Raw genomic sequence first — 55565 nt, forward strand, 5'->3', positions numbered from 1 at the left:
TCTCCCTATCTCCCCCCCGTCCCCCCGGGGTGCCGGGGGGGCCCCCCCGCCCTATCCGCGGCGCCCCCCGGGGGGGGGGGCCCGGGGGGGCCCCCGCCCCCCCCGCCGTCGGGTGGCTGACGTGTGCGCTCAGCGGCGGTCCGCGTCGAGCGGCTCCAGATCCTCGTCCTCGTCCAGGTCGGTGTCGAGGTCGTCCTCGACCTCGTCCACCACCTCGTCGTCCTCGTCGTCGTCATCGTCATCGACGTCGTCGAACACGGCGCTGACGTCGAAGCGGCAGACCACACTCTGCGGATCGACCTGCTCGAACGGCGCCTCCAGCCACTCCCCGGGGTCGGCCGGTTCCTCGGCCGCCGTCACCCAGAGCGTGGAGTCGCCCTCCTCCAGCCCGAACTCCTTGTGCCGGGAGGCGATCTCGTCGGGTTCGAACTCGCCGAAGAGGAGCCCGAGCGCACCGTGGATCGTCCCGGAGGCGGCCGGGCCGTCCTCGCCCTCCGCGGCCTCGATCCGCTGGGCATGGGCGAGCAGCCGCTGTGGCTCCGCCACCGCGTAGTCGCGGCGGATCAGTACGCTCAGCGCGTTCGGTTCCTCGGGCCCGGTGTACGGGGGCAGCGCGTCCTCCGTACCGGGGATCTCGAAGGGTGTGACCTCGTCGTAACGGTCGTAGAGCAGTTCGTCGTACACCTCTGCGGCCGCGGCCAGCTGGTTGAACGCCTCGTAGACGGCCGGGTCGTCCTCCCCCGACCTGCGTTCGACCGCGGCCAGGTGGCGGTCGAGCGCGGTCTTGACCGCCTCGGCGGCGGCGCGTACCTCGGCAGCGGTGGGCTGCGCAGCATCAGACATAGTGCAGACGCTATCCGTACCAGGCCCCAGCCCGCACAATAGATGCGATGCCGGAATACGAATTTGTCGACGTGTACGTGCCGCGCGGGGTCTCCCGCAAGGAGACGGCACGTCTGTTGACCGACCACGCCGAGTACGGACACTGGGAGTTGCACCGTCTGAGCCTGCTGCGCGACGGCAGCCGCAAGGTGCGGTTGCGCCGGCGGATCATCCGTCAGGTGCGGGCCACGTGGTGAGCTGAGACGGGGCACTGGGAGAAGGCACACACGGAAGCGGGCCCCGCATCGGCGGGGCCCGCTCCGTTTTCCGCTGCTGTCAGGCCTTGGCTTGGCCTTCCGGGCCTGTCAGGCCGAGGTGCGCGCCTTGCGGTAGAGGATCGAGCCCGCGAGCAGCGCGCCCGCTCCGGCCGGCAGGGCGAGGCCGAGCGGCAGGTCGCTGCCGGTGCTGGCGAGCTGCGCGTCGCCCTTGGGCTGGGTGACGAACTGGCCGCCCAGCTCGTTGCCGTCCGACGAACCGCCCGGCTTCTCGCCGTCCGCGCCGGGCGGGGTGCCGGGGTCGCCCGGGTGTCCGGGCTTGCCGGGGTCGCCCGGCTTTCCGGGCCCGTCCGGACCACCGGGGTTTCCGGGGTCGCCCGGGTCGCCCGGCTGTCCCGGGTTCTCGTGGCCGCCGCCGGGCGGGTCGGTGTGGTGCCCGCCGGAGCCGCCGTTGGCGCAGTCGTTGCCCGTGCTGGAGTTGCCGGCGCCGATGACGTCGACGCTGTTGCCGCAGACGTTCACGGGCGCGTAGACCGGCGCCTCGACATGGTTGCCCGAGCCGACGCCGGGCGAGTCACTGGCATGGCCGCCGGCGTGCGAGCCGCCGCTGCCGTCCGAATCGCCGTATCCCCCCGACGACGATCCACCGCCCTGGTTGGCGCACGAGTTGCCCACCGACGGGTTGAGGACACCGATCACGTTGACCGTGTTCCCGCACACGTTGACCGGCGCGTGCACCGGTGCCTGCACCGTGTTCCCGGACAGCACGCCGGGCGAGCCCGAACTGGAACCCTGGGCGCCCGAGTCGGCGTGCGCGGAGCCGCCCGCGGCGGCGATCACGCCGGTCGCGGCCGCCACGGTCATCAGACCCTTGCGGGTGACCTGTCGCATTCCTGAATACCTGCCTTCGACCTGTCTCGAATTCTTCTCGAATTCCTCGAAAGAAGCGTTCGGTCCCGGAGCGCATGGCACGCGCTCCGGGACCGATGGCTTTGGAACTCCCCTCAAAGAGGGGGAAGCGTCACTTGTTGACGCAGGTGTTGCCGAAGGCGGGGTTCAGCAGGCCGATCACGGAGACCGTGTTGCCGCAGACGTTCACCGGGACGTGAACGGGCACCTGAACAACGTTGCCGGACAGGACGCCCGGGGAGTGCACGGCGGCACCCTGGGCACCCGAGTCGGCGACGGCCAGGCCCGCGCTCGCGAGAACCAGCCCACCGGTGGCAGCCGCAGCAGCGACGACCTTCTTGATCATTATTCCTCCTAGTTGGCAAAGCGACCCATCTTGCGATCGCATTACCTGTAACGAGGAGGGAGTAATGAGGCTACGAGCTTATGGTCGCATTCACTCTTCCCAGTCGATCTCGTACACCCGAACGAATAGCGCTGTTTCGTATGGGCGGTTTCAGGACGCGTCGATGAACCGGTCGAGCACCCGCGTACCGAACTTCAGGCCCTCTACCGGCACCCGCTCGTCCACGCCGTGGAACATGCCGGCGAAGTCCAGCTCCGGCGGCAGCTTCAGCGGCGCGAAGCCGAAGCCCCGGATACCCAGGTCGTCGAAGGACTTCGCGTCCGTCCCGCCGGAGAGCATGTAGGGGATCGCCTTGGCGGTCGGGTCCTCGGCCAGCAGCGAGGACTGCATCGCCTCCACGAGCGCCCCGTCGAAGGTGGTCTCGACGGCCTTGTCGGCGTGGACGTCCTCGCGCCGCACCTTGGGGCCGAGGATCCGGTCGAGGTCGGCGAGGAACTCCTCCTCGTGCCCGGGCAGGAACCGTCCGTCGACGTGGGCGGTCGCCTCGCCGGGGATGACGTTGACCTTGTAGCCGGCGCCCAGCTGCGTGGGGTTGGCCGTGTTGCTCAGCGTCGCGCCGATGAACTTGGCGATGCCGCCGAGCCTCACGAGGGTCGACTCCATGTCCTCCGGGTCGAGCTCGGTGCCGAGCGCGTCACCGAGCTCGTCGAGGAAGGCGCGGGTGGTCTTGGTGACCCGCACCGGGAACTTGTGCCGCCCCAGCCGCGCGACGGCCTCCGACAGCTCGGTGATCGCGTTGTCCCGGTGGATCATCGACCCGTGCCCGGCCGTGCCGGCCACGGTGAGCTTCATCCAGTGCATGCCCTTCTCGGCCGTCTGGATCAGGTACAGCCGCCGCTCCTCGCTCACCGTGAAGGAGAATCCGCCCACCTCACTGATCGCCTCGGTGACGCCCTCGAAGAGGTCCCGGTGGTTGTCGACGAGGTAGCGGGCCCCGTACGTGCCGCCCGCCTCCTCGTCCGCGAGGAACGCGAGGACGATGTCGCGCGGGGGCCTGCGCCCGCTGCGCATCCGGTCCCGGACGACCGCGAGGGTCATCGCGTCCATGTCCTTCATGTCGACGGCACCGCGGCCCCACACGCAGCCGTCGGCGACCTCGCCGGAGAAGGGGTGGTGGGTCCAGTCGTCGGCGTTGGCCGGTACGACGTCCGTGTGGCCGTGGATGAGGAGCGCGGGCCGGGACCGGTCCTCGCCCTCGATCCGGGCCACCGTGGAGGCGCGGCCCGGGTGCGACTCGAAGATCTGCGGTTCGAGCCCCACCTCGGCGAGCTTCTCGGCGACGTACTCCGCCGCCTTGCGCTCGCCCGGACCCGAGTGGTCGCCGTAGTTGCTGGTGTCGATCTGGATCAGCTCGCGGCAGAGGTCCACGACCTCGTCCTCGCCGGTGACGCTCCTGGCCGTGTCCGTCTCGCTCACGTGCTTCCTCCCGCTGTCACTGCTGGTGGGTCCTCCTCATACTCCCTCTCCCCGGCCCGCACCCCAATACCGGACCCGGTCCGTCACAGGCCGTTCACGCCCGGCCGGGTGCGGGCGGGGGGTGATCGGCCACCCCTGAGAGCCTGGTAATGTTTACGTCGTCGCCGCGGGGAGAACCCGCGCGACAGACACCTTGTCCGGGTGGCGGAATGGCAGACGCGCTAGCTTGAGGTGCTAGTGCCCTTTATCGGGCGTGGGGGTTCAAGTCCCCCCTCGGACACAGATCGAAAAGCCCCTCTCACCGAGGGGCTTTTCGCCGTTTCCGGGGAGGAAGGCCTTCCTTCGGAGGAATGTGGGCGACATCTCGCCAGGTCGCAGAAGCACAGGTGGGAGCCGGGGCGCCGGACCTCCGGGGCGTCTCGCGTTCGCCTCCGCGTGGCGGACATGACAGGGCGAAGTCACCCGACCACTAGAGTATTGGGCTTGTTCGCGCCGTAACGGAACATCCCCAGGCAGACCTGCGGGCCCACCGGCGCCCCGGATGGTCCGGGTTCGAGACGCGAGGATCCGATGGCCGCCCTGCACGACAGCCCTGACCTCACCGTGCTGGACCGGGAGTTGAGCACGGCTCCGAGCGACGTGGCCCGCTTCTCCGCCGGTCCAGCGGCCTCCCCCCGCACCCTGGTCGACATCTTCGAGGCGTCCGTACGCGCGTACCCCGACGAGCCCGCGCTCGACGACGGTCACCGGCTGCTCACCTACCGCGCGCTGGCGGTCGAGGTGGAGCACCTGCGGCAGCGGCTGGCCGCCGTCGACGTCGGGCTCGGGGACCGCGTCGGTGTCCGGGTCCCGTCGGGCACCAACGATCTGTACGTGGCGATCCTCGCGGTGCTGGCCGCCGGTGCCGCGTACGTGCCCGTGGACGCCGAGGACCCCGACGAGCGGGCCGATCTGGTCTTCGGCGAGGCCGGGGTGCGGGCGGTCGTCGGGGCCGGTCACGAGCTGACCGTCCAGGGTGCCGCCGGTCACACCGCCGCCCGGCCCGGTGCCGGGCACGACGCGTGGATCATCTTCACCTCCGGCTCCACCGGGAAGCCCAAGGGCGTGGCCGTCAGCCACCGCAGCGCCGCGGCCTTCGTGGACGCGGAGGCCGCCCTGTTCCTCACCGACGAGCCGATCGGGCCCGGTGACCGGGTCATGGCGGGGCTGTCCGTCGCGTTCGACGCGTCCTGTGAGGAGATGTGGCTGGCCTGGCGGTACGGCGCCTGTCTGGTGCCGGTGCCGCGCTCGCAGGTCAGGAGCGGCGCCGATCTCGGGCCCTGGCTGGTCGAGCAGGAGATCACGGTCGTGTCCACCGTGCCGACGCTGGCGGCGCTGTGGGAGCTGGAGACGCTCAATGACGTACGGCTGCTGATCTTCGGCGGGGAGGCGTGCCCGCCCGAGCTGGCGCAGCGGCTGGTGACCGAGGGGCGCGAGGTGTGGAACACCTACGGGCCGACCGAGGCCACCGTCGTGGCGTGCGCGTCGCTGATGAGCGGCGAGGAGCCGATCCGGATCGGGCTGCCGCTGGACGGCTGGGAGCTGGCCGTCGTGGACGAGGCCGGCGAGCCCGTGCAGATGGGCGGCAGTGGACAGCTGGTGATCGGCGGGGTGGGGCTCGCCCGGTATCTCGACGCCGAGAAGGACGCGGAGAAGTACGCGCCGCTTCAGTCCCTGGGCTGGGAGCGGGCGTACCGCAGCGGTGACCTGGTGCGGGCCGAGCCGGAGGGGCTGGTCTTCCTCGGGCGGGCCGACGAGCAGATCAAGCTCGGGGGGCGGCGGATCGAGCTCGGTGAGGTGGACGCGGCGCTGCAGGCGCTTCCCGGTGTCGCCGGCGCGGCCGCCGCCGTGCGTACCGCTCGCAGCGGAAACCAGCTCCTCGTCGGGTACGTCGTCATCCAGCAAGGGTGGGACCAGGCCGCCGCCGTGGAGAAGCTGCGTGCCGAACTGCCCGCCGCTCTCGTGCCGCTGCTCGCGCCGGTCGACGAGCTGCCCACCCGCACGTCCGGCAAGGTCGACCGGAACGCGCTGCCGTGGCCGCTGGAGGGCCTGGTCAGCGACGGCCCGGCCGAGGAGCTGTACGGGACCGAGGCGTGGCTCGCCGAGCAGTGGGGCGAGGTGCTCGGCATCCCGGTGGGCAGCGCCTCCGACGACTTCTTCGCCATCGGCGGGAGCAGTCTGGCCGCCGCCCAGCTGACGACGAGGCTGCGCACCCGCTACCCGAGCGCGGCCGTGCTGGACCTCTACCAGCATCCGACGCTGCGCAAGCTGGCCCGGCACCTGGAGGAGTCCGCGCAGGGCGACGGCTCCCGGCGGGTGGTCGAGCCGGTGCCGGCGCGGGCCGGGGTGGTGCAACTGCTGCTGCTGCTTCCGCTGTTCACCCTGCTCGGGCTGCGCTGGATGGTGCCGCTGGCCGCCCTCGGGAACGTGCTGGGGGCGTACGCCTGGCTGCCGACCGCTCCCTGGTGGGTCGTGGGTGCGGGGGCGTTGCTGTTCTTCAGTCCGCCGGGACGGCTGGCCATCGCCGCCGGTGGGGCGCGGCTGTTGCTGCGCGGGGTGACGCCGGGTCGCTACGCACGCGGTGGGAGTGTGCATCTGCGGCTGTGGACGGCCGAGCGGCTCGCCGAGTTCAGTGGCGCGGCCTCGCTCACCGGTTCCTGGCTGGAGAGGTACGCCCGGGCGCTCGGCGCCAGGGTCGGCTCCGACGTGGATCTGCACTCGCTGCCGCCGGTGACCGGGATGCTCAAGCTCGGGCGGGGTGCCGCCGTGGAGTCCGAGGTGGATCTGTCGGGCTACTGGCTGGACGGTGACCGGCTGGAGATCGGGCCGGTCAAGGTGGGTGCCGGTGCGGTGGTCGGGACGCGCAGCATGCTGTTCCCGGGTGCCCGCGTGGGCAAGCGGGCCGAGGTGGCGCCCGGTTCCGCCGTCGCCGGGCAGGTGCCCACCGGGCAGCGCTGGGCCGGGGCGCCCGCCGTGAAGCTCGGCAAGGCCAAGCGGAACTGGCCCAAGGAGCGGCCGGGCAAGAGCGTGTTCTGGCGGGCGATGTACGGCATCTCCGGGTTCGGGCTGAGCGCCCTGCCCCTGCTCGCCGGACTCGGCGCGCTCCTCACCGCCGGCCTGTTCGTGGCGCCCGGCGCCGGGCTCGGTGAGGCGCTGCGGGGCGCGGCGCTCGCGCTGGTTCCGGCGACCCTGGCCTTCGGCGCGGTGTACGCGCTGCTGCTGCTCGTCGCCGTACGGCTGCTGAGCCTCCGGCTGCGCGAGGGCACGCACCCCACGCACAGCAGGGTCGGCTGGCAGGCCTGGACGGTCACGCAACTGATGGACCAGTCCCGGGAGATGCTGTTCCCGCTGTACGCCGGGCTGGTCACGCCGGTGTGGCTGCGGCTGCTCGGGATGCGGATCGGGCGGGGCGCCGAGGTGTCGACGGTGCTCGCGCTGCCCAGCCTGACCACGGTGGGCGACGGCGCGTTCCTCGCGGACGACACGCTGACCGCGCCGTACGAGCTGGGCGGCGGGTGGATGCGGATCGGGCGCGCGCAGATCGGGCGCCGGGCGTTCCTCGGGAACTCGGGGATGACCGCGCCGGGGCGCAGCGTGCCGGACGGCGGGCTGGTCGGGGTGCTGTCGGCGACGCCGAAGAAGGCGAAGAAGGGCAGCTCGTATCTGGGGCTGCCGCCGGTGAAGCTGCCGCGCAACGCGGGCGGCGGCGACCAGAGCCGTACGTACGAGCCGCCCGCGCGGCTGCTGTGGGCGCGGGGCCTGGTGGAGGTGTGCCGGATCGTTCCGGTGCTGTGCTCGGCCGCGCTGGCGGTGCTGACGGTGGCGGCGCTGAGCTCGCTGGGTGGCTGGGCGTGGCCGCTGGCCGGGGTCGTGCTGCTGGCGGCGGGGGCCGCGGGGTGTGCTCTGTCCGTGGTCGCCAAGTGGCTGCTCGTGGGGCGGCACCGCAGTGCTGAGCACCCGCTGTGGAGCTCCTTCGTGTGGCGCAACGAGCTGGCCGACACGTTCGTCGAGGTGGTGGCGGTGCCGTGGCTGGCCGGGCGCGTGCCCGGTACGCCGCTGATGACGCTGTGGCTGCGTGGGCTCGGTGCCCGGATCGGCCGGGGCGTGTGGGTGGAGAGCTACTGGCTGCCGGAGACCGACCTGGTGACCCTGGGCGACGGGGCGACGGTGAACAGGGGATGTGTGCTCCAGACCCACCTCTTCCACGACCGGATCTTGCGGACGGATACTGTGGTCCTCCGTGAGGGCGCCACTCTGGGCCCGGGCGGGATCGTCCTGCCCGGCAGCACCGTCGGGGCCCGCACCACGCTGGGTCCGGCGTCCCTGGTGATGGCCGCGGAGTCCGTGCCCGACGACACGCGCTGGCTGGGCAACCCGATCGAGGCATGGCGTCGCTAGGCGGGACCCCCGCGGGGCCGAGGGCCGACGGACGTCGTACGAGCGCAGTGCAGGGAGCGGACGCAACAGTGGCGGTTCAGCAGTCAGTGGGTCAGGACCCGTATTTCCCGGGCAACGGTGACCGCCGGTACCGGGTGCACCGGTACGAGCTCACGCTGGACTACCGCCCCGCGCCGAACCGGCTGGCGGGAACGGCCCGGATCAACGCCATCGCGGGCGGTGGCCAGCTCACCGAGTTCCAGCTGAACCTCGCGGATTTCCGGGTGGGCCGGGTGAGGGTCGACGGCCGTACGGCGCATTACACGCACCGGGGCGGCAAGTTGCGCGTGCGCCCCGCCAAGCCGCTGCGCGCCGGTGCCGCGTTCACCGTCGAGGTGCAGTGGTCGGGGAACCCCCGGCCGGTGAGCAGCCCCTGGGGCGGCCTCGGCTGGGAGGAGTTGGAGGACGGGGCGCTGGTGGCGAGCCAGCCGGTCGGAGCGCCGTCGTGGTACCCGTGCAACGACCGGCCCGCCGACAAGGCCTCGTACCAGATCTCGGTCACGACGCCGTCGGCCTACGCGGTGGTGGCCGGTGGGCGCCTGCTCACCCGCACGACGAAGGCCTCGACGACCACCTGGGTGTACGAGCAGGCGGCGCCGACCTCCAGCTATCTGGTGGGGCTGTCGATCGGGAAGTACGAGACCGTGCTGCTGGGCGACCCGGGCCCGGGCGGGGTGCCGCAGCACGGGCACATTCCGGCGCACCTGCTCCCCCGGTTCTCCCGGGACTTCGCACGGCAGCCCGCGATGATGGAGCTGTTCCAGGAACTGTTCGGGCCGTACCCGTTCGACGAGTACGCGGTCGTCGTGACCGAGGAGGAGCTCGACGTCCCCGTCGAGGCACAGGGGTTGTCGCTGTTCGGGTCCAACCACGTGGACGGGGCGCGGGGTTCGGAGCGGCTGGTCGCGCACGAGCTGGCGCACCAGTGGTTCGGCAACAGCGTGTCCATCGCCGACTGGCGGCAGATCTGGCTGAACGAGGGGTTCGCGAAGTACGCCGAGTGGCTGTGGTCGGAGCGCTCGGGAGGCCGCGGCGCCCGGCAGCTGGCCGCCGCCGCACACCGGTCGCTGTCCGCGCTGCCGCAGGACCTCCGGCTCGCCGATCCGGGGCGGAAGTCGATGTTCGACGACCGTCTCTACCAGCGCGGCGGGCTCACCCTGCACGCGGTGCGGTGCGCCCTGGGCGACGACGCGTTCTTCCGCATGCTGCGCGGGTGGGCGGGGCTGCACAAGGGCGGGGCCGTGACGACGGCGGCCTTCACCTCGCACGTGGCGCGGTTCGCGGACGAGCCGCTGGACGAGCTGTTCGACGCGTGGGTGTACGGGACGGCGCTGCCGCCGCTGCCTTCGTCCGGGACGGGTGCGGCCGTCTAGCAGAATGACCGGCATGACTACGCGTTCTTGCCCCTGCGGCCTGCCCGGGGCCTACGGCGACTGCTGTGGGCGCTACCACTCCGGGACGGCCGCCGCGCCGACCGCCGAGGCGTTGATGCGCTCGCGGTACTGCGCCTTCGTGAAGGGCGACGTCGCGTATCTCCAGCGGACGTGGCATCCGCGGACGCGGCCCGGGACGCTGGAGCTGGACCCGGGAATGCGGTGGACCGGGCTGGAGATCCTCGACACGAGTGACGGGTCGGCGTTCCACTCCGCCGGGACCGTGGAGTTCCGGGCTTCGTACCGGGGCGGCTCGCTGCACGAGCGGAGCCGGTTCGAGCGGGTCGACGGGGCCTGGGTGTACGTCGACGGGGAGTTTCTGCCGTAGCGAGTGCGTGCGGACCCCTAGGGCGCCAGGATGTCGAGTTCCTGGAGGGCGCCGACCGTGATCTCGCGGGTCAGTTCCTCCGCGCGGGCCGCGTCACCGGCGCGGACCGCCTCGGCGACCTGGACGTGCAGGGTGACGGCGGCGGGGTCGGGGTCCTCGAACATCACGTCGTGGTGGGTGCGGCCGGCCAGGACCTCGGCGACGACATCGCCGAGGCGGGCGAACATCTCGTTGCCGGAGGCGTCCAGGATGACGCGGTGGAAGGCCATGTCGTGGACGAGGTACTCCTCCAGCTTGTGACCGCGTGAGTTGGCGACCATGCCGAGGGCGCACTGGGTGAGTTCGGCGCACTGGTCGGCGGTCGCGTGCCGGGCGGCGAGGCCGGCGGCGACCGGTTCGATCGCCGAGCGGAGCACCGTGAGGGAGCGCAGCTGGGGAGCGCGGTCCTTGCCGGCCAGGCGCCAGCGGATGACCTGCGGGTCGTAGACGTTCCACTCCGACTTCGGGCGGACGGTCACGCCCACGCGGCGGCGGGACTCGACCAGGTGCATGGACTCCAGGACGCGGACCGCCTCGCGCATCACCGAGCGTGACACGTCGAAACGCTGGGCGAGCTCGTCCGTGCGCAGGACACTGCCCGGCGGGTACTCGCCGGCCGTGATCTCGGGGCCGAGGGTGTCCAGAACATGGCCGTGCAGCCCCCGGCCCGGTGTGGTCATGCACTCAGCGTACGGGGTAGATCACGGAGACAAAAAGTCAGACTTATTCGTCACGACCTCTTGAATTCGTCGTACCTAATGGGTTTCAGTTGCGTCGACATCACGTGTCGACGGAGACAGCAGACAGTGAGGCAGCGATGAACACCCCCCACGTCGTCGTGGTCATGGGCGTCGCCGGCACCGGCAAGACCACCATCGGTCCCCTGCTCGCGGCCCGGCTCGGCGTTCCGTACGCCGAGGGCGACGACTTCCACCCGCAGGCCAACATCGCCAAGATGTCGGCCGGTACCCCGCTCTCCGACGAGGACCGCCTGCCGTGGCTGGACGCCATCGGCTCGTGGGCGCACGGGCGGGCCGGGCTCGGCGGGGTGGTCAGCTGCTCGGCGCTGAAGCGGTCGTACCGCGACCGGCTGCGGGCCGCCGCGCCCGGCGTGGTCTTCGTGCACCTCACGGGTGACCGCGCGCTCATCGAGGACCGGATGTCGCACCGGCAGGGGCACTTCATGCCCACGGCACTGCTCGACTCCCAGTTCGCCACGCTCCAGCCGCTCCAGGCGGACGAGGCCGGGGTCGACGTGGACGTCTCGGGCAGCCCGGAGGAGATCACCGAGCGGGCGGTGCTCGCTCTGCAGGACCTCCCCGAGCCCGTCCAGTAGTCCCTGACGGTCCCGTCCCCCGACTCCCCTCCAACGCAAGGGAACCCACCCCGTGACCAGACTCAGCGTCGAGATGCTGGCAGCGGACGCACCCGAGCCGATCACCTCGGCCGGCCACGCTCAGCTGGGCATCGCCGTCCTGGCGGGCATCGCCGTCATCGTCCTGCTCATCACCAAGTCCAAGCTGCACGCCTTCCTGGCGCTGACCATCGGGTCACTGGCGCTCGGCGCGATCGCCGGGGCGCCGCTGGACAAGGTTCTCACCAGCTTCAGCACCGGCCTCGGCACCACAGTCGCCGGCGTCGGCGTGCTGATCGCCCTCGGTGCCATCCTCGGCAAGATGCTCGCCGACTCCGGGGGTGCCGACCAGATCGTCGACACCATCCTCGCGAAGGCCGGCGGGCGGTCGATGCCGTGGGCGATGGTGCTCATCGCCTCCGTGATCGGGCTGCCGCTGTTCTTCGAGGTCGGCATCGTGCTGCTGATCCCGGTGGTGCTGATGGTGGCCAAGCGCGGCAACTACTCGCTGATGCGGATCGGCATCCCGGCGCTCGCGGGCCTGTCCGTGATGCACGGGCTGGTGCCGCCGCACCCCGGTCCGCTGGTCGCGATCGAGGCGGTCAAGGCCGACCTCGGGGTGACGCTGGCGCTGGGTGTCCTCGTCGCCATACCCACGGTGATCATCGCCGGTCCGCTGTTCTCGCGGTACGCGGCCCGCTGGGTGGACGTGCCTGCCCCGGACCGCATGATTCCGCAGCGGGCTTCGGAGGACCTGGACAAGCGGCCCAGTTTTGGGGCCACGCTGTTCACGATCCTGCTGCCGGTGATCCTCATGCTGGCCAAGGCGCTCGTCGACATCGTCATCGACGACCCGGAGAACCTGGTCCAGCGGGTCTTCGACGTCATCGGCGCCCCGATGATCGCGCTGCTCGCGTCGGTGCTGGTCGGCATCTTCACGCTGCTGCGGCCCGCCGGGTTCTCCAAGGAGCGGATCTCGCCGCTCGTCGAGAAGAGCCTCGCGCCCATCGCGGGCATCCTGCTGATCGTCGGCGCGGGCGGCGGCTTCAAGCAGACCCTGATCGACACCGGGGTGGGCCAGATGGTCCTGGACATCTCCAAGGACTGGTCGATCCCCGCGCTGCTGCTGGCCTGGCTGATCGCGGTGGTGATCCGGCTGGCGACCGGTTCGGCGACGGTGGCGACGGTCTCGGCCGCCGGGCTGGTCGCCCCGCTCGCGGCCGACATGTCGACCACGCACGCGGCCCTGCTGGTCCTCGCCATCGGCGCCGGCTCGCTGTTCTTCAGCCATGTCAACGACGCCGGGTTCTGGATGGTGAAGGAGTACTTCGGGCTGAGTGTCGGCCAGAACATCAAGACCTGGTCGGTCATGGAGACGATCATCTCGGTGGTCGCCGGCGGCATCGTCCTGCTGTTGTCCCTCGTGATCTAGGAGTGCCACGGCCATGACGGCTCACCCCCTCTTCGACATCAGCGGCCGTACGGCGCTGGTGACCGGCTCCAGCCGGGGCATCGGACTCGCCCTCGCCCGCGGTCTGGCGGAGGCCGGATGCACGGTCGTCCTGAACGGACGCGACAAGGACCGGCTCGCCGAGGCCGCCGCCGGACTGCCCGGCGACCGGGTGCACACGGCGGCGTTCGACGTGACCGACGGCCCGTCGGTGGCGGACGGCGTCGCGGACGTCGAGGAGCGGGTGGGCCCGCTCGACATCCTCGTCAACAACGCGGGCATGCAACTGCGAGCCCCGCTGCTGGAGTTCACCGACTCCGACTGGCACCGGATCCTCGACACCAACCTGACCAGTGCCTTCCTGGTCGGCCGGGAGGCCGCGCGCCGGATGACGGAACGCGGCCACGGCAAGATCATCAACATCTGCTCCCTGCAGAGCGAGGTGGTGCGCCCCGGGATCGCGCCGTACGCCGCCACCAAGGGCGCGCTGAAGATGCTCACCAAGGGCATGTGCGCGGACTGGGGTCCGAGCGGTGTGCAGGTCAACGGGCTCGGCCCGGGCTACATCGAGACGGAACTGACGCGGCCGCTCGTCGCCGACGAGGAGTTCAGTGCCTGGGTGCGGCGGCGCACCCCGGCCGGCCGGTGGGGTCGCACCCAGGACCTGGTGGGCGGGGTGCTCTTCCTCGCCTCCCCCGCGGCCGACTTCGTCAGCGGGCAGGTGCTGTACGTCGACGGCGGTATGACGAGCGTGCTGTAACCACCTGCCGGGAGGCTGTGATGCTGGGTTGTGTGATCCACGGTCAGGGTGACCTGCGCGTGGCGGAGTTGCCGGTTCCCGAGCCCGGGCCGGGGCAGGCGCTGGTCGCCGTGCGGTACGGCGGGGTGTGCGGGTCCGATCTGCACTACTGGCGGCACGGCGGGGTCGGGGACTTCCGGCTCCGGGAGCCGATGGTGCTCGGGCACGAGGTCGTCGGGACGGTGGTCGGGTACGGTGCCGGCGCGTCCGGGCCGGCACCGGGTAGCGCCGTCGCCGTGCATCCGGCGACCCCGTGCGGGGTGTGTCCGGAGTGCGCGCAGGGGCGGCGGAACATCTGCCGGGACACGCGGTATCTGGGCAGTGCGGCGCGTTTTCCGCATGTGCAGGGCGGATTCGCGGCGCAGGTCGTCGTGCCCTGCGAGCAGGTGCGGGCCTTGCCGGACGGTCTGGAGCTGCGCCGGGCCGCGCTCGCCGAGCCGCTGTCCGTCGCGCTGCACGCGGTGCGGCGGGCCGGGGAGGTGGCCGGGCGGCATGTCCTGGTGACCGGTGCCGGGCCCATCGGGTGTCTCGTCGTCGCGGCGGCGAAGGCGGCGGGGGCTTCCCGGGTGACTGTCACGGATCTGCTGCCCGAGGCGCTGGAGTACGCGCGGGTCGCCGGTGCCGGGGCCCTCGTACGGGCCGATGATCCTGACGACCCGGGGTGGCCTGCCGAGGTGGACGTCGCGATCGAGGCGTCGGGAGTGGCTGCCGGGCTCGACACGTGTCTGCGGCGGGTGCGGCGGGGTGGGGTCGTGGTGCAGTTGGGGATGCTGCCGGCGGGGCACAGTGCGTTTGCGGGGAACCTTGTGGTGAGTCGGGAGATCGAGTTGCGGGGGGCGTTTCGGTTCGACGGGGAGTTCGATCAGGCGCTGGAGCTGCTGGCGCGGGAGGCGGCGTTCGACGGGCTGGTCAGTGCGGTGGTGCCGGTCAGGGAGGCCGAGTCCGCCTTCGCCCTGGCCGCTGATCGGAGTCGGTCCTGCAAGGTGCTGTTGGATTTCGCCGGGGCGCCGTAGGGGGTCTCGGCTGTCGTCAGGCCACGAGGCGGAGCACGTCTGTCAGGCCGCGGTCACCCGTGCGGTGTTCGGCGGGCAGGATGTAGGTGCGCAGACCACAGGCGGTCGCGCCGCCGTCGCGGACGGGGTTGTCGCCGACCATGAGCGTGGCGCGGGGGTCGGTGCCGAGGTCGGCGCAGGCCTTGAGGAACAGGTGCGGGTCGGGCTTTTCGCGGGCGTGTTCGTAGGAGATGACGCAGGTGTCGATCAACGTGTCCAGGCCGTGGTGCGTGAGGTGGGCGCGCAGGTCCCAGGCGAAGTCGCTGACGATGCCGATGCCCAGTCCGCGGTCGCGCAGGGCGCGCAGCACCGCTTCGCTGTCGGGGTAGGGGATCCAGGCATCCGCCGCGATGAGTTCCCGGTAGGCCGTGTCCTCCACGCCGCGCAGGAAGTCCACTTTTTCCCACCATCCCTGCATGGCACGGCGGTGCCGTTCTGAGGAGAGGTCCCGGCCCTCCTGCAGGGCGACGACAGCGGGCAGCCGGAAGGCGGTGCGCAGCTGCCGGGAGGTCTCGGCCAGCACACCCGGCTCGTCGAGCCGGGGAAGGCGGCCGGAAGCTGCGCCGACCCGGCGCAGCCAGGTCTCCAGATCGATCATCTGGAAGATGGTGTTGCTGAAGTCGAACAGTACGGCTTCGACCGGTGGCACGGGTGCGGCCATCTCGGCGTCCGTGAGGCGGTAGGCGCTGGGGGTTTCGAACAGGGTCTGTATCACGGGGCGGGCTGCTCTTCGGGGGCGATGGTCTCGACGGGGACGTTGAGGTCTCGGATGGCCGCGAGTTCTGGTTCGGGGGTGCCGGTGTCGGTGATGACGGTGTGGTAGTCGGCCGCGGTGCCGTAGGCGTAGGTGGCGGTCTTGCCGAATTTCGAGTGGTCCACCAGGAGCAGCGCCTGCTCGGCGGCGGCGAGCATGGCCAGCTTGACCTCGACGTAGTCGTTCAGGGGGTGGAAGAGGCGGCCTTCCAGGACGGCGGTGGCGGACATCAGGGCGAGGTCGGCGTGGAGTTGGGACAGGGCGCGGGTGACGACGGGACCGGTGCACGAGTTGAAGTCGCCGCGGTAGTGGCCGCCCAGCAGGGTGACATGCACGGTCGGCGCGGACCCGAGGCGCTGGGCGAGGCCGACCGAGTTGGTGACGACGTGCAGCTGATCCAGCTCGGCCAGCCTGGGGACGAGGGGGAACAGGGTCGTCGAGTCGTCCATGAGCAGTGTGCTGCCCGGCCTGATCCGGTCGGCGACGGCCGCGCACAGCGCGTTCTTGGCCTCCAGGGCGCTGTTCTCCCGGAAGCGGGTGGCGGTCTCCATGGTGAGGGCGGGGAAGGCGACGGCCCGTCCGCGCTCCTTGCTCAGCAGGTGGCGCCCGGCGAGGTCGTCCAGGTCCCGGTGCATCGTCATCAGGCTGACGTCGAAGTGCCGGGCGAGGTCGTCGATGCGGGTCTCGCCGTGGTCGGCGACGTAGCGCAGGACGGCCTGCCGACGCTCCTCGACGGCGGCCTGCGACAGTCGCGTACGGGCGGTCACTGCGCCCCTCCTTCCGGGTGGCTCCGGTCTCGCAGTTTCGCACACGGGTCAGCGGGGGCCGGGGGCTGTCCGGCCCCCGGGCCGCCCGCGCGGCGGCGAGTACCAGGTACGACACGGGTGGCTACGGACTTTCCACCGTGACCAGCACCTTGACCTGCTCCGGGTCGACGGAGGCGGTGAACGCCTTGGCGGCGTCGTCCAGGGGGTAGGTGGCGGTGACGATCTCGGCGGTCCGGACGGAGCCCGACGCGATGAGGGACATGGCGGTGCGGTAGTCGTCGGCGGTGTACATCAAGGTGCCCTCGATGCGGATCTCCCGGTCCTGGATCAGGTCCAGGCGGATCGGGGTGGCGCCGGCGGCGCCCACCCCCACCACGACGATGTGACCGCCCTTGGCGACCAGGTCGGTGGCCTGTGCCATGGACTGTGCGCGGGCCACGCAGTCGAAGACGACGTCGGCCGGGCCGTCGAGTGCCTCTTGGGCCCGGTCGACCAGGCCGGGGGCGTCGGCGGGCAGGGCGGCGTCGGCGCCGAGGCGCAGGGCCCGTTTCCGCTTGCCTTCCAGCAGGTCGGTGACGACGATCCGGGCGGCGCCCGCGTGCCGGGCGGCGATGAGGGTGAACAGTCCGATGGGGCCGGCGCCGAGGATGGCGACGGTGCGGCCGGTGAGGTCGCCGGCCTTGGCCACGGCGTGGACGGGGGTGGCCAGCGGTTCGACGAGGGCTGCCTGGAGGTCGGTCATGCCGTCGGGGACGCGGTGGACACGGTCGGCGGGGATGGTGAACACGTCGGCCATGGCGCCGGGGGTCTGGCAGCCGAAGACCTTGAGTTCCTGGCAGATGTTGTAGCGGCCGGAGCGGCACTGGGCGCAGCGGCCGCAGTACAGGTTGGGTTCGACGATCACCCGGTCGCCCGGGGTGAAGTCCTCGGCTCCGCGCCCGGCGGCGGCCACGACGCCTACCGCCTCGTGGCCGGGGCGGTAGGGCAGGTCGATGAAGGGGTGGTGGCCGGCCGCGGCGTGGGTGTCGGAGCCGCACACGCCGACGACCGTGGTGCGCACCAGCAGTTCGTCGTCCCCTGGGGCGGGTGCGGGCACGTGCTCGATGGTGATGTCGTCGAGGGAGCGGACGAGGACGCGGCGGATCTGCTCGGTCATGGTGGAGGGTTCCGTTCGGCTCGGGGCGTTCAGGCGGTGGCGGCCACGTCCTGGGTCGCCCTGGACGGCGGGGGCGGGTACGGCGTCGGGCAGGACCACGTGGGTGGCGGCGGCCCTCATTTGACCGCTCCCAGCGACAGGCCGCGCACGAGCTTGTCCTGGGCGGCGAAGCCGGCGATGAGGACGGGGAGGGAGACCAGCGTGGCCGCCGCGCACAGCCGGGCCAGGAACAGACCTTCGTTGGTGATGAAGCCGACGAGGAACACCGGTGCGGTGGACGCCTGGGTGGCGGTGAGGTTGACCGCGAACATGAACTCGTTCCAGCTGAAGATGAAGCAGATCAGCGAGGTGGCGGCGAGTCCCGGCATGGCGACCGGCGCCACGACGCGCAGCAGCACGGTGGGCAGTCCGGCGCCGTCGACCTCGGCGGCCTCAAGGATCTCCTTCGGCACCTCGGCGAGGAACGAGCGCATCATCCACACGGCGATCGGCAGGTTCATCGCGGTGTAGAGGAGGACCAGCGTCCAGATGTTGTCGAGCATGCCGATGTCCTTGACGATCATGTAGATCGGCAGCAGCGCCGCGATGAGCGGCAGGAACTTCGTGGACAGGAAGAAGAACATCACGTCGGTCCACTTCTCGACCGGCTTGATGGACAGCGCGTAGGCCGCCGGCACCGCCAGGGCGAGGACCAGCAGGGTGGAGAAGACACTGGCCATGGCCGAGTTGAGCAGGTACGGGGTGATGTCCCGCTCCAGCAGGAGCGAGAACTGGTCCGTGGTGAGCGGCGCCAGCAGGCTGGGTGGGTTGGTCGCCGCGTCGGCCTCCTGGTGGAAGGCGGTGAGCACCATCCAGGCCACCGGCGCGAAGAAGGCCAGGGTGGCCACCCAGGCGAGGAAGGTCCACAGCGGCGACAGGCGCGGGGTCTGTCCGGGGTCGGGGTCCTGCCTACGACGGCGGAACCGCTGCACGAAGGTCGCGGGGGTCGCTGCGTGGGCGCTCATCGGGACGCCTCCTCACGGAACAGGGAGGCGACGACCCGCAGGGCGAACGTTGCGATGACGATCGAGCCGATCACCACGACGACGCCGGCGGCCGCGGCCTGGCCGTACTCGAACTTGCGGAACATGGTCAGGTAGATCTCGTAGGGCAGGTTGGTGGTCTGGGAGCCGGGGCCGCCCTGGGTGATGGTGAAGACCGCGTCGAAGGTCTGCACCACGAAGATGGCGCCGAGCACGATGCCCAGCTCGATGTACTGCCGCAGGTGGGGAAGCGTGATGTGGCGGAAGGTCTGCAGCGCCGAGGCCCCGTCGACCCGGGCGGCTTCCAGGACGTCACCGGGCTGGGCCTGCAGGCCGGCCAGCAGGATGAGCATCATGAACGGCGTCCACTGCCACACCAGCGCGATCACCAGGGCCGGCATGGGGAAGGTGGAGATCCAGTCGACGGTGGGGCCGTTGTCCGCGCCGAACAGGCGGTAGACGGCGTTGAGGGTGCCGTTGAGGAGCCCGTAGTCGGGGTTGTAGAGGGCGTGCTTCCACAGCAGCGCGGCCGCGACGGGCATCACCAGGAACGGGGCGATGAGCAGGGTGCGCGCCAGACCGCGGCCGAGGAAGCGGCGGTCGAGCAGCAGGGCCAGGCCGAGTCCGAGCAGCACGCTGAGGATGACGACGGACGCGGTGAGCACCACGGTGTTGCCCACCGCGGAACGCAGCCGCTCGTCGGTGAAGACGAACGTGTAGTTGGACAGGCCGGTGAAGTGACGGTCGTCCGGCCGCAGGATGTTCCACTGGAACGTCGAGATGACAAGGGTGGCGACGAACGGCAGCTGCGTGACGACGATCGTGAAGATCAGCGCCGGCAACAGCGGGAAGCGTCGGCGCCACTTGCGGCCGGCCGGGGACTTGGGGCCGCGGTGGGCGGGTGGCCGCAGGGTCTTCTTCGGGGGGTGGGCGAGCGTGGTCATGGGCGTGGCTTTCCTCCGCCGGTGGCGGTGCCTCCCAGGCCGGTGAGGCACTGAGGGAGGTCGGGGACGGGCGTGCGGGGACGGCGCCCCGGCCGGCTGTGCGGCCGACCGGGGCGGCGTGGATCAGCGGTGGTTCTCGGCGACGGTCTCGGCGAGCTTCTGACCGTCGTCGAGGGCCTTGTCCACGCTGGTCTTGCCGGCGATGGAGGCGGAGATCTCCTGCGTCACCTTGGTGCCGAGGTCCTGGAACTCGGGGATGGCGACGTACTGGATGCCCACGGTGGGCCGTGGCTGGGTGCCGGGGTCGGCCGGGTCGGCCTGCTGGATGGACTTCAGTGTGATGTCACCGAAGGAGGCGGCGGCCTTCTTGTACTGGGGGATCTCGTACGTGCTGGCCCGCTTGCCGGCGGGCACCCGTGCCCAGCCCAGCTTCTCGCCGACGAGCTTCTCGTACTTCTTGCTGGACGCCCACAGCATGAACTTCGAGGCGGCGTCGGCCTTCTTGGTGGTCTTCGGCATCGCCCACGCCCAGGCCCACAGCCAACCGCTGCTCTTGGTCTTGACCGTGGGCGCGTACGCGTAGCCGATCTTGCCCGCGGCCTTGCTGCTGCTCGGGTCCTCCAGGGAACCGGCCGCGCTGGTGGCGTCGTACCACATCGCGACCTTGCCCTGGCTCATCCCGTTGAGGCACTCGGTGAACCCGGCCTGCGGTGCGCCCGCCTCACCGTGCTTGCGCACCAGGTCGACGTAGAACTTCGTGGCCTCCTCGAAGCCGCCGGTGTTGACCTGAGGCTTCCAGTCCTTGGTGAACCAGGTGCCGCCGAACGTGTTGACCATGCTGGTCAGCGGCGCGCCGAGCTCGCCCCAGCCGGGCAGACCGCGCAGGCAGATGCCCTTCATCCCCGGCTTGGCGCCGTCGGCCTTGGCCGCGAGGTCGGCCACCTGCTGCCAGGTCGGGTGCTCGGGCATCGTCAGGCCCTTCTCGGCGAAGACGTCCTTGCGGTACATGAGGAAGGACGACTCGCCGTAGAAGGGCAGGGCGTAGAGCTTGCCGTCGGAGCCGGACAGGGACTGGACCATGGGCTTGAGCAGGTCGGCCTTGTCGAAGCTCTTGTCCTTGTCGGCGTAGGGGCCGAGCTCGTGCAGCCAGCCGTTCTTCTCCCAGATGGGCACCTCGTAGGCGCCGATGGTGGCGACGTCGTACTGGCCGGCCTGGGTGGCGATGTCCTGGGTGACCTTGTCGCGCAGCTCGTTCTCGGGCAGCACCGTGAAGTTCACCTTGATGCCGGTGTCCTTCGTGAAGGTGTCCTTCGTCAGCTTCGCGATGTCCTCCATCTGCGGATTGCCGACCATCAGCACGTTGATGCTCTTGCCGCCGCTCGAGGATCCGCCGGCTCCGGCTCCGGAACAGCCGGTGGCGAGGAGGGCGGTCGCGGCGGCGCCGGCGATGAGGGCATGTCTGGTCGATCGCATGTCGGGGGACCTCTCGTGCGGGTGGGGCGGGAAACGGCGCAGGGGACTCCCCGGGCAGCGCCGGGCGCCAGGCGTGGGGAACAGCGGCTCATCGAGGGATGAGGCCCGGCCGGGGAGGGCGATGGAGGCGTCCCTGGGGTGTGGGGCGCGGCATCGATGCCGGAATTATTATCAGAAGACAGCGCCCGTGTTAACACATATTGCGAGAAAACTTATGTGGATCTATCGTCTGGCTGTCTCGCTGGGGCGCCCGGCCCCCGGTACGTTCATCCCCGCTAGGGGCGCCACAGAGAGTGCTCTCGGTCCGCCCACTCTCTGCTCACCGAGCCCGTGCGCATGCCTCTGCGGGATTCAGGGTCGGCCAGGGCCATGCCGATGTGGCCGGCCAGGACGATGCCGATCGTGAGGGCCAGCCAGTCGTGGACGAACGTCGCGCTGGTGCGCCAGAGCAGGGGGGTGAGGTGGGTGAACCACATCATCAGGCCGGTGCCGAGCATGACGAGGGTGGCGCCGGCGATCCAGGACGCGTAGAGCTTCTGGCCCGCGTTGAACTTGCCGGCCGGACGGGACGCGGGGCGCTTGTCGCGGTGCAGGGCGGCGCGCAGCCAGGTCCGGTCGTGCGAGCCGAAGCGGTTGAGCCGGCCCAGGTCGGCGCGGAAGGCGCGGGAGGCGAGGCCCGCCAGGACCGGGACGGGCAGGGCGAGGCCGGCCCACTCGTGGACGCGGACGACCAGCTCGCGGCGGCCGACGAGCTCGGCGAGCTGGGGGACGTAGAGGCAGGCCGCCGTCAGGACGCAGACGCCCATGAGCGCGGCCGTCGTGCGGTGCACCCAGCGCTCGGCCCGGCTGAAGCGCCTGAGACCAGCCGGGGCGTCAGCTCGTAGGCTCATCGTCACGTCCGTTCGAGCGCCCCACCCAGGCGTCGACGTCGTAGCCGCGCTCCTCCCAGTAGCCCGGCCGGACCTCGTCGGTGACGGTGATGCCGGAGAGCCACTTGGCGGACTTGTAGAAGTACATGGGCGCCACGTAGAGGCGGACCGGGCCGCCGTGGGAGTGGCCGAGGTCCTTGTCCTGCATGCGCAGGGCGACCAGGACGTCCGCGCGGCGGGCCTGGTCGAGGGTGAGGCTCTCGGTGTAGGTGCCGTCGAAGCAGGTGAAGCGGATGGCCTTCGCGGTGGGGCGGACCTTGGCGGCGTCGAGAAGGCGGGACAGGCGTACACCCTCGAAGGGGGTGTCGGGGACGCGCCAGCCGGTGACGCACTGGACGTCGCGGACCAGGCGGGTCTGCGGCAGGGCCCTGAGGTCGGCCAGGGTGTAGGTGGTGGGGCGGTCGACCAAGCCGTCGATCTTGAGGCGGTAGTTGTCGGCGTTCTTGCGGGGAACGGACGAGGCGACCGAGTAGTAGCGGAAGCCGCCGCCGTTGGGGAGCAGTCCGGTCAGGCCGGTGGGGTCCTTGTCGGCGGCGCCGCCGAGGAAGTCCTCCAGGCCGCGTTGCAGCCGGGGCGCGGCGACCACGCCGAGGGCGCCCAGGCCGAGGGTGCCGAGGAAGACGCGGCGGCCGACCGGGGTGCCCCGCTGCGGGGGGTGCTCGTCATTCACGCCCTCATGTACGTCCTCGTTCACGTTCTCATTCGAACACCCGCGGTCCCTTTGAGGACAGGGATCGCGGGTGCTCGTCAGAGTTCCGTAACCACTTCTTACGCGGCCGGCGTCAGGACGATGCCGCCTTGTCCAGCTGGAACGCCTCGTTGCCGAGCCCGATCCGGGCGTGCTTCTCGGGGGCGCGGGCGCGCAGCACCAGGCCCAGGACCAGGCCGGCGGCCAGGGCGAGGCCGATGATGCCGGGCAGCACCCAGCTCAGCGAGGAGTCCGGGCCTGCGCCGACGAGGACCTCGAAGTCCTTCACCGTGTAGCCGGCGATCACCAGCAGGGCGAGGCCCGCCAGCGCGGAGGTGACCAGCCGCCAGGCCTGGGCGCCCGCGGCACCCCGGCGGACGAAGAAGACGACGACGGACAGGGAGGCCGCCGCCATCAGCACGATCACGCCGAGGGCGCCGATGTTGCCGAACCAGGTGAACAGCTGCAGGACGGGCGCGGTCGGGTCGCCGGCCGGCTTGTCGTCGGCGATCGCGAAGGCGATCACGACGACGACCGCCACGACGGTCTGGAGCAGCGAGCCGGTGCCGGGGGCGCCGCTGGTGCCGCTGGTGCGGCCGAAGGCCGCGGGCAGCAGGCCCTCGCGGCCCATGGCGAAGGCGTACCGGGCGACGACGTTGTGGAAGCTGAGCAGGGCGGCGAACATGCCGGTGACGAACAGGACGTGCAGGACGTCGGTGAAGGTGCCGCCGAGGCGGGACTCGGTGAGGAAGAACAGCAGTCCGGCGCTCTGCTTCTGGGCGGTGCCGACGATCGCGGCGGGGCCGGTGGCGACGGTGAGGGCCCAGCTGCTCAGCGCGAAGAAGACGGCGACCCCGCCGACGGCGAGGAACATCACGCGCGGCACCAGGACGTGTGGGCGGCTGGTCTCCTCGGCGTACACGGGCGCCTGCTCGAAGCCGAGGAACGCGGCGATGCAGAAGCACAGCGCGGTGCCGACGCCCGCGCCGGTGAGGGTGTCGGGGTTGAAGGCGTGCAGCGAGAGGCCTTCCTTGCCGGGGTCGGCGAGGGCGGCGACGTCGAAGATCACGACGAGGAGCACCTCGATGACGAGCAGCACGCCGAGCACGCGCGCGTTGACGTCGATCTTCAGCCAGCCCAGCAGGCCGACGGCGAGCGCGGCCACCAGGGCCGGTATCCACCAGGCGATCTCCACGTCGGCGTAGGTGGCGAGGAGCCCGGAGACCTCGAAGCCGAAGATGCCGTAGATGCCGATCTGGAGCGCGTTGTAGGCGACGAGGGCGACCAGGGCGGCGCCCGCGCCGGCGGTGCCGCCGAGGCCGCGGGAGATGTACGCGTAGAAGGCGCCCGCGTTGTGGACGTGGCGGCTCATCTCGGCGTACCCGATGCTGAACAGGATCAGGACGACGCCGAGGACGACGAAGAGCAGCGGCTGGCCGACGATGCCCATCACCGCGAATGTAGTGGGCATGACACCCGCGACCACCATGAGCGGGGCGGTCGCGGCGAGGACGGAGAGCAGCAGTCCCCCGGTGCCGAGCCGGTCGGCGCGCAGGGCGCGCTCCTGCCCCTTGAACGTACTGATGCCGCCGGCTGCGGATGTGCTCGTACCCGCATCCGTACTCGTATTCGTGCTCGAACTACTGTCCGTGGTCATCGGGAGAGCGTCCTCACTTCTGGATTTCCGGGGGTGTCAGGCCGTGCCGAGCGCGCCGGCGCGGGCGGCGGCGAAGGCGGTGTGCGGGTCGCGGTCCGGGTACGACCAGGGCGCCGGGGTGGCGTACCGGCCGATCCGGTGGAACAGGGCGGCGGCCTCGGCGCCGCGGCCCTCGCAGTACTTGGCGTGGGCGAGGAAGTTCAGGTCGATCAGCCGGCGCGGATGCCCCTCCAGCTCCCACTCCAGCCACCAGTCGAAGGCGGCCTTCATGACCTGCCGGGCGCGGCGGCCGGTCCAGTGGCCCGAGGCGGCCGGGTCGGCGGGCTGATGCCCGGCGGCGGCGAGGACGCGGTAGCGCTCGGCGTGCGCGATGACCGGCAGGATCGCGAGCGGGGAGTCGGCGGGTGCCTGTTCGGCGGCCCAGTTGGCGAAGTCGTAGACCTCGTGCAGCGGGTCGTCGCCGGCCTCCGCGCGGCGTCCGGCGAGCCGGGCGACCATCAGGTGGTGGGCGTGGTGGTGGTCGGCGTACCGGGCGCGGACCTGCTCGAAGGTCCGGACCACGTCCTGGTCGGTGCCGACCGCGCACTCCAGCAGGAGCAGCCCGAGCCAGGGGGTGGGGTCGGCGGGGACGCGGGCGGCGGCGGTCGCGCAGGCCTCGCGGGCGCGGACCGGCTTGCCCTTGCCGTGCAGGGCGCGCCGGACCTGGGCGAGGGCGAGCAGGACGGAGGCGTCGGCGGACTCGGGTTCGGCGAGCAGCCACTCGCGAGCCCACGCGGCGCAGTAGGACTCCCGGGCGAGGACGGTGACGCGGTGGCCGCGCCGGTCCCAGTCGTCTCCGGTGTGCACCAGCAGGGAGCGGGCGTTCTGCCAGCGGCCCTGCGCCAGCGCGGAGCGCGCGGTCACGAGGTCGGCGTCGTCGAGGGCCTCGTCGAAGGCCTGCGACGCACGTCTGCGGCCACGGCCGAGGGGAGGCGGGGGTGGGGGCACCGCGGAACTTCCTCACGCGCTCTTCTTGTGTTTCGGCACACGGCGGTCGATGGAGCGCGTGTGTGCGCTTCGCCATGAGCTGATCACGGACAGCCAACCCCCAGCCAACGGTTGACGTCAAGGGCCGCAAGGTCGTTACACGCGTCAACGCCTGCCACTTGTGAGGATTTTGTGATCAGCGAGGCTGCAGAGGCAGACGAGGCAGGCATCCGATTTATCCGTTTCGCCCTTTGTGGTGTGCGTCATAGTGCTGGGCGGTCACCACCGCGCACCATGGCAGGACGTACGGGCGCGCCGGGCGGAGCCGGCCGGTACAGTCGGCCCCTACGCCATCGTGACCCGACCTGATGATCGAGGTACACCGCGTGTCGGTTCTTGTCCTGGTGCTCGCCGTGAGCGCCGCCTGCTGTCTGGGCTTCGGTTTCGTCCTTCAGCAGAACGCGGCCCAGCGCGCCCCGCTCAACGACTTCCTGTCCTTCCGGCTGCTGATCGACCTGGTGAAGGTGCCGCGCTGGCTCGGCGGCATCGCGCTGATGGTGGTCGGCATGGCGCTGGGCGCCGCCGCGCTGGGGCAGGGCGAGCTGTCGCTCGTGGAGCCGCTGCTGGCGACGAACCTGCTGTTCGCCCTCGCGCTGTCCCGCCGGCAGACCCGGCAGCCGCTCGGCCGCCAGGGCTGGGCGGGCCTGCTGCTGCTGGCGGGCGGGGTGAGCACGTTCATCGTGGCGGGCGAGCCACACGGCGGCGCCGCGACGGCCGATCCCACCCGGCAGTGGCTGATCATCGGGGCCATGATCGGACTCGCCCTGCTGCTCACCGCACACGCGAAGCGCTCCCGGCTGAGCTCCGGGCCGGTGCTGCTGGCCCTGGGCGCCGGGCTCCTCTACGGCGTGCAGGACGCGCTCACGCGGGTGAGCGGGGAGAAGTTCTCCGAGGGTGGCTTCGCCGAGCTGCTGACCGGCTGGCAGCCGTACGCCGTCCTCGCGCTGGGCGTCACGGGGCTGGTCCTTGTGCAGAGCGCCTTCGAGACCGCGTCCCTGCGCAAGTCGCTGCCGGCCCTGACCGCGGCCCAGCCGATCGCCGGGATCATCTGCGGTGTCGGTTTCCTGGGCGACCGGCTGCGGACCGACGCCGTCGCCCTGAGCTGGGAGGCGGGCGGTCTGCTGGCCGTGGTGGCCGGCATCATGCTGCTGGGTCTGCATCCGGCCATGCCGACGGGGGCGCCGGAGCGGGCCCGGGCCGGGCGGCTTCAGCCGCAGCCGCAGGCGCAGTGAGGCCTCGCGCCCTGCTTGGATCTCGCGTCCTGCTTGGATGAGGGCATGAGCGCTGCGGACGAGGGCTTGGGCCCGGCCGGCGAGATCCTCGACATCGTCGACGAGAACGACCGGGTCATCGGGCAGTCGCCCCGGGGCGAGGCATACGCCCGGGGACTGCGGCACCGCTGTGTGTTCATCCAGGCCCGGGACGCCGAGGGCCGGATCTTCGTGCACCGGCGGACGCCGACCAAACTGGTCTTCCCCTCCCTCTACGACATGTTCGTCGGCGGCGTGGTCGGCGCGGGCGAGGCCTACGACACGGCGGCCCTGCGCGAGGCCGAGGAGGAACTGGGCGTCACGGGTCTGCCGGACCCCCGGTACCTCTTCAAGTTCCTCTACGACAACGGCGCCGGGCAGACCTGGTGGTCGGCGGTGTACGAGGTCCGCTGCGACCTTCCGGTCCAGCCGCAGGCCGAGGAGGTGGCCTGGCACGACTTCCTGCCCGAGGAGGAGGTGCGGCGGCGGCTGGGCGAGTGGGAGTGGGTGCCGGACGGGCTGGCGGCGTACGAGCGGCTCGTGGCGTTTCGGTCGGCGGGCTGAGGGCCTCCGCGAGGCGGGGGCTGCACCGGCAGCACCGGGTGACGACGCCCCCGGTAGGGTCGCGCACGTGATCGAGTTCGTACGGAACGTCCGTTTGTGGTTCGCGCCGGCGGAGGTGCGGCGGGACGGCGAGACGCCGGACTACCGGTTCTCGCTGGCGAACGAACGCACCTTCCTGGCCTGGCTGCGCACCGCCATGGCGCTGATCGGCGGCGGCTTCGCCGTGGACCAGTTCCTGCCGGACCTGCGCTGGGGCTGGCGTGTGGGACTGGCGCTCGCGCTGCTCGGCGCGGGCGTGCTGTGCGCGCTGCGCGCGGTCAACCACTGGATCCGCTGTGAGCGGGCCATGCGCCGGGGCGAGGACCTGCCGGTGTCCCGGTTCCCGGCGGTGCTGAGCCTCGTCGTGGCGATCGTGGCCCTCGCCATGGTCGTCGTGGTGCTGGTGGGGTGGGAGGGGTGAACGCGCCGGCGGCCCGGCGGCAGGACCCCGACCGCGACCCCGGGCTGCAACCCGAGCGGACCCGGCTCGCGTGGCGGCGTACGACGCTGTCGGGCACGGCCGCCGCCGTGCTCGCCGTGAAGACCGCGCTGCAGGGCGGGCCGTCTGGGCCCAGGATCGTCGCCTGCGCCCTGTGCTGTGTCCTGTGGCTGGGCTTCCTGACCATCGCCCACCGCCGCATCCGCACGCTCGCGGCCACGGCCAGCCCGGAGGCCTTCGCCCCGCGCCACGCCACGGCTGCGGTGCTGTGCACGCTCGCGATGGCGGTGTGCGGGGCGGGGCTCGTTCTCTAGGGCGGGGCTCTCGTCCTCTGTCTAGGCCGGGGCTCGTCCTCTAGGCCGGGGCTCGTCGCTACGGCTCCTCCGGCTCCCAGCCCACCGTCACGACGATCTTGCCGCGGGTCCGGCCCTCCTCGTTGAGCCGGTGCGCGTCCGCCGCGCGTTCCAGCGGGAACGTCTCGGAGACGTGCACGCTCACCACGCCCTGTTCCGCCAGTTCGGACAGCCGCCGGAGGTCCTCGGCGTCGGGGCGGACGAAGTAGTAGCGGCCGCCGTAGTTCACGACCTCGTTGTCGGCGATCGACACCAGGCGGCCCTCGGGGGCCAGCAGGTTCGCCGAGACCTTCAGCGCGTCCGCGCCGACCGTGTCGAACACCGCGTCCACCCCCTCGGGCGCCAGGCCGCGCACGCGCTCCCCCAGGCCCTCGCCGTACGTCACCGGCTCCCCGCCGAGGCCGCGCACGAAGTCGTGGTTGGACTCGCTCGCCGTGCCGATGACCCGGGCGCCGAGGTGGGCGGCGAGCTGCACGGCGATCGAGCCGACCCCGCCGGCCGCGGCGTGCACCAGCACCGTCTCGCCCCGCTTCACCTGGAGCACCTTGAGCAGCACCTGGTAGGCCGTGAGCCCGACCAGCGGCAGCCCGGCCGCCTCTTCGAAGGAGAGGTTGCGCGGCTTGCGCGCGAGGGTGCGCAGGGGCGCGGCCACGTACTCGGCGAAGGTGCCGCGGGAGAGGAAGTCCTCGCGCACGTACCCGATGACCTCGTCCCCGACGTCGAACTCCGAGACCGCCACCCCGGGCCGTACGACGACTCCCGAGACGTCCCAGCCGGGCACCACCGGGAACGCGGCCTCGAAGAGCCCGTCGAGGTAACCCTCGCGTGCCTTCCAGTCGACGGGGTTCACGGACGCCGCCCGCACCTTCACGAGCACCGAGTCGGGGCCGACCTTGGGATCGCGGACCTCCCCGAACGCCAGCACCTCGGGTCCGCCGTACCGTGAGTAGCTGATCGCCTTCATGGATCCGACCCTCCAAGCTCGCCGCGCGGCACGCAAGCCGGATGGCCTGAACGAAGCGGCCTAAACCTTCCCGGCGCCCCATGGAGGGAGTCGTCGGCCTATCGTGGCTCCGATCACGTTTCGGCCCCACTCTGGACGACATACCGACCGGTCGGCATCATGAGTCGGGAACTGTTCACCTGCCCGTAGGAGCGACGCATGAGCCCCGACCACCCGCCCGGACTCGACCTGGACCGGCTGCGCGGCCTGCTCGACCGCGAGCGGCCCGGCCTGGTGAGCGGCGCACTGTCCGGCCGGCTGATCGAGGGCGGACGGTCGAACCTCACCTACGCCGTCTCCGACGGCACCTCCCGGTGGGTCGTACGACGGCCCCCGCTCGGCCATGTCCTGGCCACCGCGCACGACATGAAGCGCGAGCACCGGGTGATCAGCGCGCTGCACCCGACCGCCGTGCCGGTTCCGCGCCCGGTGCTGCTGTGCGAGGACGAGGAGGTGCTCGGCTCGCCGTTCTACGTCATGGAGTTCGTCGAGGGCACCCCGTACCGCACGGCCGAGCAGCTCGCCCCGCTCGGTCCGGAGCGCACCCGGGGCGCGGTGCTGAACCTGGTGGACGCGCTGGTGGAACTGCACGCGGTGGACCCGGGCGAGGTGGGCCTCGCCGACTTCGGCCGGCCCGAGGGCTTCCTGGACCGGCAGCTGCGGCGGTGGGGCAAGCAGCTGGACGCCTCCCGCAACCGCGAGCTGGCCGGGATCGACGAACTGCACGCGACCCTCGGCCGGCGGCTGCCCTCCTCCCCCGCCCCGACCGTGGTGCACGGCGACTACCGGCTGGACAACGTCCTGATCGGCGACGACGACCGCATCAAGGCGATCCTCGACTGGGAGATGTCCACCCTGGGCGACCCGCTCACCGACCTGGGCCTGCTGGCGATGTACAGCCTGCCCCTCGACGCTCCTGACTCCCCCGTCTCCACGACGGCGGAGGCGGCCGGGCACCCGGACCCGGCCGAGCTGATCGAGCGCTACGCCACGCGCTCGGGGCGCGACGTCTCCGCGGTCTCCTGGTACACGGCGTTCGCCTGGTTCAAGCTCGCCGTGATCCTGGAGGGCATCCACTACCGCTACACCCTGGGCCAGACGGTCGGACGCGGCTTCGACCGCATCGGCGACCTGGTCCCCGTCTTCATCGAGCACGGTCTCACCACCCTTCAGGAAGGCTGACGACATGGACTTCGCGTTCGACGCGCGCACCGAGGAGCTGCGCGGCAAGCTGCTGGCCTTCATGGACGAGTACGTCTATCCGGCCGAGGCCGTCGCGGAGGAGCAGCGGGCGCAGCTCGCCTCGCCGTGGGAGACCCCGGCGGTGGTCGAGGAGCTGAAGGCCGAGGCGCGCAGGCAGGGCCTGTGGAACCTCTTCCTGCCGGACTCCGAGTACGGCGCCGGGCTCACCAATCTCCAGTACGCGCCGCTCGCCGAGATCATGGGGCGCTCCCCGCACATCGCCCCGACGGTGACCAACTGCGCGGCACCCGACACGGGCAACATGGAGGTGCTCACCCAGTTCGGGGACGAGCAGCAGCGCAAGCAGTGGCTGGAGCCGCTGCTTGCGGGCGAGATCCGGTCGGCGTTCGCGATGACCGAGCCGGAGGTGGCCTCCTCGGACGCCACCAACATCACCACGCACATCGAGCGGGACGGCGACGAGTACGTCGTCACCGGCCGCAAGTGGTACATCTCCGGGGCGATGCACCCCGACTGCAAGATCTTCATCGTGATGGGCAAGACGGACCCGGAGGGTTCGGACATCCGCCGTCAGCAGTCGATGATCCTGGTTCCCCGTGACACGCCGGGCGTGACGGTCTCGCGCGCGATGCAGGTCTTCGGCTACGAGGACCACTCCCACGGCGGCCATGCCGAGGTGATCTTCGACCACGCGCGCGTGCCGGCGTCGAACCTCATCGGCGAGGAGGGCGGCGGCTTCGCCATCGCCCAGGCCCGGCTCGGTCCCGGCCGGATCCACCACTGCATGCGGCTGATCGGGATGGCGGAGCGGGCGATCGAGCTGATGTGCCGGCGGGCGGTGTCCCGGACGGCCTTCGGGAAGGCGCTGGCCCAGCAGGGTGTGGTGCACAACTGGATCGCGGACGCGCGGGTGACCGTGGAGCAGTTGCGGCTGCTGGTGCTGAAGACCGCGTGGCTGATGGACACGGTGGGGAACAAGGGGGCGCACACCGAGATCCAGTCGATCAAGATCGCTACGCCTCGGGCGGTGGTGGACATTCTCGACCGGGCGATCCAGTTGCACGGAGCGGGGGGTGTGAGCCAGGACTTCCCGTTGGCGGAGCTGTACGCGGGGGCGCGGACGCTGATGATCGCGGACGGGCCGGACGAGGTGCATCAGCGGTCGCTGGCGCGGCGGGAGTTGAAGCGGTACGTGTGACGCGGCGGGCGGCGGGGGTTTCTTCGCCCCCGCCGCCCCTACCCGTCCCATCCCCAGGGGCTCCGCCCCTTCGACCCCGCTGGGGGCTGCGCCCCCAGGCCCCCGCGGGGGCTTCGCCCCCTGCACCCCCACCGGAGCTGCCGCCCCAAGCCCGGACACCCGCGGGGGCTGCGCCCCCAGCACCCCCACCGGAGCTGCCGCCCCGGACCCCGCTTCGGCCTGAACGGCCTCGTCCTCAAACGCCGGACGGGCTGGGGGACTCAGCCCGGCGTTTCTAGCCCGGCATCTTGGCCGGCCGATTCGCCGGACGGGCTGGGGGCCCGGCCTCCTGGCCGACAGATACGGGTGGTGGGTGGGCACAGGCCGGGGGTCCAGGGGGCGGAGCCCCCTGGTGAGCGGGTTACGGGCGCAGGGCTCGTAGGAGCAGGTCCGCCAGGTGGTCGGCTACCTGCTGGGGGCTCATCGGGCCCTCGGGGCTGTACCACGTCGACAGGTGGTGGACCGAGCCGAAGTGGTAGTCGACGACCAGGTCCGCCGGCGTCGCCTTGGAGAAGACGCCCGCCTCCTGGCCCTCCTCCACCAGCGCCCGGAAGCGCTCGTGGTAGCGGCGGCGCTCGGCGCGGACCTGCTTGTTCTTCTCGGGGCTCAGATGGTGCATGGACCGCCAGAAGATCATCGCGTCGTCGAGGTTTTCGATCGTCGTCACCACGACGTCCGCGGCCGCGGCCCGCAGCCGCTTCTCGACCGGCTCGTCGGCGCCCGCGACGGCGTCCAGTCTCTCCTGCTGGATGCGCAGCACGCGCGCGTACACCTCGTGCAGAAGGTCGTCCTTGGAGCCGAAGTAGTGGTACAGCGCTCCCTTGGTGACCCCGGCCGCCTCGACGATCTCCTGCACCGAGGTGCGGTCGTAGCCCTGCTCCGCGAAGAGCCGGGTGGCGGCGGCCAGGAGCCGCTGAGGTACGGGGGTGCCGTCCGAGTCCGTCGTCCTGGGCACTGCCGCCACCTGCCTTTCCGTCCTGCTGTCAGTTGCCTTGCGTCCGGGAACGAAGCTCCCGACGGAGGATCTTCCCACTGGCCGTCTTCGGCAAGTCCGGCAGGATCTCCACCTGGCGCGGGTATTTGTAAGCGGCCAGTCTCTCCTTGCAGTAGACGGCGAGTGCATCCGGGTCCGTGTCGGCGTCCGGACGCAGGCTGATGTACGCCTTGACGGTCTCCCCGCGATACCCGTCCGGCACGCCCACGACGGCGGCCTCGCGCACCGCCGGGTGCGTGTAGAGCACGTCCTCGACCTCGCGCGGCCACACCTTGAAGCCGGACGCGTTGATCATGTCCTTCTTGCGGTCGACGACGTACAGCCAGCCCTGCTCGTCCATGAAGCCGATGTCACCGGTGCGCAGTTCGCCGCCGGGGAACGTCTCGGCGGTGGCGTCGGGGCGCCGCCAGTAGCCGGGCACGACCTGCGGGCCGCGGACGACGATCTCGCCCTGCTCGCCGAAGGGGACTTCCGCGCCGGCCTCGTCGACGATCCGTACGACCGTGTCGGGGCCGGGCAGGCCGACCGCGAGGGTCCCGGAGACCGGGTCGACGGGCGCCTCCAGACCGGGCGGCACGGAGGCGCAGGGCGCGGTGCACTCGGTCAGTCCGTAGCCGTTGCGAATGTACGGCCCGAAGCCCGCCCGGAACTTCTCCACCAGCGCGGGCGGCAGCGGGGCGCCGCCGGAGGAGATCACCCGGAAGGAGGAGAAGTGGTCGCGGGTGACGGACGGGTGCGCGGCCAGCGCCATGAACGCCGTGGACGGGCCGACGGTGTAGTGCGGGCGGTGCTCGGCGAACGCGTCGAGGACCACTCCCGCCTCGAAGCGGTAGGCCAGCACGAGCGTGCCCGCGCTGCTCAGGCAGGCACCGAGCTGGCAGACCATGCCGGTGATGTGGAACAGCGGCGCCAGCGCGAAGTAGACGGGCCGCTCGGGCAGCCCCAGGCCGGTCCGCTGCCGCTCGGCGTTGTACATGATGTTGCCGTGCGTGTTGGTGGCGCCCTTGGGGGTGCCGCTGGTACCGGACGTGTAGCTGATCAGCGCGATGCCGGAAGGGTCGGGGTCCCGGTCCCCTGGCGCCTTGTGCCCGGCCCGCGCCACGGTCGCCAGGTCGTCGGTGTCCGGGGCCTGCGGCCGCTCGAAGGTCAGCACGCGCGCGTCGTCCCGTGTCTGGAAGTCCAGCTCGCAGCCGGTGAGCACGATCCGCACGGGCGAGTCCGCCGCGGTCTCGCGCAGATACGACTCCCACGCCCGGTCCGAGCAGATCAGCGCGGCGACCTCGCCGTCGCGCAGGACGTGGGACACCTCGCCCGACTTGTACATCGGGTTGACGGGTACGACGACCGCGCCCGCCTTCCAGGCGCCCAGCACGGCGAGCACGAAATGCGGGGAGTTCTGGAGCAGTACCGCGACCCGGTCGCCGCGCTCCAGGCCGCGCGCCGCGAGATGCCCGGCGACGGAGTCGCTGAGCTCGTCGACGTCCCGGTAGGTCAGGCGGCCGTCGAAGTAGGCCAGGAAGTCGCTGTCCGGCGTCTCGGCCACGGCCCGGCGCAGGGCGTGCACGAGGGAGCCGGCGGGGCTTATCACGCCCTTCTGGGCGTCGTTCAGCAGGTCCAGCCAGGGTTTGGCCGCGTAACGGGACTCGGTCACCGGTTCTCCTCCCACTGCTGCTGGATGCGGTTCATGCCGGTCAGCCAGCGGTCGGGGTCACCGGTCCGGGCCTGGGAGTACGCGGCGACCTCGGGGTGCGGAAGGATCAGGAAGCGGTCCTCCTCGATGCCCTTCAGCAGGGCGTCCGCCACGGCCTCCGGCTCGATCGCGGTCGGCTGGAGCACCAGGTCGCCCGCGCTGCCGGTGGCGGCCAGCATGTCGGTGCGCACGCCCTGCGGGCAGATGGCGTGGACCTTCACGCCCCGGTGCCGGTACGTCAGCGACAGCCACTCGGCGAAGGCGAGCGCGCCGTGCTTGGTGACGGCGTAGGGGGCGGCGCCGATCATGGTGAGCAGCCCGGCGGCGGAGACGGTGGAGACGAACCGGCCGCTGCCCCGCTCCAGCCAGGCGGGCAGCAGCTCGTGAGCGGCCCGGACGTGCGCCATGACGTTCACGTCCCAGGAGGTCGCCCAGGCCTTTTCGTCCAGTGCCTGACCGGCATCGACGCCGTCGAAGGCGACACCGGCGTTGGCGCAGTACACGTCGACGGTCCCGTCGAGCGCGTCCCGGGCCTCGCCGACGATCGCCGAGGCGTCACCGGGCACGGCGACACCCCCGACCTCGTCCGCAACGTGCTTGGCCCGCTCGGCGTCCAGGTCGTTGACGACGACCCGGGCCCCCTCGGCGGCGAAGCGCCGGGCGAGTGCGGCCCCGATCCCGCCACCGGCCCCCGTGACAACGACTCCGGCCCCTTGAAAGGCTCCCACCATCGGTCTCCTCAGAACGCGGCTCAGCAACAGCGCCAGACTAACCGGTCGGTATGTACCAGGGAAGGGTGCCGGGCAGCGCCCCTGAAGGGGCGCGGGGCTGAACCGATGTGCGGCTCCGCCGCGTGGGCGCGACAAGCCACAGGCGGCCCGCAGCCTCCCCACAGCCCGCGGGAGCGCATACCGTGCCCATGCCGACCGTCCCCGCCCAAGGAGGTCACCTCATGCGCCCTTCCAGACGAGCCGTCATCACGGCGGCCACGGCGGCAGCCGTTTCAGCCGCCCCCGGGACCGCCGCAGCCCAGCCGCACAGACAACTCCGCACCGGCTTCGAACGACTCGCCCACGACGGCTACGCCCTGCTCGACGGCCAGAAGGCCGGCATCGTCACCAACCCCACCGGCATCACCCGCGAGGTCCGCCACATCGTCGACGTCATGCACGCCGACACCCGAGTGGATTTAAAGGCCGTCTTCGGCCCTGAGCACGGCTTCCGCGGCACCGCCCAGGCCGGCGGCTCCGAGGGCCGCTACGACGACCCGGCGACCGGCCTGCCCGTCTACGACACGTACCTCAAGAGCGGACGGCCGCTCGCCGACATCTTCACCGCGTCCGGCGTGGACACGGTCGTGTTCGACATCCAGGACGCCGGCGCCCGCTTCTACACGTACATCTGGACCCTGTACGACTGCATGGAGGCCGCGCAGCTCGCCGGCAAGCGGTTCGTGGTCCTGGACCGGCCCAATCCGGTGACCGGCCGGGCGGCCCTCGGGCCCGTCCTGCACAAGGAGTTCGCCACGTTCGTCGGACGGCAGCCCATCTCCCAGGCGCACGGGATGACCGTCGCCGAACTGGCGCGGTTGTTCAACGGGGAGTTCCTGACCGAGCCCGTACCGCTGGAGACCGTCACGATGTCGGGCTGGAAGCGCTCGGACTTCTACGACGCCTCGGGGCTGCCCTGGGTGCCGCCGAGCCCGAACATGCCGACGCCTCAGACGGCCCTGGTCTACTCGGGGACCTGCCTGTTCGAGGGCACGAACCTGTCGGAGGGGCGCGGCACGACCCGGCCGTTCGAGCTGCTCGGCGCCGAGGGCATCGACCGCCGCTGGGCCGCCGCAGCGAACGGACTCGGCCTGCCCGGCGTGCGCTTCCGGGAGGCGTACTTCGCGCCCACCTTCTCGAAGTTCCAGGGCAGGACGATCGGCGGCGTACAGGTCCATGTGCACGACCGGGACGCCTTCGATCCCGTACGGACGGGCGTCGCCCTGCTCGTGACCGCCCGGAAGGTGTGGGACGGGTTCGCCTGGCGCCCCGACCACTGGATCGACAAACTCACCGGCTCCGCGCGCGTGCGCACGATGATCGACGCGGGCGCGGACACCGACGAGGTCGTGGCGGGGTGGCAGGAGGAGCTGGCGGCGTTCCGGAGGACGCGGCGGAAGTACCTCCTCTACCGCTGAGCGCGGCAGCGCGCTCCCAATGCGCCCGTGACGTATGGCCAAGCTCCCCCGTTGGCAGGACGATGCGCCACAACGCGCGCGTCACCCGGGGGAACAGGGGGCCTGTCATGGCGGATCCGGCGATGAGTGTGAGTCCCTACTGGGAGCTGACCTTCGACGCGGACGGGGACCCGGCGGGCCGTCAGCGCGACCGGCTGCTCGCCGGGGTGACCGAACGGAAGGTGCGCGACCTGGTCGTCTTCGCGCACGGCTGGAACAACGACCGCTCGGGCGCGACCCGGCTCTACGACCGCTTCCTCGCGCCGATTCCGCGGCTGGCCCCGGCGGCCCGGATCGGGTACGTCGGGGTGCTGTGGCCGGCGATGCGGTTCTCCGACGAACCGATCCCGGACTTCCCGCGGGCCGTGGCGGCCGAGCTCCCCCGGCGCCCGGTGCTCGACAAGGACACGCGGCACGCGCTGCTGGAGTCCTTCCCGGGCCGGGCGATCCTGGTCGAGCAGATCGCCCGGCTGCTGGAGCAGCAGCCGCCGGAGGAGGCCGAACTGGAGGAGTTCGGGCGGCTGGTGCGGCTGCTCGTGGAGGTGGTGGCGCCCGGGCCGCAGGCGCTGTTCGCGGCGGACACGGTGGCGGAGGGCGTGCCGCAGAGCGAGCCGGAGATGCTGGCCGGCTCCTCGGCGGCGGCCTGCGAGGAGTTCGCGCGGGTGCTGGCGGAACTCGACGCGTCCGGCGCGCGACAGGGGTTCGGCCTGCCCAATCCCTGGGAGGGGGCGCACGAGCTGCTGCGGCAGGCGACGTACTACGCGATGAAACGGCGTGCGGGAACCGTCGGCGAGCGCGGGCTCGGCCGGGTCGTCGGACAGCTCGCTAAGGCGGCGCCGGAGGTGCGCGTACACCTCGTGGGGCACAGTTTCGGCGCGCGGCTGGTGTCGTTCGCGCTGCGCGGCCTCCCCGAGGGCGTGCGCACGGTGAAGTCGGTGACGCTGCTCCAAGGCGCGTTCTCGCACTACGCGTTCGCCGCCCGGCTGCCGCACGACGCGCGCGCCGGAGGGGTGCTCCAGGGACAGCAGAACCGCGTCGACGGTCCTGTGGTGTGCTGCCACTCCCGGCACGACTCGGCCCTGGGCACCGTGTATCCGCTGGCCTCCCGCATGGCGGGCGACAGCCGGTCGGTCGCCGGCCTCGGCCTGGGGCGGGCCCTGGGCGCCAAGTGGGGTGCGATGGGCTACGACGGGGTGCAGGCGGTGCCGGGCACGCGCGCGTACACCCTCGCCGAGGCCCTGCGGGCGAAGCTGTCCGGCTCGGGGTGCGTGAATGTGGACGCGGCTGCGGTGGTCAGACGCGGTGGCCCGCCCGCCGGCGCGCACAGCGACATCCTGCACGAGGAACTGGCCCGGCTGGTGCTGGCGGCGGGCCGCGTCCGCTGACCCGCCGCCTGCCCCCGGGTCACCGGTGTGAGGTGAACTCCACGACCTGCTGGTAGGTCGGCCGGTTCTGCCAGCTGATCTTGCCGTGCTTGATGCCGCCGAGGGTGCGGTGGATGACCGAGTCGGCGCACCACTGGTCGCCCGCCGAGCACTGGTCGTCGCCGGGGTAGACCTGGGCCGCGGTCTTGCCGGCCGCCTCCTTCAGGGTGCTGACGAGGGTGTCACGGCAGGCGCCGAGGTCTCCACCGCCGCAGTACTCGCGGGCCAGCGGCCCGCGCACCTGCTCGCCGAGCACGGACCGGATGTCCTTGTCGACGTAGCTCCACCAGCCGTACTGGAAGGAGCTTCCGGCGTGCGATCCGGTCGGGCCGTGCGCGGCCGACGGGGACTCGTCGACGGGCAGATTGGCCGTCATGGCTTTGTAGAGCTCGCTGCCGAGGCCCGGTTCGAACTCGGCCTTGACCAGCAGCGGCCACCAGGCGTCCAGGATGCGGATCGCGTCGGCGTCGGCGTACTTCTTGGAACCGGCCGAGGTCTCCGTGCGCTTGCCGCCCGCGGCGACCCACGCCTGGAGCTTGCCGACGGCGGCCGCGGCGGTGGGGTCGGTGACCGGCGAACTGTTCACGACCTTCAGCAGTTTGGGCAGCACGTCCTCCGCCCGCAGGTCGGCCGTGGCCGCGTCGGCCATGGCCTTCACGAGCGAGGCCCGGGTCACCCCGCCCTGCTGGACCAGCTTCTTCACCCGGTCCTCGAGGAGGTTGCCGCGGTGGACGGAGCCGTTGCCCCAGGGCGCGGTCGTGTAGTCCTTGGCCTGCTTGTTGTTCCAGGAGATGTAGTAGTCCTGGTCGATGGAGTGGGGGTGGGCGGAGGGCGGGGTGTAGTCGGCCGTGTTGGTCGCCGGGTCCCAGCCGCGCCACTCGTACGCCGGCCGGGCCCACACCGGGAACTCGGCGTCGACGCCGTTCGCGCGCACCGGGTTGTCGCCGCTGTTGTAGTACGCGGTGTGCTCGGAGTCGGCGTAGAACCAGTTGAAGGTGTAGTTGATGTGCTGCACCGCCTTCTGGAACGACTCCGGACCCTTCACGTAGTCCGGGTCGTTCAGCATCTGGAAGCCGATGATGGAGTCGGCCTCGTGCATGAAGGACGAGCGCAGGGTGGTGTAGGCGACCTTCTTGCCGCCGACGGTGGCGCGGTACTCGACGGGTCCGTACTTCGTGCGCCACACGCGCATGGTGTACGAGCCGGCCGCGGTGCCGTCGGCGACCGTCGGCTTCCAGGCGTTCTTCTGCTCGATCTTCTCCATCGGCGTGCAGGTGCCGCGGTACAGGTAGTGGTGGTCGTCCTTGCAGAGTTCGACGGCGTACGTGTCGATGATGTCCTGGCCGGAGGTCGTCGCGCTCCACGAGTAGTCCTGGCCGCGGCCGAGTTCGACGTACATGCTCAGGCCCGCGAAGGAGGCGCCGCGGGCGCTGATGCCCGGGCCCTGGAGCTCCTGGAGGAGCAGCAACTGGGGCGCGAAGTAGCCGGTCTGCGGGCCGAACACGGCGACCGGGTGGCCGCTGGCGGTGTGCTCGCCGCTGACCACGAGGGCGTTGGACATGCCGCGCTTGGCGGACGACAGGGCCGACTTGGCCGCCTCGCCGGACGCGCCGGTGGCACTGGCCGTGGCGGCGCTGCCGGTGCGGTCGTGGACGAGGGGCTCCGGCTTCACCGAACCGGCGTCCGGCACGGCCGTGCCCTGTGGGTCGTCCGGCCTGGTCGCGTACGGGAAGCTGCCGTCGTGGACGGTGAGGACGGCCTCCGGGTCGTTGCGCTCGCGGAAGGACTCCCAGACCTTGGTGCCTTCCGCCACGCCGTACTTCTCCTGGGCGGCGAGCAGGGAGAGCGCGTTGTTGACCTCGCCGCCCCCGCCGGAGCCGAACAGCGCGCCGATGACGGATCCCAGCGCCACCATGTCGGTGATCTTGAAGTGCTCGATCTTCCCGGCGTTGGTGACTGAGTCCTTGTGCCCGGTGAGGACGTATTCACCGGGGAAGTACCTGCCGCTGTCGGAGGCGTCGATGTAGGCGTTGATGCCGTCGAGGTAGGCGTCGGCGTCGGCGAGGGCCTGCTTGCCGCGCTCGCCGTTGGTGGCGACGGCGTTGTCGATCTGCGCCTGGAGATCGGCCTCGGTGTAGGGCGCGTGCCGCCAGAACTGTTGTTCCAGGCCCTGGTTGGAGGGCGCGCCGCCCGCGAAGGAGGTCACCTGACCACGTCCGACGTGCCGGAAGACGTCCATCAGCCACAGCCGGTCCTGGGCGGCGGCGTAGCCCGCCCCGAACTCCGTGCCGTACCGGGTGGTGCCGGTGATGTGCGGCACACCTGTCTTCTTGTCCCGGACGATCGTCACGTCGTCGCGTCCGGCGGGTTTGAGGGTGGAGGCGACCTGGTCCGCCGGAACCCCGAACGACGCGTCGTTGAAAAAGTTGTTGATCTTGTCGTTGGTGAGCCCGGTGTATCCCTTGGCGAGGTTGGCATAGGGCCCGAGCTGGTCCCCGGCGTGCTCGGGCTGGGTGCCGAAAGCCTGGTTCAGGAGGACCTGGGCCAGGGTGGCGTTGCCGTTCTGGCCGGGCGGGAGGATGTCCGAACACTGGTTGCCGCAGTGGTCGTTCGCCGCCGCCGTGCCCTGCACGGTCCCCGTCTCCGAGGCGGCCGCCTGTGACAGCGGCGACAAAAGACCCGCGATCAGCGCGCATACCGATGCGGTCTTCAGGAACCCGGGGATTCCGCGGGGAGTTCTCATTCTGTCGAGAACGGTGCGTGGGTTACGCCGTGGCATGTGGGGGGCTCCTCCCGACGGGGGTGGGCGGGATGTTACCGCCGGTAGCCCCGGGATTGAAGATGAACAGGCGTCACTTTTTGGAGTCAGCACAACAGGCACACGGACCACGGCAGTCGACTCGGGGCCTCGTCGGACCGCTTATGGAGGCCATTTGAAATCGGATGGAGCCGATTCGCTTGTCGATACGTCTATTCGGCGACGTCCTTACGACGACGCCGAAGTGACCGGATTAGGTGCAGGTGTGACGGAGGTGCAGGACGATGGCCGGTTTCCGGAGTCTGGCGAGACAGGTCCGCGATCCGCGGTGCGATCTGGCACTGCGGCGTTATTCGCTGCGCAAGTGCCTTGAGAGGTTCGCCCCTTACGGGCACAGGGCGACCTGGGACCACCTGTGTTCCCGGGCCGGGTTCGGTCCCGAGGACCGGTCCCCCGATCCGGTGCGGCTCGTGGCCGCACTGGACGAACTGGAGGAGGCGCGGGCGGTCTGGCTGGCCTACGAGGTCGAGTTCGCCGAGCGCCGCAAGAAGGAGAAGCACGACGGACTGCGCCGGCCGGGCAGTGTGGACGACTGGCACCGGCTGACCTGGGGCGGTTTCGGCGTGGCGTGGTGCGACGATCCGGCGGTCCATCCCCGTGAACCGCTGGCCGAGGTGCTGCGCCGGCTGATCGCCGCGCTGGAGCGCGAACCGGGCTCTACGTGCCCGGTGTGCGGCGGGGAGCAACTCGCCTGGAAGTACGACCTGGACCACGAGCCCTCGGCGGGTCCGGTCTGCACGGACTGCGGAATTCTCGTACCGCGTCCGGTGCTCACGCCCGAAGCCCTGACGGACGCCAGGCGGGCGAGGCTGTTGGTGTCGGCTTGACGAATGCGGGTGCGCGGGGGGTGCGCCGGGGATGCCGCACCCCCACTGTCACTGGGTGCTGACACCATCGTCGACATGGTGCAGGTGTGTCTGAACGGTCCGCGGACCGCCGCCGACGGCACGGCGGTGCCGCTGACGCCCGAGTCCATGGCCGACTCCGCCGCCGACGCCGTCGCGGCCGGGGCCACGGACATCCATGTCCATCCCAAGACGCCGTGCGGGCGGGACACGTTGTCGCCGAAGGTGCTCGCGGAGACGCTGTCGGCGATGCGCTCGCGGGTGCGGGTGCCGGTGGGGGTGACGACGGGGGCGTGGGCCGAGCCGGATCCCGCGGCCCGGCTGGAGCGGATACGGAGCTGGACCGTCCTGCCCGACCATGCCTCGGTCAACTGGCATGAGCCCGGTGCGGAGGAGGTCGCCGGCCTGCTCCTGGAACGCGGAGTGGCTGTGGAGGCGGGCATCTGGTCCGGGACGGACGGTGCGGAGCGGTTCGCCGCCTCGCCGCTGGGGCCGAAGGTGCTGCGGGTCTTGGCCGAGGTGACGGACACGGACCCTTCCAGTGCGGTGGCTTCCGCGCGGGGGTTGTTGGCGGACCTCGGTGCCGCGCAGGGGCGTCCTGTGCTGCTGCACGGGGAGGACGGGGGTGCGTGGCCCGTGCTGCGGCTCGCGGGCGAGCTGGGGTTGGCGACGCGGGTCGGGGTGGAGGATGTACTGATCCTGCCGGGTGGGAGGCGGGCCGGGTCCAACGCGGAGTTGGTCGCGGCCGGGTTGGTGGAGTACGAGGCGGGTCGGCGTGGTTGCTGAGGCTGGGCTGGGTCGTTGCGCAGCCCGGCGGAGCGGGGTGCCGCCGACGGCTGCTGAGGCCGGGGCGTTGCGCAGCTCGGCGCGACGAGGTGCCGCTGCGCCCACCCGTGCCGCCCCAAGCGGCACGACTGCCCGCAGCTAGGGCGGCCTGCGGCAGCTCAGGCGAGACGCGCCCGCAGCCGCCGACGGCGAGAAGGGGACGTGTCGGGGGGTGTCCGCCCGCAGCGGTTGGCGCGTCAACGGACAGTTAGTTGGTTCGCAAGCCCATCGCGCCGTTCCGAGGACGGACACCCCCCGGCGCGGCCCCGACCCACCACCGGCGAGCAGGCGCTACGCGCACCCCCACCGAAGCAGCCACAGGCCGCCGCAGGCACCCCGCCCCAATCACCGGAGGCACACGCGCTACCCGCGCCCCCTGTCCACCAGCAGCCGTGAGCCCGCGCGGCGTTCGCCGAAGGCGTCGCCCGCATTGGACAGGACGCAGGTGTCGAGGGAGAGGCAGCCGCAGCCGATGCAGTCGGTGAGGTGGTCGCGGAGGCGGTTCAGCTGCTTGATGCGTTCGTCCAGTTCCGAGCGCCAGGCCTCCGACAGGCGCGCCCAGTCCTCCCGGGTCGGCGTCCGCTCCTCGGGAAGCTCCGCCAGCGCCTCCCGGATCGTCGCCAGCGGGATGCCGACCCGTTGGGCGGCCCGGATGAAGGCGACCCTGCGCAGCGTGTCCCGCGCGTAGCGGCGCTGGTTGCCGGTGGTCCGGCGACTGCTGATCAGGCCTTTGGACTCGTAGAAATGCAGGGCGGAAACGGCGGCCCCGCTGCGCGCCGCCAGCTGGCCGACCGTGAGCTCGTGGATCTTCTCTGAAATCTGGGGCACCCCTCGAACCCTACCCAGTCCGTTGACACGGCCCCCGCAGCCGACCATGCTAAGCAGTCGCTTAGAGATTCAAGCGCACGCAGACTTCCTGACGCGAGAGGCCGGGACATGGCACAGCCGAGGATCTTCACGTCCGTCGACGACCTGAAGTCGGCGGTGGGCGAGCAACTGGGGTACACCGACTGGCTCGACATCGACCAGAAGCGGATCGACCTCTTCGCGGAGGCCACCGGCGATCACCAGTGGATTCACGTCGACCCGGAGAAGGCCGCCGCGGGCCCCTTCGGCACCACCATCGCCCACGGCTATCTCACCCTGTCGCTGCTCCCCCTCTTCGGGCCGCAGCTGATCTCCGTCGAGGGCGTGAAGATGGGCGTCAACTACGGGACGAACAAGGTCCGTTTCCCCTCGCCCGTCCCCGTCGGCTCCCGGCTCCGCGCCACCGCGACCATCAGCGCCGTCGACGACGTGCCCGGCGGCGCCCAGGTGACCGTCGCCTTCACCGTGGAGCGCGAGGGCGGCGACAAGCCCGTCTGCGTCGCCGAGTCCGTCTCCCGCTACTACTTCTGACCCCGGCGGGTCACTTCGCCCCGTCCCCCACCATCCGCAGCACGAGGTCGGCGTACAGCGCGCCGACCTCGTCCGGCGTCCAGGGCCCGTTCACGTTGAACCACCGGGACACGTCGATGCAGAGCGAGAGAACAGCCAGGGTCGTGCCCTTCACGTCGAGCACGTCGAACTCACCGGCCGCGACGCCGTCCTCGATGATCCCCCGCACCTCGGCGTCGCACTGCCGCCGCAGCGCGAGGATCTCGTCGCGGGCGTCCGGACCGAGCGAGTCCAGCTCGTACTGGACGACCCGCGCGGTGGTGCGTCCGCCGGCGTGCCAGCGGACGAAGGAGCTGACCGCCCCGGCCAGGCGCTCGCGGGCGGTACCCTCCCGCCGTGACGCCGTCCGCAGGATCTCCAGGGCCTTCTCGTGCCCGATCCTGCTGATGCGGTGCAGCAGCTCTTCCTTGGTCTTGTAGTGGATGTAGAGCGCGGCCGGGCTCATCCCGGCGCGACCCGCGATGTCCCGGGTCGTCGTGGCGTGGTACCCGCGCTCGGCGAAGGCCTCCACCGCGGCGATCAGCAGCCGTCGCGCCGCGTCGGGCGTGACCTCGCCCCACGCCTGCGTCTCGCCGCCGGCCGTCTCCTCCGCCGTACTCATCACACGCCCCTCTCCACCGACAGGGACAACACCATACCGCCGAAGGTGAGCGAGCGCTTAGCGAGACCGCCGGGTGCGCCCGCTCAGTGCTTCTCGTAGGGGCTGTACGTGGGCGCCGCCCCCGCCGTCCCCGCCGTCCCGGCCGGCCCCTCCTGCCGGTCCCGGATCACCTTGGCGAGGGTGAAGGAGGAGGTGACCAGGTACAGGACGGCGATGGCGAGGAAGCCCCGCACCCAGGCGTCGGCGCTCAGCTGGTAGATGCCGATCGCGGTGGCCGCCATGGCTACGGCGAAGGAGGCGACGGCCTGGCCGTAGAAGGCGGCGGTGTTCTGCTTGCTGCCCGGTGTGTCACTCATGGGGGCAAGCTTCGGCGGACGTGGCCCGCGCCACATCCGCTGAAGTACTCAGGGGCGTACTCAGAACGCCGAAACCCCCGTCAGCGCACGCCCGATGACCAGCTTCTGGATCTGGCTCGTGCCCTCGTAGAGGGTCATCACGCGGGCGTCCCGCAGCAGCTTGCCCGCGGGGTACTCGTCGATGTAGCCGTAGCCGCCGAACACCTGGAGCGCGTTGTTGGCGGCGCGGACGGCCGCCTCCGAGGCGAACAGCTTGGCCTTGGACGACTCGACGGCGAACGGCCGGCCGCGGTCGATCAGGTCGGCGACCCGCCAGGTCAGCAGCCGGGCGGCGTCGACGTCCACGGCGATGTCGCTGATCAGCTCCTGGACCAGCTGGTGACGGGCGATCGTCTTCCCGAACTGCTCGCGCTCGCCCGCGTACCGCACGGCCGCGTCCAGCGCGGCCTGGGCTATGCCGACGCAGCCGGCGGCGACCGACATCCGGCCCTTGGCGAGGGCGGACATGGCGACCGAGAAGCCCTTGCCCTCCTCCCCCAGCAGCGCCGAGGCGGGTACCCGCACGTCCTCCAGCACGATCTCGGCCGTGGCCTGGCCGCGCAGCCCCAGCTTCCCGTGGATCGTGCGGCGCGTCAGGCCGGGCGTGTCCGTGGGGACCAGGAAGGCGGAGACGCCCTTGTGACCGGGGGCGTCGGTGGAGCGGGCGAAGAGCAGGACGACGTCGGCCCAGGTGCCGTTGGTGATGAACATCTTGGTGCCGTTGATGACGTAGTCGTCGCCGTCCCGCACCGCCCGCGTCACCAGGTTGCCCGCGTCGGAGCCCGTGCCCGGCTCGGTCAGGCCGAAGCAGCCGACCGACTCACCGGACGTGAGCCCGGGCAGCCACCGCCGCTTCTGCTCCTCGCTCCCCCAGGCGGCGACGGTCTTCGCGACGAGCCCCAGCGAGACGGAGACGATCCCGCGCACGGACGAGTCGCCCCGGCCGAGTTCCTCCGTGACCAGGCAGTACGCGAGGTGGTCGCCGCCCGAGCCGCCGTACTCCTCGTCGATCGTCAGCCCCAGGAAGCCGACCTCGCCGAGCTTCTTGACGATCCCGCGGTCGACCTCCTCGGCGCGGTCCCAGGCGATGGCGTTCGGGGCGATCTCGCGCTCGACGAAGTCCCGGGCGAGCTGCCGGACGGCGGTCTGCTCCTCGCTGAACTCCAGGTTCACCACAAGCCACTCCACTCGAAGGCCCTTTGAAAGCCGTACATTTAAATTAGCACTGCTAGTTTCCATCGGCAGCCCTACTATGTGCGCCATGGCCCGACCGCGCAAGCCCCTGCTGAGCACCGACCGGATCGTCGAGACGGCCCGCGCGCTCGTGGACGCGGAGGGCCTCGCGGCCGTCTCCACCCGCCGGCTCGCCGCCGAACTCGGGGTCAGCGGGCCCTCGCTCTACAACCACTTCCGCACCAAGGACGAGATCCTGGAGGCGGTCGCCGACTCGGTGAGCGGCCAGGTGGACCTGTCGATGTTCCAGGACGGCCGGGACTGGCGGACCGCGCTGCACGACTGGGCCGTCTCCTACCGGGCCGCGCTGCGCGACCACCCGAACATCGTCCCGGTGCTGGCCCGCGGCCCCGGCCGCCGCCCGGCCGGGCTGCGGCTCGCGGACGCCGTCTACGGCGCGATGGTCGAGGCGGGCTGGCCGCCGGCGCAGGCCACGTCCATCGGCGCGCTGATGCGCTACTTCGTGATGGGCTCCGCGCTCGGCTCCTTCGCCGGGGGCTTCGTGGACGACGCGAGCGCCTACGACCCCGCCGACTACCCCCATCTCCAGCAGGCCCACCGCCTCGCCGAGCACCAGGAGAAGATCGACGAGCGGGCCTTCGAGACCGGGCTGACGGCCCTGCTGGACGGGCTGGCCCGGCAGTACGAGCAGGTGCGGCGCACCGCGTAGCGACACTTCGGCCTCAGCCGAAGGGTTCGTGTTCCATGCTGGGGACATGACGACGAGGGACCCGCAGGCCACGGCTCTGGCCCGGTTCGCCGCGCTGTTCGCGGACGAGACCCGGGCCGCGTGTCTGCTGGCGCTGCTCGACGGGCGGGCCTGGACCGCGGGCGAGCTGGCGCGGCACGCGGGTGTCGCCGCGTCGACGCTGAGCGAGCACCTCGGCAGGCTCGTCGCGGGCGGGCTGCTCGCCGAGGAGCGGCAGGGCCGGCACCGGTACGTCCGGCTGGCCGACGCGCGGGTCGCGCAGCTGGTGGAGGACCTGGCGGCACAGGTCGCACCGGACAGTGCCCTACGGCCGCGGAACCTGCGGGAGGCCGGCGCCGGTTCGGCGATGGCCCGGGGCCGCACCTGCTACGACCATCTCGCCGGGCGGCTCGGCATCGCGGTCACGGACGCGCTGACGGCGCGCGGGCTGCTGCAACAGGAGACCGGGTTCGCGCTCACCGACGCCGGGCTGGCGTGGTTCGAGTCGGCCGGTATCGGCCTCGACCGGCGTGGCCGGCGCCCCCTGGCCCGGGCCTGTCTCGACTGGACCGAACGCCGTCCCCATCTCGCGGGCGTCGCGGGCGCTGCCCTGTGCCGGCACGCCCTGGAGACGGGATGGTGCGTGCGTATCGGCTCCGAGCGGGCCGTGAAGGTGACGGCGGCCGGTGAGCGGGCCCTGTCCGAGTTGCTGGGCGTGGAGGCCGCGGCGCTGCACTGACCCGAGCCTCATCGAACGAGCCCACGCTCTTATGGGCCGCTGAAGCCCCTGTCCGAAATTCGCGAGCGTCCGTCCCCTTACCCCTCCTAGCCTCGGGATCATGATGAACCACACCCCTCCCCGCCCCGCCCGCCGGGCCGAGCTGCTGGCCGCCGGCGCGGCCGCGGTGACCGTCGTGCTGTGGGCGTCCGCCTTCGTCTCGATCCGCAGCGCCGGGGAGGCGTACTCGCCGGGCGCGCTCGCGCTCGGGCGGCTGCTGGCCGGGTCGCTGACGCTCGGGGTGATCTGTCTGCTGCGGCGGGAGGGGTGGCCGCCGCGCTCGGCCTGGCGCGGGATCGCCATATCGGGCCTGCTGTGGTTCGGCGTCTACATGATCGTCCTCAACTGGGGCGAGCAGCAGGTCGACGCGGGTACGGCCGCCCTGGTGGTGAACACCGGACCGATCCTCATCGCGCTGCTCGGTGCCCGGCTGCTCGGTGATCCGATGCCGCCGCGGCTGCTGGCGGGGATGGCGGTGTCGTTCGCCGGTGCGGTGACCGTGGGTCTGTCGATGTCCGGCGAGGGCGGTTCCTCGGTGCTCGGGGTGGTGCTGTGTCTGCTGGCGGCGGTCACGTACGCCGCCGGTGTCGTCGCCCAGAAGCCGGCGCTGGGTACGGCCAGTCCGTTGCAGGTGACGACGTTCGGCTGCCTGATCGGCGCGGTGGTCTGTCTGCCGTTCGCGGGGCAGCTCGTCCAGGAGGCCGCCGAGGCGCCGGCCTCCGCGACGGTCAACATGGTGTACCTGGGCGTCTTCCCGACCGCCCTGGCCTTCACGACGTGGGCGTACGCACTGTCCCGGACGACCGCGAGCCGGATGGGCGCGACCACGTACGCGGCGCCCGCGCTGGTCGTCCTGATGTCCTGGCTGTTCCTCGGCGAGGTGCCGGGGCTGCTCACCCTGGTCGGGGGTGTGCTGTGCCTGGCGGGTGTCGCGGTGTCCCGGTCGCGGTCGCGGGCGGCGGCTCGGGCCGGGGATCCGGGAGCGGCTCCGGAGCCCCGGCCCGAGCGCACCGGGGGCTCAGCCCGCTGACTCGGCTTCCGCCCTGGCCTCGGGCGCGGCTTCCGGTTCCGCCGGACGCGCCCGGTCCGCGAGGACCTTGATCGACACCAGGGCGATCACCGAGAGCGCGATGATGTAGCCGGACACCGCCATCGAGGTGCCCGTCGCCTCCAGCAGCAGCACCATGACGAAGGGGGCGAGGCCGCCGCCCGCGACGGCCGCGATCTGGTAGCCGAGGGAGGCGCCGGTGTAGCGCATCTCGGGCGTGAACAACTCGGCGAACAGGGCGGCCTGCGGGCCGTACATGATGCTCAGGAAGCAGCTGGCGACGAAGGTGCCGACCGCGAGCCACAGCAGCGAGCCGGTGTCGATCAGGAGGAAGAGCGGTACGGCCCACAGGGCGATGCCGGCGGCCCCGAAGGCGTAGATCCGGATGCGGCCGACGCGGTCGGAGAGGGCGGCGGCGGCCGGGATCAGCACGAGCTGGGTGAGGCTGACGCAGAGCGAGACCATGAGCACCGGGCCCTTCTCCATGTCCAGCTCGCGGGTCGTGTAGTCGAGGACGCCGGTGATGAGGATGTAGAAGGTCGCGGTGTTCACGGCGAAGGAGCCGCCGGCGAGGAGGACCGTGCCGAGGTGGCCGCGCAGGATCGTGCGCAGCGGCGAGCTCTGCTCGGTCTTCTCCTGCTCGGCGAGGGCGCGTTCGGCCTCCTTGAACGCCGGGGTCTCCTCGACGCGGGTGTGGATGTACCAGGCGAGGCCGAGCACGAGCAGGCCGACCAGGAACGGCACGCGCCAGCCCCAGGCCGCGAACGCCGAGTCGGTGGTGAGGGCGCCGGCGGCCAGGAAGACCGTGTTGGCGGTCACCACGCCGATGGGGACGCCGAGCTGGACCACGCTGCCGTAGACGCCGCGCTTGCCCTCCGGGGCGTACTCGGTGGCCAGGAGCATCGCGCCGCCCCACTGGGCGCCGACGGCGACGCCCTGCGCGATGCGGAGCAGGACGAGCAGGATCGGGGCGGCGACGCCGATCGTGTCGTACGTCGGCAGCAGGCCGATGCCGGTGGTGGCCACGCCCATCAGCGTGAGCGCGAGGACCAGCATCGGCTTGCGGCCGCGCTTGTCACCGAGGTGGCCGGCGACGATGCCGCCGAGGGGGCGGGCGAGGAAGCCGACGGCGAACGTGGCGAAGGAGGCCATGACGCCGGCGGTGGGGCTGCCGGCGGGGAAGTAGAGGTCGCCGAGGACGAGGGCGGCGGCGATACCGAAGACGAAGTAGTCGTACCACTCGACGGCCGAGGCGAGGGCCGCGGCGGTGGCTACGCGGCGGCGGTTGCCCACGGCGGGCGCGGTGGAGGCGGGCGGCTGAGCGGAAGGGGCCGTGTCCATGTGGTGCACGCTCCGGTGGGTGCGGGGACGGAACCGGGGGGTGGCTCGGATTCCGGGGAACGTACTGACCGGACGGTATGTACGTCAACGGGTCGTGCACCAGGACTTTTGCCTGTACAGGGCACTCAGTGTGCGGGCGGGCATGCCTCGGACCCCGGCCTCGCGCGGAGGCCGGGGTGCGGGTGGGACCGGACTAGAAGACGACCAGCGCGCGGCCGCCCTTGCCCGCCAGCATGTTCTCGAAGGCCGCCGGGATGCCGTCCAGGGAGATGCGTTCGGTCACCAGGGCGGTCAGGTCCAGACGGCCCGCCCGGACGTGATCGGCGAGGACCGGGAGGTCCCGCGCGGGGTCGGAGTTGCCGTAGACGCAGCCGGAGAGGGTGCGGCCCCAGTGGAAGATCTCCAGGGCGTTGAAGGTGACCTGCTGGTCCTTGCCGCCGATGCCGACGACCGTGGTGCGGCCGCCGCGCCGGGTGGAGTCCCAGGCCGTGCGGATGGTGACCGCGCGGCCGGCGCACTCGACGGCCACGTCGACGCCCTGCTTGCCGGTGAGGCCGCGGATCTCCCTGGCCGTGGTGTCGGAGGCGACCAGGTAGTCGGTGGCTCCGGCGGTCCGGGCCAGTTCCTCCTTCGCCGGGGAGACGTCCACGGCGATGATCTTCGAGGCGCCCGCGATCCGGGCCGCCTGCAGGGCCGCGAGTCCCACTCCCCCGACGCCGAACACCGCGACCGTCTCGCCCTGCCGGACGTGGGCCGAGTGGTGGACGGCGCCGTAGCCGGTGAGGACGGCGCAGCCGAGCAGGGCCGCGTCGGTGAGCGGGACGCCGTCCGGGGCGGGCAGCACGCAGGACGCGGAGACGACCGTCTCCTCGGCGAACGCGGCGACGTTCAGGCCGGGGTGGAGGTCGGTGCCCTCGGTGGTGCGGGCGTAGACGTCGGCGGCGCCGCTCAGGGCGTCGGCGCACAGCCAGACCTCGCCGAGCGAGCAGGCGTGGCAGCTGCCGCAGGACGGGGCCCAGTTGAGGACGACCCCGTCGCCGGGCGCGACGTGACCGACGCCCTCGCCGACGGCGACGACCGTGCCGGCGCCCTCGTGGCCGAGGACGGCGGGGACGGGCACGCGCATGGTGCCGTTGGACAGGGACAGGTCGGAGTGGCAGACCCCGGCGGCGGCGAGCCGGACGCGGACCTGGCCGGGTCCGGGGTCGGGCAGGTCGATGCCGGTGATCTCCAGTGGGGAGCCGACGGCGGGCAGGACGGCGGCGCGGACAGCCATGACGGAAGGGACTCCCCTGACTAGAACTGGAGGGACTTGGTCTGGAGGTACTCGGCCAGGCCGTGCACGCCGAGTTCGCGGCCCACGCCGGACTGCTTGTAGCCGCCGAAGGGGGCGAGGGGGTTGAAGCGGCCGCCGTTGATGTCGACCTGGCCGGTCTCCATCCGGCGCGCGAAGGCCACCGCCTCGGCCTCGTCACCGGCCCAGACGGCGCCGGCCAGGCCGTAGACCGTGCCGTTGGCGATCCGCAGGGCGTCCTCCTCGTCGTCGTAGCGGAGGATCGACAGGACCGGGCCGAAGATCTCCTCCTGCGCGATGGTCATGTCCGGGGTGACGTCGGCGAAGACGGTCGGGCTGACGAAGTAGCCCGTCTCGCGCGGGGCTTCGGGCCCGCCGGCGACCAGGCGGGCGCCCTCGGCGACGCCCTTCTCGATGTAGCCGCGCACGCGGGCCTGCTGCTTGGCGTTGACGACCGGGCCGATGCGCTCGCCGTACTTGGCGGCGGCCGTCGCGGCGAGTTCGACCGCCTCGTCGTACTGGTCGCGGTGGACCAGCATCCGCGTCCACGCGCTGCACGTCTGCCCGGAGTTGGACATGACGTTGGCGACACCGACGTTGACCGCCTTGGCGAGGTCGGCGGTCGGGAGGATGACGTTGGCGGACTTGCCGCCGAGTTCGAGGGCGACCTTCTTGACCTGCCCGGCGGCGATCGCCGCGATGTGCCGGCCGACGGCGGTGGAGCCGGTGAAGGAGACCAGGTCGACGCCGGGGTGCTCGGCGAGGGCCTGGCCTGCGACCGGGCCGAGGCCGGTGACCAGGTTGAAGACGCCGGCGGGGAGGCCGGCCTCGTGGACCGCGTCGGCGAACAGGCGGGCGACCAGCGGGGTGTCCTCGGCGGGCTTCACGACGATCGTGCAGCCGGCCGCGAGGGCCGGGGCGACCTTGGCGACGATCTGGTGCAGCGGGTAGTTCCAGGGCGTGATCGCGGCCACGACACCGACCGGCTCGTGGTGCACGACCGAGTTGCCGGTCTTCTCCTCGAAGGCGTACGTCGCCGCGAGCTCGGCGTAGGAGCCCGCGACCGCGATCGGCACGGCAGCGTGGACGGCCTGGGAGAACTTCAGGGGCGAGCCGAGTTCGGCGGTGACGGTCTCGGCGATCTCGTCCGCGCGGGCGGTGAGCACGTCCCGCAGGGCCGCCAGGCGCACCGCGCGCTCGGCGGGCGGGGTCGCGGCCCAGTCCGGGAGGGCGGCGCGGGCGGCCCGCACGGCGGCGTCGACGTCCTCGGCGGTGCCGGCCGGGACCGTGCCGATGACCTGCTCGTCGGCCGGGTTCACGACCTCGATCACGTCCTGGCCGGCGGCGGGGCGCCAGGCGCCCTGGATGTACATGCCGTCGTATGCCTTCATCGTGCTTCCTCCGGGGCGGGGCGTCGTCGTCCGGTACATAAACTAGCGACGATAGTTTTCTGGCGCCAGACGTCACGGGGCACCGGGTCCCTGGCCCCAGGTCAAGGCCCAGGTCCGGGTCCGGTCCGGGTCCGGAGTCCGGGTCCCGGGTCCCGGGTCCCGGGTCATCACAGCACGGCCGGGGCCCCGCCCGGGTGTGCGGCTCCTCACTCCCCCAGGTCGGGCAGGCGCGCCGGATGCGGGCAGATGCGGTCCCCGTGCTGGTCGAAGACGAAGAGGTGGGCGAGGTCGACCAGGAGCGGCACCTGCATGCCGTGGCGGAGGGCGAGGTCGGGGGTGGTGCGGACGATGAGGTCGCCGGGCAGGCGGGACTCGGCGGACGGCGCACGGACTTCGGCGTCCCCGGGGTCGTCCAGGGTCACGACGGGTCCGGCCCGTCCGGCTCCGGTCCGTCCGGCTCCGGTCCGTCCGGCTCCGGTCCGCTCCCGCAGGCGGGTGAGGACCGAGGCCTCACGGCGGCGGCGCCGGGCGGGGCGGCCGGGGCGGGGGCGCGGGGCCTCCAGTTCGGGGACGACGGCGGGACTGGAGCCGGTGTCGAAGTGGACGAGGATCTCGTGCCCCTGGAACTCCACGTGCTCGACCAGGCCGGTGATCGGCACCTCGCCGGGGCGGGCCGCGGAGTGCTTGGCGATCCGGACGGCCTCCGAGCGCAGGCCCACGATGACCTCGCGGCCCTGCTCGACGCGCAGCAGCTGGTGGTCCAGGGAGAGCGGCTCGGGCAGCCGCAGGAACTGCTTGCCCAGGCTGATGGTCATCGCGCCGTCCAGCGGGGCGCGCACCAGGCCGCGCAGCAGGTTGATGCGCGGGGTGCCGATGAAGGCGGCGACGAAGACGTTGCTGGGCAGCGCGTAGACGGCCCGCGGGCTGTCGACCTGCTGGAGCACGCCGCCGCGCAGCACCGCGACCCGGTCGCCGAGCGACATGGCCTCGGCCTGGTCGTGGGTGACGTAGAGCGTGGTGACGCCCAGCTCCTTGGTCAGCTGGGAGATCTCGGCGCGCAGATGCGTGCGGAGCTTGGCGTCGAGGTTGGACAGCGGCTCGTCCATCAGGAAGGCGGAGGGGTGGCGGGCGATGGCCCGGCCCATGGCGACCCGCTGGCGTTCACCGCCGGAGAGCTGGCCGGGCAGGCGGTCGAGGAGATCCTCGATGCCCAGCATCCGGGCGGTGGCGTCCACGCGTGGCCCGGGGTCGGTGCCCGGGGCCTCGATCCGCAGCGGGAAGCCGATGTTGGCGCGGCTGGTCATGTTCGGGTACAGGGCGAAGTTCTGGAAGACCATCGCCATGTCCCGCCCGGACGGCGGCAGGTCGTTGGCGTACTCGCCGTCGAGCAGCAGCTCGCCCTCGTCGATCTCCTCCAGGCCGGCGATCATCCGGAGCACGGTCGACTTGCCGCAGCCGGACGGGCCGAGCAGCACGAGGAACTCGCCCGGCGCGATGTCCAGCGACAGCCGGTCCACCACGCGGGCGCCTCGCGTGTAGGCCTTGCTCACGTCGTGCAGGGAGATGGCGCGTGTCATGGGTGCCCCCGAGGGGTTGTGAGCTGCTGCCGGGTGAGTGCGTATGAGTGCGTTCTGGCGTGTGTGAGTGAGTGTCCGGGCTGCGGCGTGCGCGGCTTCCGGGGAGGGAACGGGAGTTCCCAGATCGAATGCGTGACCTTTTCGCAGGCATGGTCGTTGGGCGGGGGGGCAGGCGTGCCCGGGGTGTGGGGAAGGGGGCGGGATGAGTGTGCTGCGTGAGCTTTCGACGCCGTTCGTCGTCCTGGGCCCGTCCGGGGTGGCGATCCGGACCCGACTCAAGGGCCTGACCGGTGCGGACGAAGAGGTGCTGCGGCTGGTCGGCGCGCATCTGGGGTCGCTGGCTTCCCGTGACCTGAAGCGGCGCTGCGCCGAGGGGCTGGAGCACTCCGCGGACACGTGGGCGCGGCGCAAGCGCACTGTGAGTGCGGAGTCCTCGTCGCGGTGGGCGGGCAGTATCACCAAGGCGACGCATGATCAGTGGGCACTGTCGCGGCGAGCGCAACTCGCCCACATCCAGGACCTGGAAGCCGGGGTGCGCATGATCGCGCACCGGTTGTCTCTGCCGGTGGGCGAGAAGGGTACCAAGCGGGCGCCGGGCGGCTACCGCACGCGGCAGGAGTGGTTCGCAAAGACACGTCGTCTGCGCGTGCTTGAGGACCGGCTCGCCGCTGAGCGTGCCGACCGCGCAGCCGGGCGTGTGCGCGTGGTACGAGGCGGGAAGCGGCTGGCCCGCAACCGTCACCACCTCGACCAGGCGCAGCTCACCGAAGCCACATGGCGCCAGCGGTGGGAGGCCGCACGCTGGTTCCTGCAGGCGGACGGCGAGAGCGGGAAGCGGTTCGGGAACGAGACGATCCGCCTCACGCCGGACGGTGAGGTCAGCATCAAGCTCCCCGCGCCGCTGGCACATCTGGCGAACGCCAGACATGGCCGGTACGTCCTGAACGGCACGGTCGTCTTCCGCCATCGTGGCGAGGAGTGGGCCGACCGTGTGGCGACGAACCGGGCCGTGGCCTACCGCATCCACCTCGATACCGGCCGGAACCGCTGGTACGTCACCGCCGCGTGGACGATCCCGCCGACTCTGACCGTTCCGCTGGCTCAGGCCCGCGCCGACGGGATGATCGGCGTCGATACCAACGCCGATCACCTCGCGGCATGGCGCCTGGACGAACACGGCAACCCGGTCGGCAATCCACGCCGCTTCTCCTTCGACCTCGACGGACCGGCCGGCTACCGTGACGCCCAGGTACGCCACGCGCTGGTGCGCCTGCTGAAGTGGGCGAAGCGGCACGGCCTGAGCATCGCGATCGAGGATCTGGACTTCGCCGCGGAGAAGACCCGGGAGAAGCACGGCAGACGGAAGCGGTTCCGCAAGCTGATCTCGGGCATGCCAGTGTCCAGGCTGCGCTCCCGGCTGGTGTCGATGGCGGCCGAACTCGGCATCACCATCGTGGCCGTCGACCCGGCCTACACCTCCAAGTGGGGCGCCCAGCACTGGCAGAAACCCCTCACCGGCAACAAACGCGCCACCACCCGGCACGATGCCGCGGCGGTGGCGATCGGAAGGCGCGCCCTCGGGCACCCGATCCGGCGACGGACGGCACCGCCCCGCGACGACCGGAGTGATCGTCGCGGGCATCGGACCGTCCAGGCCGGACCGGGCGCCCGGAGGCGTGAGGAAACCCGCCCCCGC

At 71.7% G+C, this 55565-nt stretch carries 51 protein-coding genes and 1 tRNA gene (1 of these 52 running past the window's edge); 24 read left to right on the forward strand and 28 right to left on the reverse strand.

Annotated elements, in window-relative coordinates:
* Positions 1-129 precede the first annotated feature (129 nt).
* The gene (locus ACZ3I3_RS37115; protein WP_467372186.1) at positions 130-843 is read right to left on the reverse strand and encodes a hypothetical protein; all 714 of its coding nucleotides are present in this window, start codon (positions 841-843) and stop codon (positions 130-132) included.
* Between the two features lie 47 nt (positions 844-890).
* Here ACZ3I3_RS37115 and ACZ3I3_RS37120 point away from each other — a divergent pair, with 47 nt between their 5' ends.
* The gene (locus ACZ3I3_RS37120; protein ID WP_010045410.1) at positions 891-1079 is read left to right on the forward strand and encodes a DUF5703 family protein; all 189 of its coding nucleotides are present in this window, start codon (positions 891-893) and stop codon (positions 1077-1079) included.
* Between the two features lie 108 nt (positions 1080-1187).
* Here ACZ3I3_RS37120 and ACZ3I3_RS37125 read toward each other — a convergent pair whose 3' ends face one another.
* The 3 genes from ACZ3I3_RS37125 to ACZ3I3_RS37135 form a co-directional block, all read right to left on the reverse strand.
* Positions 1188-1988 (reverse strand): chaplin, encoded by an 801-nt coding sequence (locus ACZ3I3_RS37125; RefSeq protein ID WP_467372187.1) that lies wholly within the window; start codon positions 1986-1988, stop codon positions 1188-1190.
* 130 nt (positions 1989-2118) lie between these two features.
* Positions 2119-2352, reverse strand: a complete 234-nt coding sequence (gene chpH, locus ACZ3I3_RS37130; protein ID WP_150479926.1) for a chaplin ChpH — start codon at positions 2350-2352, stop codon at positions 2119-2121.
* A 150-nt stretch (positions 2353-2502) separates the two neighbouring features.
* Positions 2503-3828, reverse strand: a complete 1326-nt coding sequence (locus ACZ3I3_RS37135; protein ID WP_467372188.1) for a M20/M25/M40 family metallo-hydrolase — start codon at positions 3826-3828, stop codon at positions 2503-2505.
* Between the two features lie 195 nt (positions 3829-4023).
* On the opposite strand from ACZ3I3_RS37135, the gene ACZ3I3_RS37140 reads away from it, so the two are divergent.
* The 4 genes from ACZ3I3_RS37140 (at position 4024) to ACZ3I3_RS37155 (ending at position 10065) form a co-directional block, all read left to right on the forward strand.
* Positions 4024-4108, forward strand: a tRNA-Leu gene (locus ACZ3I3_RS37140).
* Between the two features lie 290 nt (positions 4109-4398).
* Positions 4399-8265 (forward strand): Pls/PosA family non-ribosomal peptide synthetase, encoded by a 3867-nt coding sequence (locus tag ACZ3I3_RS37145; protein WP_467372189.1) that lies wholly within the window; start codon positions 4399-4401, stop codon positions 8263-8265.
* 68 nt (positions 8266-8333) lie between these two features.
* Complete coding sequence (locus ACZ3I3_RS37150; RefSeq protein ID WP_467372190.1) at positions 8334-9677, forward strand: M1 family metallopeptidase; 1344 nt, start codon at positions 8334-8336, stop codon at positions 9675-9677.
* 13 nt (positions 9678-9690) lie between these two features.
* The gene (locus ACZ3I3_RS37155; protein WP_467372191.1) at positions 9691-10065 is read left to right on the forward strand and encodes a YchJ family protein; all 375 of its coding nucleotides are present in this window, start codon (positions 9691-9693) and stop codon (positions 10063-10065) included.
* Positions 10066-10082: 17 nt separating this feature from the next.
* Here the strand turns inward: ACZ3I3_RS37155 and ACZ3I3_RS37160 are convergent, their stop codons facing one another.
* The gene (locus ACZ3I3_RS37160; RefSeq protein ID WP_467372192.1) at positions 10083-10784 is read right to left on the reverse strand and encodes a FadR/GntR family transcriptional regulator; all 702 of its coding nucleotides are present in this window, start codon (positions 10782-10784) and stop codon (positions 10083-10085) included.
* A 137-nt stretch (positions 10785-10921) separates the two neighbouring features.
* Between ACZ3I3_RS37160 and ACZ3I3_RS37165 the strand changes: the two genes are divergently transcribed.
* The 4 genes from ACZ3I3_RS37165 to ACZ3I3_RS37180 are packed head-to-tail and all read left to right on the forward strand — an operon-like array spanning position 10922 to position 14720.
* A complete protein-coding gene (locus tag ACZ3I3_RS37165; protein ID WP_467372193.1) occupies positions 10922-11440 on the forward strand; it encodes a gluconokinase in 519 nt (172 codons plus the stop codon).
* Positions 11441-11492: 52 nt separating this feature from the next.
* Positions 11493-12890, forward strand: a complete 1398-nt coding sequence (locus ACZ3I3_RS37170; protein WP_243381241.1) for a GntP family permease — start codon at positions 11493-11495, stop codon at positions 12888-12890.
* A 13-nt stretch (positions 12891-12903) separates the two neighbouring features.
* The gene (locus ACZ3I3_RS37175) at positions 12904-13668 is read left to right on the forward strand and encodes an SDR family oxidoreductase (protein WP_467372194.1); all 765 of its coding nucleotides are present in this window, start codon (positions 12904-12906) and stop codon (positions 13666-13668) included.
* 20 nt (positions 13669-13688) lie between these two features.
* On the forward strand, positions 13689-14720 hold the full coding sequence (locus tag ACZ3I3_RS37180; protein ID WP_467372195.1) for an L-idonate 5-dehydrogenase: 1032 nt from the start codon (positions 13689-13691) through the stop codon (positions 14718-14720).
* Between the two features lie 16 nt (positions 14721-14736).
* Here the strand turns inward: ACZ3I3_RS37180 and ACZ3I3_RS37185 are convergent, their stop codons facing one another.
* The 10 genes from ACZ3I3_RS37185 to ACZ3I3_RS37230 form a co-directional block, all read right to left on the reverse strand.
* Positions 14737-15474, reverse strand: coding sequence for an HAD family hydrolase (locus tag ACZ3I3_RS37185; RefSeq protein WP_467372196.1), 738 nt, complete (start codon positions 15472-15474; stop codon positions 14737-14739).
* Complete coding sequence (locus ACZ3I3_RS37190) at positions 15471-16280, reverse strand: DeoR/GlpR family DNA-binding transcription regulator (protein ID WP_467372197.1); 810 nt, start codon at positions 16278-16280, stop codon at positions 15471-15473. The genes ACZ3I3_RS37185 and ACZ3I3_RS37190 overlap by 4 nt, the downstream gene beginning before the upstream one ends.
* Positions 16281-16401: 121 nt before the next feature.
* Positions 16402-17436, reverse strand: coding sequence for a zinc-dependent alcohol dehydrogenase (locus tag ACZ3I3_RS37195; protein ID WP_467372198.1), 1035 nt, complete (start codon positions 17434-17436; stop codon positions 16402-16404).
* 116 nt (positions 17437-17552) lie between these two features.
* Positions 17553-18440, reverse strand: a complete 888-nt coding sequence (locus tag ACZ3I3_RS37200; RefSeq protein ID WP_467372199.1) for a carbohydrate ABC transporter permease — start codon at positions 18438-18440, stop codon at positions 17553-17555.
* On the reverse strand, positions 18437-19402 hold the full coding sequence (locus ACZ3I3_RS37205; protein WP_467372200.1) for a carbohydrate ABC transporter permease: 966 nt from the start codon (positions 19400-19402) through the stop codon (positions 18437-18439). Before ACZ3I3_RS37205 ends, ACZ3I3_RS37200 begins: the two co-directional genes overlap by 4 nt.
* A 123-nt stretch (positions 19403-19525) precedes the next feature.
* Complete coding sequence (locus ACZ3I3_RS37210; protein WP_467372201.1) at positions 19526-20875, reverse strand: ABC transporter substrate-binding protein; 1350 nt, start codon at positions 20873-20875, stop codon at positions 19526-19528.
* 275 nt (positions 20876-21150) lie between these two features.
* Positions 21151-21765 carry a cytochrome b/b6 domain-containing protein gene (locus ACZ3I3_RS37215; protein WP_467372202.1) on the reverse strand — a complete coding sequence of 205 codons (615 nt, stop codon included), beginning with the start codon at positions 21763-21765 and terminating at the stop codon, positions 21151-21153.
* Positions 21749-22474, reverse strand: coding sequence for a molybdopterin-dependent oxidoreductase (locus ACZ3I3_RS37220; protein WP_467372203.1), 726 nt, complete (start codon positions 22472-22474; stop codon positions 21749-21751). The genes ACZ3I3_RS37215 and ACZ3I3_RS37220 overlap by 17 nt, the downstream gene beginning before the upstream one ends.
* 112 nt (positions 22475-22586) lie before the next feature.
* A complete protein-coding gene (locus ACZ3I3_RS37225; protein WP_467372204.1) occupies positions 22587-24149 on the reverse strand; it encodes an APC family permease in 1563 nt (520 codons plus the stop codon).
* A 36-nt stretch (positions 24150-24185) separates the two neighbouring features.
* Positions 24186-25136 carry a hypothetical protein gene (locus ACZ3I3_RS37230; protein WP_467372205.1) on the reverse strand — a complete coding sequence of 317 codons (951 nt, stop codon included), beginning with the start codon at positions 25134-25136 and terminating at the stop codon, positions 24186-24188.
* Between the two features lie 347 nt (positions 25137-25483).
* On the opposite strand from ACZ3I3_RS37230, the gene ACZ3I3_RS37235 reads away from it, so the two are divergent.
* From ACZ3I3_RS37235 to ACZ3I3_RS37250, 4 genes are all read left to right on the forward strand, one after another.
* Positions 25484-26407 (forward strand): DMT family transporter, encoded by a 924-nt coding sequence (locus ACZ3I3_RS37235; RefSeq protein WP_467372206.1) that lies wholly within the window; start codon positions 25484-25486, stop codon positions 26405-26407.
* Between the two features lie 45 nt (positions 26408-26452).
* Positions 26453-26989 (forward strand): NUDIX hydrolase, encoded by a 537-nt coding sequence (locus tag ACZ3I3_RS37240; RefSeq protein ID WP_467372207.1) that lies wholly within the window; start codon positions 26453-26455, stop codon positions 26987-26989.
* Between the two features lie 67 nt (positions 26990-27056).
* Positions 27057-27449 carry a YidH family protein gene (locus ACZ3I3_RS37245; protein ID WP_467372208.1) on the forward strand — a complete coding sequence of 131 codons (393 nt, stop codon included), beginning with the start codon at positions 27057-27059 and terminating at the stop codon, positions 27447-27449.
* Positions 27446-27781, forward strand: a complete 336-nt coding sequence (locus ACZ3I3_RS37250; protein ID WP_467372209.1) for a DUF202 domain-containing protein — start codon at positions 27446-27448, stop codon at positions 27779-27781. The genes ACZ3I3_RS37245 and ACZ3I3_RS37250 overlap by 4 nt, the downstream gene beginning before the upstream one ends.
* Positions 27782-27839: 58 nt before the next feature.
* Here the strand turns inward: ACZ3I3_RS37250 and ACZ3I3_RS37255 are convergent, their stop codons facing one another.
* Positions 27840-28784, reverse strand: coding sequence for an NADP-dependent oxidoreductase (locus tag ACZ3I3_RS37255; RefSeq protein WP_467372210.1), 945 nt, complete (start codon positions 28782-28784; stop codon positions 27840-27842).
* Positions 28785-28982: 198 nt separating this feature from the next.
* Between ACZ3I3_RS37255 and ACZ3I3_RS37260 the strand changes: the two genes are divergently transcribed.
* Positions 28983-30005, forward strand: a complete 1023-nt coding sequence (locus ACZ3I3_RS37260) for a phosphotransferase family protein (RefSeq protein WP_467372211.1) — start codon at positions 28983-28985, stop codon at positions 30003-30005.
* A gap of 4 nt (positions 30006-30009) precedes the next feature.
* Positions 30010-31224, forward strand: a complete 1215-nt coding sequence (locus ACZ3I3_RS37265) for an acyl-CoA dehydrogenase (protein ID WP_467372212.1) — start codon at positions 30010-30012, stop codon at positions 31222-31224.
* Positions 31225-31624: 400 nt separating this feature from the next.
* Here the strand turns inward: ACZ3I3_RS37265 and ACZ3I3_RS37270 are convergent, their stop codons facing one another.
* Genes ACZ3I3_RS37270 through ACZ3I3_RS37280 form a run of 3 tightly spaced genes read right to left on the reverse strand, consistent with a single transcriptional unit; the run spans position 31625 to position 34678 of the window.
* Positions 31625-32218, reverse strand: a complete 594-nt coding sequence (locus ACZ3I3_RS37270) for a TetR/AcrR family transcriptional regulator (protein ID WP_467372213.1) — start codon at positions 32216-32218, stop codon at positions 31625-31627.
* A gap of 28 nt (positions 32219-32246) precedes the next feature.
* On the reverse strand, positions 32247-33908 hold the full coding sequence (locus ACZ3I3_RS37275; protein ID WP_467372214.1) for a class I adenylate-forming enzyme family protein: 1662 nt from the start codon (positions 33906-33908) through the stop codon (positions 32247-32249).
* Positions 33905-34678, reverse strand: a complete 774-nt coding sequence (locus ACZ3I3_RS37280) for an SDR family oxidoreductase (RefSeq protein WP_467372215.1) — start codon at positions 34676-34678, stop codon at positions 33905-33907. The genes ACZ3I3_RS37275 and ACZ3I3_RS37280 overlap by 4 nt, the downstream gene beginning before the upstream one ends.
* Before the next feature lie 221 nt (positions 34679-34899).
* Here ACZ3I3_RS37280 and ACZ3I3_RS37285 point away from each other — a divergent pair, with 221 nt between their 5' ends.
* Both ACZ3I3_RS37285 and ACZ3I3_RS37290 read left to right on the forward strand, forming a co-directional pair.
* Positions 34900-36135 carry an exo-beta-N-acetylmuramidase NamZ family protein gene (locus ACZ3I3_RS37285; RefSeq protein ID WP_467372216.1) on the forward strand — a complete coding sequence of 412 codons (1236 nt, stop codon included), beginning with the start codon at positions 34900-34902 and terminating at the stop codon, positions 36133-36135.
* A gap of 107 nt (positions 36136-36242) precedes the next feature.
* Positions 36243-37559 carry a serine-threonine protein kinase gene (locus ACZ3I3_RS37290; RefSeq protein ID WP_467372217.1) on the forward strand — a complete coding sequence of 439 codons (1317 nt, stop codon included), beginning with the start codon at positions 36243-36245 and terminating at the stop codon, positions 37557-37559.
* A 19-nt stretch (positions 37560-37578) separates the two neighbouring features.
* Here the strand turns inward: ACZ3I3_RS37290 and ACZ3I3_RS37295 are convergent, their stop codons facing one another.
* Positions 37579-40377 (reverse strand): penicillin acylase family protein, encoded by a 2799-nt coding sequence (locus ACZ3I3_RS37295; protein ID WP_467372218.1) that lies wholly within the window; start codon positions 40375-40377, stop codon positions 37579-37581.
* Between the two features lie 263 nt (positions 40378-40640).
* Here ACZ3I3_RS37295 and ACZ3I3_RS37300 point away from each other — a divergent pair, with 263 nt between their 5' ends.
* Both ACZ3I3_RS37300 and ACZ3I3_RS37305 read left to right on the forward strand, forming a co-directional pair.
* A complete protein-coding gene (locus ACZ3I3_RS37300) occupies positions 40641-41243 on the forward strand; it encodes a hypothetical protein (protein ID WP_467372219.1) in 603 nt (200 codons plus the stop codon).
* A 75-nt stretch (positions 41244-41318) separates the two neighbouring features.
* A complete protein-coding gene (locus tag ACZ3I3_RS37305) occupies positions 41319-42047 on the forward strand; it encodes a 3-keto-5-aminohexanoate cleavage protein (protein ID WP_467372220.1) in 729 nt (242 codons plus the stop codon).
* Between the two features lie 402 nt (positions 42048-42449).
* Here ACZ3I3_RS37305 and soxR read toward each other — a convergent pair whose 3' ends face one another.
* Complete coding sequence (gene soxR, locus ACZ3I3_RS37310) at positions 42450-42914, reverse strand: redox-sensitive transcriptional activator SoxR (RefSeq protein ID WP_467372221.1); 465 nt, start codon at positions 42912-42914, stop codon at positions 42450-42452.
* A 108-nt stretch (positions 42915-43022) separates the two neighbouring features.
* Here soxR and ACZ3I3_RS37315 point away from each other — a divergent pair, with 108 nt between their 5' ends.
* A complete protein-coding gene (locus tag ACZ3I3_RS37315) occupies positions 43023-43484 on the forward strand; it encodes a MaoC family dehydratase (protein ID WP_356926772.1) in 462 nt (153 codons plus the stop codon).
* A gap of 10 nt (positions 43485-43494) precedes the next feature.
* Here the strand turns inward: ACZ3I3_RS37315 and ACZ3I3_RS37320 are convergent, their stop codons facing one another.
* The 3 genes from ACZ3I3_RS37320 to ACZ3I3_RS37330 form a co-directional block, all read right to left on the reverse strand.
* Positions 43495-44124, reverse strand: a complete 630-nt coding sequence (locus ACZ3I3_RS37320) for a TetR/AcrR family transcriptional regulator (RefSeq protein ID WP_467372222.1) — start codon at positions 44122-44124, stop codon at positions 43495-43497.
* Positions 44125-44207: 83 nt separating this feature from the next.
* Entirely contained in the window at positions 44208-44480 is a 273-nt protein-coding gene (locus ACZ3I3_RS37325) for a YiaA/YiaB family inner membrane protein (protein WP_467372223.1), read from the reverse strand.
* Positions 44481-44540: 60 nt separating this feature from the next.
* Positions 44541-45692: an acyl-CoA dehydrogenase family protein gene (locus ACZ3I3_RS37330; RefSeq protein WP_467372269.1), complete on the reverse strand. Its 1152-nt coding sequence runs from the start codon at positions 45690-45692 to the stop codon at positions 44541-44543.
* A gap of 88 nt (positions 45693-45780) precedes the next feature.
* Between ACZ3I3_RS37330 and ACZ3I3_RS37335 the strand changes: the two genes are divergently transcribed.
* The 3 genes from ACZ3I3_RS37335 (at position 45781) to ACZ3I3_RS37345 (ending at position 48248) form a co-directional block, all read left to right on the forward strand.
* Positions 45781-46422, forward strand: a complete 642-nt coding sequence (locus tag ACZ3I3_RS37335; protein ID WP_467372224.1) for a TetR/AcrR family transcriptional regulator — start codon at positions 45781-45783, stop codon at positions 46420-46422.
* 46 nt (positions 46423-46468) lie between these two features.
* Positions 46469-47179, forward strand: a complete 711-nt coding sequence (locus ACZ3I3_RS37340) for an ArsR/SmtB family transcription factor (RefSeq protein ID WP_467372225.1) — start codon at positions 46469-46471, stop codon at positions 47177-47179.
* A gap of 100 nt (positions 47180-47279) precedes the next feature.
* Positions 47280-48248, forward strand: coding sequence for a DMT family transporter (locus ACZ3I3_RS37345; protein ID WP_467372226.1), 969 nt, complete (start codon positions 47280-47282; stop codon positions 48246-48248).
* Here the strand turns inward: ACZ3I3_RS37345 and ACZ3I3_RS37350 are convergent.
* The 4 genes from ACZ3I3_RS37350 to ACZ3I3_RS37365 all read right to left on the reverse strand — a co-directional run bounded on the left by ACZ3I3_RS37350 (position 48237) and on the right by ACZ3I3_RS37365 (position 53869).
* Positions 48237-49607 (reverse strand): MFS transporter, encoded by a 1371-nt coding sequence (locus ACZ3I3_RS37350; RefSeq protein ID WP_467372227.1) that lies wholly within the window; start codon positions 49605-49607, stop codon positions 48237-48239. The two genes, ACZ3I3_RS37345 and ACZ3I3_RS37350, sit on opposite strands and share 12 nt — an antisense overlap.
* Positions 49608-49800: 193 nt before the next feature.
* Positions 49801-50883, reverse strand: coding sequence for a Zn-dependent alcohol dehydrogenase (locus ACZ3I3_RS37355; protein ID WP_467372228.1), 1083 nt, complete (start codon positions 50881-50883; stop codon positions 49801-49803).
* 20 nt (positions 50884-50903) lie between these two features.
* Positions 50904-52292 carry an aldehyde dehydrogenase family protein gene (locus tag ACZ3I3_RS37360; protein WP_467372229.1) on the reverse strand — a complete coding sequence of 463 codons (1389 nt, stop codon included), beginning with the start codon at positions 52290-52292 and terminating at the stop codon, positions 50904-50906.
* A 206-nt stretch (positions 52293-52498) separates the two neighbouring features.
* On the reverse strand, positions 52499-53869 hold the full coding sequence (locus ACZ3I3_RS37365; RefSeq protein WP_467372230.1) for an ABC transporter ATP-binding protein: 1371 nt from the start codon (positions 53867-53869) through the stop codon (positions 52499-52501).
* Between the two features lie 202 nt (positions 53870-54071).
* Between ACZ3I3_RS37365 and ACZ3I3_RS37370 the strand changes: the two genes are divergently transcribed.
* Positions 54072-55565: the 5' portion of an IS200/IS605 family accessory protein TnpB-related protein gene (locus tag ACZ3I3_RS37370; protein ID WP_467372231.1), read on the forward strand. It continues 135 nt past the right edge of the window; only the first 1494 of its 1629 coding nucleotides appear in the window; the start codon lies at positions 54072-54074; its stop codon lies beyond the right edge, outside the window.

The sequence above is a fragment of the Streptomyces sp. NPDC016851 genome (assembly GCF_055562795.1).

Excerpts from the sequence above, each read along its gene's own strand:
- ACZ3I3_RS37115 (WP_467372186.1), bottom strand. The coding sequence starts at position 843 with ATGTCTGATGCTGCGCAGCCCACCGCTGCCGAGGTACGCGCCGCCGCC.
- ACZ3I3_RS37120 (WP_010045410.1), top strand. The coding sequence starts at position 891 with ATGCCGGAATACGAATTTGTCGACGTGTACGTGCCGCGCGGGGTCTCC.
- ACZ3I3_RS37125 (WP_467372187.1), bottom strand. The coding sequence starts at position 1,988 with ATGCGACAGGTCACCCGCAAGGGTCTGATGACCGTGGCGGCCGCGACC.
- chpH (WP_150479926.1), bottom strand. The coding sequence starts at position 2,352 with ATGATCAAGAAGGTCGTCGCTGCTGCGGCTGCCACCGGTGGGCTGGTT.
- ACZ3I3_RS37145 (WP_467372189.1), top strand. The coding sequence starts at position 4,399 with ATGGCCGCCCTGCACGACAGCCCTGACCTCACCGTGCTGGACCGGGAG.
- ACZ3I3_RS37155 (WP_467372191.1), top strand. The coding sequence starts at position 9,691 with ATGACTACGCGTTCTTGCCCCTGCGGCCTGCCCGGGGCCTACGGCGAC.
- ACZ3I3_RS37160 (WP_467372192.1), bottom strand. The coding sequence starts at position 10,784 with ATGACCACACCGGGCCGGGGGCTGCACGGCCATGTTCTGGACACCCTC.
- ACZ3I3_RS37165 (WP_467372193.1), top strand. The coding sequence starts at position 10,922 with ATGAACACCCCCCACGTCGTCGTGGTCATGGGCGTCGCCGGCACCGGC.
- ACZ3I3_RS37175 (WP_467372194.1), top strand. The coding sequence starts at position 12,904 with ATGACGGCTCACCCCCTCTTCGACATCAGCGGCCGTACGGCGCTGGTG.
- ACZ3I3_RS37180 (WP_467372195.1), top strand. The coding sequence starts at position 13,689 with ATGCTGGGTTGTGTGATCCACGGTCAGGGTGACCTGCGCGTGGCGGAG.
- ACZ3I3_RS37195 (WP_467372198.1), bottom strand. The coding sequence starts at position 17,436 with ATGACCGAGCAGATCCGCCGCGTCCTCGTCCGCTCCCTCGACGACATC.
- ACZ3I3_RS37200 (WP_467372199.1), bottom strand. The coding sequence starts at position 18,440 with ATGAGCGCCCACGCAGCGACCCCCGCGACCTTCGTGCAGCGGTTCCGC.
- ACZ3I3_RS37205 (WP_467372200.1), bottom strand. The coding sequence starts at position 19,402 with ATGACCACGCTCGCCCACCCCCCGAAGAAGACCCTGCGGCCACCCGCC.
- ACZ3I3_RS37210 (WP_467372201.1), bottom strand. The coding sequence starts at position 20,875 with ATGCGATCGACCAGACATGCCCTCATCGCCGGCGCCGCCGCGACCGCC.
- ACZ3I3_RS37215 (WP_467372202.1), bottom strand. The coding sequence starts at position 21,765 with ATGAGCCTACGAGCTGACGCCCCGGCTGGTCTCAGGCGCTTCAGCCGG.
- ACZ3I3_RS37225 (WP_467372204.1), bottom strand. The coding sequence starts at position 24,149 with ATGACCACGGACAGTAGTTCGAGCACGAATACGAGTACGGATGCGGGT.
- ACZ3I3_RS37235 (WP_467372206.1), top strand. The coding sequence starts at position 25,484 with ATGATCGAGGTACACCGCGTGTCGGTTCTTGTCCTGGTGCTCGCCGTG.
- ACZ3I3_RS37240 (WP_467372207.1), top strand. The coding sequence starts at position 26,453 with ATGAGCGCTGCGGACGAGGGCTTGGGCCCGGCCGGCGAGATCCTCGAC.
- ACZ3I3_RS37255 (WP_467372210.1), bottom strand. The coding sequence starts at position 28,784 with ATGAAGGCGATCAGCTACTCACGGTACGGCGGACCCGAGGTGCTGGCG.
- ACZ3I3_RS37260 (WP_467372211.1), top strand. The coding sequence starts at position 28,983 with ATGAGCCCCGACCACCCGCCCGGACTCGACCTGGACCGGCTGCGCGGC.
- ACZ3I3_RS37265 (WP_467372212.1), top strand. The coding sequence starts at position 30,010 with ATGGACTTCGCGTTCGACGCGCGCACCGAGGAGCTGCGCGGCAAGCTG.
- ACZ3I3_RS37280 (WP_467372215.1), bottom strand. The coding sequence starts at position 34,678 with ATGGTGGGAGCCTTTCAAGGGGCCGGAGTCGTTGTCACGGGGGCCGGT.
- ACZ3I3_RS37285 (WP_467372216.1), top strand. The coding sequence starts at position 34,900 with ATGCGCCCTTCCAGACGAGCCGTCATCACGGCGGCCACGGCGGCAGCC.
- ACZ3I3_RS37290 (WP_467372217.1), top strand. The coding sequence starts at position 36,243 with ATGGCGGATCCGGCGATGAGTGTGAGTCCCTACTGGGAGCTGACCTTC.
- ACZ3I3_RS37295 (WP_467372218.1), bottom strand. The coding sequence starts at position 40,377 with ATGCCACGGCGTAACCCACGCACCGTTCTCGACAGAATGAGAACTCCC.
- ACZ3I3_RS37300 (WP_467372219.1), top strand. The coding sequence starts at position 40,641 with ATGGCCGGTTTCCGGAGTCTGGCGAGACAGGTCCGCGATCCGCGGTGC.
- ACZ3I3_RS37305 (WP_467372220.1), top strand. The coding sequence starts at position 41,319 with ATGGTGCAGGTGTGTCTGAACGGTCCGCGGACCGCCGCCGACGGCACG.
- ACZ3I3_RS37315 (WP_356926772.1), top strand. The coding sequence starts at position 43,023 with ATGGCACAGCCGAGGATCTTCACGTCCGTCGACGACCTGAAGTCGGCG.
- ACZ3I3_RS37320 (WP_467372222.1), bottom strand. The coding sequence starts at position 44,124 with ATGAGTACGGCGGAGGAGACGGCCGGCGGCGAGACGCAGGCGTGGGGC.
- ACZ3I3_RS37325 (WP_467372223.1), bottom strand. The coding sequence starts at position 44,480 with ATGAGTGACACACCGGGCAGCAAGCAGAACACCGCCGCCTTCTACGGC.
- ACZ3I3_RS37335 (WP_467372224.1), top strand. The coding sequence starts at position 45,781 with ATGGCCCGACCGCGCAAGCCCCTGCTGAGCACCGACCGGATCGTCGAG.
- ACZ3I3_RS37340 (WP_467372225.1), top strand. The coding sequence starts at position 46,469 with ATGACGACGAGGGACCCGCAGGCCACGGCTCTGGCCCGGTTCGCCGCG.
- ACZ3I3_RS37345 (WP_467372226.1), top strand. The coding sequence starts at position 47,280 with ATGATGAACCACACCCCTCCCCGCCCCGCCCGCCGGGCCGAGCTGCTG.
- ACZ3I3_RS37350 (WP_467372227.1), bottom strand. The coding sequence starts at position 49,607 with ATGGACACGGCCCCTTCCGCTCAGCCGCCCGCCTCCACCGCGCCCGCC.
- ACZ3I3_RS37355 (WP_467372228.1), bottom strand. The coding sequence starts at position 50,883 with ATGGCTGTCCGCGCCGCCGTCCTGCCCGCCGTCGGCTCCCCACTGGAG.
- ACZ3I3_RS37360 (WP_467372229.1), bottom strand. The coding sequence starts at position 52,292 with ATGAAGGCATACGACGGCATGTACATCCAGGGCGCCTGGCGCCCCGCC.
- ACZ3I3_RS37365 (WP_467372230.1), bottom strand. The coding sequence starts at position 53,869 with ATGACACGCGCCATCTCCCTGCACGACGTGAGCAAGGCCTACACGCGA.